Source organism: Bradyrhizobium sp. 23AC (genome assembly GCF_054863025.1).
Genome location: NZ_JAVAYN010000010.1, coordinates 173015 through 229593, shown reverse-complemented (window position 1 = coordinate 229593; position 56579 = coordinate 173015). Strand labels below are relative to the sequence as shown.

General features: G+C 65.6%; 51 protein-coding genes (2 of these 51 running past the window's edge). 26 read left to right on the top strand and 25 right to left on the bottom strand.

Going from position 1 to position 56579, the window contains the following annotated elements; genetic code table 11:
• Both RAD10_RS23915 and RAD10_RS23910 read left to right on the top strand, forming a co-directional pair.
• A protein-coding gene (locus RAD10_RS23915; protein WP_461619478.1) for an FAD binding domain-containing protein crosses the window boundary here: on the top strand, window positions 1-748 show its 3' portion. 308 nt of this gene lie to the left of the window's left edge; only the last 748 of its 1056 coding nucleotides appear in the window; its start codon lies off the left edge, out of view; the stop codon is at window positions 746-748.
• A complete protein-coding gene (locus RAD10_RS23910) occupies window positions 741-3002 on the top strand; it encodes a xanthine dehydrogenase family protein molybdopterin-binding subunit (RefSeq protein WP_461619477.1) in 2262 nt (753 codons plus the stop codon). Before RAD10_RS23915 ends, RAD10_RS23910 begins: the two co-directional genes overlap by 8 nt.
• A gap of 42 nt (window positions 3003-3044) precedes the next feature.
• Here the strand turns inward: RAD10_RS23910 and RAD10_RS23905 are convergent, their stop codons facing one another.
• Window positions 3045-3197, bottom strand: coding sequence for a hypothetical protein (locus RAD10_RS23905; protein ID WP_461619476.1), 153 nt, complete (start codon window positions 3195-3197; stop codon window positions 3045-3047).
• A gap of 190 nt (window positions 3198-3387) precedes the next feature.
• A complete protein-coding gene (locus RAD10_RS23900) occupies window positions 3388-3936 on the bottom strand; it encodes a cupin domain-containing protein (RefSeq protein ID WP_008561958.1) in 549 nt (182 codons plus the stop codon).
• A 148-nt stretch (window positions 3937-4084) separates the two neighbouring features.
• Here RAD10_RS23900 and aptA point away from each other — a divergent pair, with 148 nt between their 5' ends.
• Together aptA and RAD10_RS23890 are read left to right on the top strand one after the other, a co-directional pair.
• Window positions 4085-5413, top strand: coding sequence for an omega-aminotransferase AptA (aptA, locus tag RAD10_RS23895; RefSeq protein ID WP_049801758.1), 1329 nt, complete (start codon window positions 4085-4087; stop codon window positions 5411-5413).
• Window positions 5414-5483: 70 nt separating this feature from the next.
• On the top strand, window positions 5484-6749 hold the full coding sequence (locus RAD10_RS23890) for a D-amino acid dehydrogenase (protein WP_461619475.1): 1266 nt from the start codon (window positions 5484-5486) through the stop codon (window positions 6747-6749).
• 142 nt (window positions 6750-6891) lie between these two features.
• Here RAD10_RS23890 and RAD10_RS23885 read toward each other — a convergent pair whose 3' ends face one another.
• Both RAD10_RS23885 and RAD10_RS23880 read right to left on the bottom strand, forming a co-directional pair.
• Complete coding sequence (locus RAD10_RS23885) at window positions 6892-7449, bottom strand: SMI1/KNR4 family protein (protein WP_461619474.1); 558 nt, start codon at window positions 7447-7449, stop codon at window positions 6892-6894.
• A gap of 63 nt (window positions 7450-7512) precedes the next feature.
• Window positions 7513-8157: a helix-turn-helix domain-containing protein gene (locus RAD10_RS23880; RefSeq protein WP_461619473.1), complete on the bottom strand. Its 645-nt coding sequence runs from the start codon at window positions 8155-8157 to the stop codon at window positions 7513-7515.
• A 166-nt stretch (window positions 8158-8323) separates the two neighbouring features.
• Here RAD10_RS23880 and RAD10_RS23875 point away from each other — a divergent pair, with 166 nt between their 5' ends.
• The 4 genes from RAD10_RS23875 to RAD10_RS23860 are packed head-to-tail and all read left to right on the top strand — an operon-like array spanning window position 8324 to window position 11785.
• Window positions 8324-9082, top strand: coding sequence for an ABC transporter substrate-binding protein (locus tag RAD10_RS23875; RefSeq protein WP_461619472.1), 759 nt, complete (start codon window positions 8324-8326; stop codon window positions 9080-9082).
• Window positions 9083-9104: 22 nt separating this feature from the next.
• A complete protein-coding gene (locus RAD10_RS23870; RefSeq protein WP_028142217.1) occupies window positions 9105-9758 on the top strand; it encodes an amino acid ABC transporter permease in 654 nt (217 codons plus the stop codon).
• Window positions 9755-10486, top strand: coding sequence for an amino acid ABC transporter ATP-binding protein (locus RAD10_RS23865; RefSeq protein ID WP_018316950.1), 732 nt, complete (start codon window positions 9755-9757; stop codon window positions 10484-10486). Before RAD10_RS23870 ends, RAD10_RS23865 begins: the two co-directional genes overlap by 4 nt.
• Before the next feature lie 12 nt (window positions 10487-10498).
• Window positions 10499-11785, top strand: coding sequence for an NAD(P)/FAD-dependent oxidoreductase (locus RAD10_RS23860; protein ID WP_461619471.1), 1287 nt, complete (start codon window positions 10499-10501; stop codon window positions 11783-11785).
• A 54-nt stretch (window positions 11786-11839) separates the two neighbouring features.
• Here the strand turns inward: RAD10_RS23860 and RAD10_RS23855 are convergent, their stop codons facing one another.
• A complete protein-coding gene (locus RAD10_RS23855; protein WP_461619470.1) occupies window positions 11840-12070 on the bottom strand; it encodes a hypothetical protein in 231 nt (76 codons plus the stop codon).
• A 387-nt stretch (window positions 12071-12457) separates the two neighbouring features.
• Window positions 12458-14062, bottom strand: coding sequence for a gamma-glutamyltransferase family protein (locus RAD10_RS23850; protein WP_461619469.1), 1605 nt, complete (start codon window positions 14060-14062; stop codon window positions 12458-12460).
• 120 nt (window positions 14063-14182) lie between these two features.
• Here RAD10_RS23850 and RAD10_RS23845 point away from each other — a divergent pair, with 120 nt between their 5' ends.
• Entirely contained in the window at window positions 14183-14956 is a 774-nt protein-coding gene (locus RAD10_RS23845) for an enoyl-CoA hydratase-related protein (protein WP_461619468.1), read from the top strand.
• 146 nt (window positions 14957-15102) lie between these two features.
• On the opposite strand, the gene RAD10_RS23840 is transcribed toward RAD10_RS23845, so the two are convergent.
• A complete protein-coding gene (locus tag RAD10_RS23840) occupies window positions 15103-15279 on the bottom strand; it encodes a hypothetical protein (RefSeq protein ID WP_018316954.1) in 177 nt (58 codons plus the stop codon).
• 9 nt (window positions 15280-15288) lie between these two features.
• On the bottom strand, window positions 15289-15522 hold the full coding sequence (locus tag RAD10_RS23835) for a DUF6894 family protein (protein WP_018316955.1): 234 nt from the start codon (window positions 15520-15522) through the stop codon (window positions 15289-15291).
• A 262-nt stretch (window positions 15523-15784) separates the two neighbouring features.
• On the opposite strand from RAD10_RS23835, the gene RAD10_RS23830 reads away from it, so the two are divergent.
• The 3 genes from RAD10_RS23830 to RAD10_RS23820 all read left to right on the top strand — a co-directional run bounded on the left by RAD10_RS23830 (window position 15785) and on the right by RAD10_RS23820 (window position 19836).
• Entirely contained in the window at window positions 15785-17917 is a 2133-nt protein-coding gene (locus RAD10_RS23830; RefSeq protein ID WP_461619467.1) for a PQQ-dependent sugar dehydrogenase, read from the top strand.
• Complete coding sequence (locus RAD10_RS23825; RefSeq protein WP_461619466.1) at window positions 17868-18701, top strand: SMP-30/gluconolactonase/LRE family protein; 834 nt, start codon at window positions 17868-17870, stop codon at window positions 18699-18701. Before RAD10_RS23830 ends, RAD10_RS23825 begins: the two co-directional genes overlap by 50 nt.
• Before the next feature lie 109 nt (window positions 18702-18810).
• Window positions 18811-19836 carry a histone deacetylase family protein gene (locus RAD10_RS23820; protein WP_461619465.1) on the top strand — a complete coding sequence of 342 codons (1026 nt, stop codon included), beginning with the start codon at window positions 18811-18813 and terminating at the stop codon, window positions 19834-19836.
• A gap of 123 nt (window positions 19837-19959) precedes the next feature.
• Here the strand turns inward: RAD10_RS23820 and RAD10_RS23815 are convergent, their stop codons facing one another.
• The 4 genes from RAD10_RS23815 to RAD10_RS23800 all read right to left on the bottom strand — a co-directional run bounded on the left by RAD10_RS23815 (window position 19960) and on the right by RAD10_RS23800 (window position 28664).
• Window positions 19960-20940 carry an LLM class flavin-dependent oxidoreductase gene (locus RAD10_RS23815; protein WP_461619464.1) on the bottom strand — a complete coding sequence of 327 codons (981 nt, stop codon included), beginning with the start codon at window positions 20938-20940 and terminating at the stop codon, window positions 19960-19962.
• Window positions 20937-21668 (bottom strand): 4'-phosphopantetheinyl transferase family protein, encoded by a 732-nt coding sequence (locus RAD10_RS23810; protein ID WP_461619463.1) that lies wholly within the window; start codon window positions 21666-21668, stop codon window positions 20937-20939. Before RAD10_RS23810 ends, RAD10_RS23815 begins: the two co-directional genes overlap by 4 nt.
• Before the next feature lie 233 nt (window positions 21669-21901).
• Window positions 21902-22072, bottom strand: a complete 171-nt coding sequence (locus RAD10_RS23805; protein ID WP_162832248.1) for a hypothetical protein — start codon at window positions 22070-22072, stop codon at window positions 21902-21904.
• A gap of 139 nt (window positions 22073-22211) precedes the next feature.
• Window positions 22212-28664: an amino acid adenylation domain-containing protein gene (locus RAD10_RS23800; protein ID WP_461619462.1), complete on the bottom strand. Its 6453-nt coding sequence runs from the start codon at window positions 28662-28664 to the stop codon at window positions 22212-22214.
• A 142-nt stretch (window positions 28665-28806) separates the two neighbouring features.
• Between RAD10_RS23800 and RAD10_RS23795 the strand changes: the two genes are divergently transcribed.
• The 3 genes from RAD10_RS23795 to RAD10_RS23785 all read left to right on the top strand — a co-directional run bounded on the left by RAD10_RS23795 (window position 28807) and on the right by RAD10_RS23785 (window position 34110).
• The gene (locus RAD10_RS23795; RefSeq protein ID WP_461619461.1) at window positions 28807-32268 is read left to right on the top strand and encodes an AAA family ATPase; all 3462 of its coding nucleotides are present in this window, start codon (window positions 28807-28809) and stop codon (window positions 32266-32268) included.
• 1 nt (window position 32269) lies between these two features.
• A complete protein-coding gene (locus tag RAD10_RS23790) occupies window positions 32270-33064 on the top strand; it encodes a protein-L-isoaspartate O-methyltransferase family protein (RefSeq protein WP_461619460.1) in 795 nt (264 codons plus the stop codon).
• A gap of 95 nt (window positions 33065-33159) precedes the next feature.
• Complete coding sequence (locus tag RAD10_RS23785; protein WP_461619459.1) at window positions 33160-34110, top strand: DUF6492 family protein; 951 nt, start codon at window positions 33160-33162, stop codon at window positions 34108-34110.
• Between the two features lie 10 nt (window positions 34111-34120).
• Here RAD10_RS23785 and RAD10_RS23780 read toward each other — a convergent pair whose 3' ends face one another.
• Entirely contained in the window at window positions 34121-35188 is a 1068-nt protein-coding gene (locus RAD10_RS23780; RefSeq protein ID WP_461619458.1) for an endo-1,4-beta-xylanase, read from the bottom strand.
• A 332-nt stretch (window positions 35189-35520) separates the two neighbouring features.
• Between RAD10_RS23780 and RAD10_RS23775 the strand changes: the two genes are divergently transcribed.
• Together RAD10_RS23775 and RAD10_RS23770 are read left to right on the top strand one after the other, a co-directional pair.
• The gene (locus tag RAD10_RS23775) at window positions 35521-36957 is read left to right on the top strand and encodes a lipopolysaccharide biosynthesis protein (RefSeq protein WP_461619457.1); all 1437 of its coding nucleotides are present in this window, start codon (window positions 35521-35523) and stop codon (window positions 36955-36957) included.
• A gap of 241 nt (window positions 36958-37198) precedes the next feature.
• Window positions 37199-38755 carry a L,D-transpeptidase family protein gene (locus RAD10_RS23770; RefSeq protein ID WP_461619456.1) on the top strand — a complete coding sequence of 519 codons (1557 nt, stop codon included), beginning with the start codon at window positions 37199-37201 and terminating at the stop codon, window positions 38753-38755.
• 31 nt (window positions 38756-38786) lie between these two features.
• Here the strand turns inward: RAD10_RS23770 and RAD10_RS23765 are convergent, their stop codons facing one another.
• The 5 genes from RAD10_RS23765 to RAD10_RS23745 all read right to left on the bottom strand — a co-directional run bounded on the left by RAD10_RS23765 (window position 38787) and on the right by RAD10_RS23745 (window position 43326).
• Window positions 38787-39599: a class I SAM-dependent methyltransferase gene (locus tag RAD10_RS23765; protein WP_461619455.1), complete on the bottom strand. Its 813-nt coding sequence runs from the start codon at window positions 39597-39599 to the stop codon at window positions 38787-38789.
• 82 nt (window positions 39600-39681) lie between these two features.
• Window positions 39682-40221: a VOC family protein gene (locus RAD10_RS23760; RefSeq protein WP_461619454.1), complete on the bottom strand. Its 540-nt coding sequence runs from the start codon at window positions 40219-40221 to the stop codon at window positions 39682-39684.
• 25 nt (window positions 40222-40246) lie between these two features.
• A complete protein-coding gene (locus RAD10_RS23755) occupies window positions 40247-41215 on the bottom strand; it encodes a Bug family tripartite tricarboxylate transporter substrate binding protein (protein ID WP_461619453.1) in 969 nt (322 codons plus the stop codon).
• 11 nt (window positions 41216-41226) lie between these two features.
• The gene (locus RAD10_RS23750) at window positions 41227-42120 is read right to left on the bottom strand and encodes an MBL fold metallo-hydrolase (protein WP_461619452.1); all 894 of its coding nucleotides are present in this window, start codon (window positions 42118-42120) and stop codon (window positions 41227-41229) included.
• Between the two features lie 3 nt (window positions 42121-42123).
• Window positions 42124-43326 (bottom strand): ABC transporter substrate-binding protein, encoded by a 1203-nt coding sequence (locus tag RAD10_RS23745; protein ID WP_461619451.1) that lies wholly within the window; start codon window positions 43324-43326, stop codon window positions 42124-42126.
• 167 nt (window positions 43327-43493) lie between these two features.
• On the opposite strand from RAD10_RS23745, the gene RAD10_RS23740 reads away from it, so the two are divergent.
• The 3 genes from RAD10_RS23740 to RAD10_RS23730 are packed head-to-tail and all read left to right on the top strand — an operon-like array spanning window position 43494 to window position 45576.
• Complete coding sequence (locus tag RAD10_RS23740) at window positions 43494-44192, top strand: TetR/AcrR family transcriptional regulator (RefSeq protein ID WP_461619450.1); 699 nt, start codon at window positions 43494-43496, stop codon at window positions 44190-44192.
• Window positions 44170-44721 carry a carboxymuconolactone decarboxylase family protein gene (locus RAD10_RS23735; protein ID WP_461619449.1) on the top strand — a complete coding sequence of 184 codons (552 nt, stop codon included), beginning with the start codon at window positions 44170-44172 and terminating at the stop codon, window positions 44719-44721. The genes RAD10_RS23740 and RAD10_RS23735 overlap by 23 nt, the downstream gene beginning before the upstream one ends.
• 9 nt (window positions 44722-44730) lie before the next feature.
• On the top strand, window positions 44731-45576 hold the full coding sequence (locus RAD10_RS23730; protein ID WP_461619448.1) for an SDR family NAD(P)-dependent oxidoreductase: 846 nt from the start codon (window positions 44731-44733) through the stop codon (window positions 45574-45576).
• A gap of 8 nt (window positions 45577-45584) precedes the next feature.
• Here the strand turns inward: RAD10_RS23730 and RAD10_RS23725 are convergent, their stop codons facing one another.
• The 4 genes from RAD10_RS23725 to RAD10_RS23710 are packed head-to-tail and all read right to left on the bottom strand — an operon-like array spanning window position 45585 to window position 48129.
• Window positions 45585-46094: a DoxX family protein gene (locus tag RAD10_RS23725; protein ID WP_461619447.1), complete on the bottom strand. Its 510-nt coding sequence runs from the start codon at window positions 46092-46094 to the stop codon at window positions 45585-45587.
• Window positions 46091-46873, bottom strand: a complete 783-nt coding sequence (locus tag RAD10_RS23720; protein WP_461619446.1) for an HvfC/BufC N-terminal domain-containing protein — start codon at window positions 46871-46873, stop codon at window positions 46091-46093. The genes RAD10_RS23725 and RAD10_RS23720 overlap by 4 nt, the downstream gene beginning before the upstream one ends.
• On the bottom strand, window positions 46863-47780 hold the full coding sequence (gene bufB, locus RAD10_RS23715) for an MNIO family bufferin maturase (protein WP_461619445.1): 918 nt from the start codon (window positions 47778-47780) through the stop codon (window positions 46863-46865). The genes RAD10_RS23720 and bufB overlap by 11 nt, the downstream gene beginning before the upstream one ends.
• 43 nt (window positions 47781-47823) lie before the next feature.
• A complete protein-coding gene (locus RAD10_RS23710) occupies window positions 47824-48129 on the bottom strand; it encodes a BufA1 family periplasmic bufferin-type metallophore (RefSeq protein WP_092253843.1) in 306 nt (101 codons plus the stop codon).
• Between the two features lie 313 nt (window positions 48130-48442).
• Between RAD10_RS23710 and RAD10_RS23705 the strand changes: the two genes are divergently transcribed.
• From RAD10_RS23705 to RAD10_RS23690, 4 genes are all read left to right on the top strand, one after another.
• Complete coding sequence (locus tag RAD10_RS23705; RefSeq protein ID WP_461619444.1) at window positions 48443-50539, top strand: adenylate/guanylate cyclase domain-containing protein; 2097 nt, start codon at window positions 48443-48445, stop codon at window positions 50537-50539.
• Window positions 50540-50787: 248 nt separating this feature from the next.
• On the top strand, window positions 50788-51357 hold the full coding sequence (locus RAD10_RS23700) for a DUF2087 domain-containing protein (protein WP_461619443.1): 570 nt from the start codon (window positions 50788-50790) through the stop codon (window positions 51355-51357).
• A 73-nt stretch (window positions 51358-51430) separates the two neighbouring features.
• Window positions 51431-52015: a HutD/Ves family protein gene (locus RAD10_RS23695; RefSeq protein ID WP_461619442.1), complete on the top strand. Its 585-nt coding sequence runs from the start codon at window positions 51431-51433 to the stop codon at window positions 52013-52015.
• Window positions 52016-52127: 112 nt separating this feature from the next.
• A complete protein-coding gene (locus RAD10_RS23690) occupies window positions 52128-53321 on the top strand; it encodes an adenylate/guanylate cyclase domain-containing protein (RefSeq protein WP_461619441.1) in 1194 nt (397 codons plus the stop codon).
• Window positions 53322-53536: 215 nt separating this feature from the next.
• Here the strand turns inward: RAD10_RS23690 and RAD10_RS23685 are convergent, their stop codons facing one another.
• Entirely contained in the window at window positions 53537-53722 is a 186-nt protein-coding gene (locus tag RAD10_RS23685; protein ID WP_461619440.1) for a hypothetical protein, read from the bottom strand.
• Between the two features lie 237 nt (window positions 53723-53959).
• Between RAD10_RS23685 and RAD10_RS23680 the strand changes: the two genes are divergently transcribed.
• Window positions 53960-54754 (top strand): adenylate/guanylate cyclase domain-containing protein, encoded by a 795-nt coding sequence (locus tag RAD10_RS23680; protein ID WP_028142246.1) that lies wholly within the window; start codon window positions 53960-53962, stop codon window positions 54752-54754.
• 12 nt (window positions 54755-54766) lie between these two features.
• Here the strand turns inward: RAD10_RS23680 and RAD10_RS23675 are convergent, their stop codons facing one another.
• The gene (locus RAD10_RS23675) at window positions 54767-55042 is read right to left on the bottom strand and encodes a hypothetical protein (RefSeq protein WP_461619439.1); all 276 of its coding nucleotides are present in this window, start codon (window positions 55040-55042) and stop codon (window positions 54767-54769) included.
• A 426-nt stretch (window positions 55043-55468) separates the two neighbouring features.
• Here RAD10_RS23675 and RAD10_RS23670 point away from each other — a divergent pair, with 426 nt between their 5' ends.
• Window positions 55469-55681, top strand: a complete 213-nt coding sequence (locus tag RAD10_RS23670) for a hypothetical protein (RefSeq protein ID WP_461619438.1) — start codon at window positions 55469-55471, stop codon at window positions 55679-55681.
• A 44-nt stretch (window positions 55682-55725) separates the two neighbouring features.
• On the opposite strand, the gene RAD10_RS23665 is transcribed toward RAD10_RS23670, so the two are convergent.
• A protein-coding gene (locus RAD10_RS23665; RefSeq protein ID WP_461619437.1) for a sugar ABC transporter ATP-binding protein crosses the window boundary here: on the bottom strand, window positions 55726-56579 show its 3' portion. It continues 643 nt past the right edge of the window; only the last 854 of its 1497 coding nucleotides appear in the window; its start codon lies off the right edge, out of view; the stop codon is at window positions 55726-55728.

The window sequence follows — 56579 nt, the reverse complement described above, 5'->3', positions numbered from 1 at the left end:
GCGCAATGCCGCGACCGTCGGCGGCAATCTCTTGCAACGGACGCGCTGCGCGTATTTCTACGACACCGCCAGCCGCTGCAACAAGCGCGAAGCCGGCAGCGGTTGCGACGCCCGCGGCGGCGAGAATCGTACCCACGCCGTGCTCGGCTGGAGCGAGAGCTGCATTGCGACGCATCCCTCCGATTTCTGCGTGCCGCTGGTCGCGCTCGATGCCATCGTGGAGATCGAGGGCAGGAACGGCCGGCGCGAGATCGCGCTCGACGAACTGCATCGCCTGCCCGGCGATACGCCCGAGCGCGAGTCCGTGCTCGAGCCCGGCGATCTCATCGTTGCGGTGCGCCTGCCGCCGGCCGCACGTGATTTTGCACCGCATGCGCGCTACCTCAAGGTTCGCGAGCGCACCTCCTACGCCTTCGCGGTGGTCTCGGCCGCCGCTGCGTTGCGGATCGAGAACGGCAGGATCGCCGAAGCGCGGCTCGCACTTGGCGGTGTCGCCGCAAAGCCCTGGCGTGCCCGCGCGGCGGAGGACGTTCTCAAGGGCGTCGCACCCACGGCCGATGCCTTCCAGGAAGCCGCCTGGCGCGCGCTCACCGACGCAAAGCCCTCCGGTGACAACGCCTTCAAGATCGAGCTCGCGCGCCGCATCGTCGTGCGCGCGCTGACCCTCGCTGCCGCCGGTACGCCCGCGCGCCTGCCCGCACTGCCGGCCTCTCCCTTTGCCTCGACATCAGGAGCCATCCATGCCTGAGCTCAATCTCACCAGCGCGCCTGCCCATCTGCGCCACGGCTCGAACATCGGCCAGCCGCTGACCCGCCGTGACGGCGTCCTCAAGGTCACGGGGCAGGCGACCTATGCCGCCGACAATCATCCGCCCGGCATGCTGTTTGCGGTGATCGCGGCTTCCAGCATCGCGCATGGCCGCGTAACCTCGCTCGATGTCGCCGCCGCAAAACGCCATCCCGGCGTCGTCGATGTCATGACACCCGACCACAAGCCGCCGCTCGCCATCGACCCCGAGATCAAAACCAATCCGTTCGTGTTTCGGATGGAGGCTTTGCAGAGCAACGAGGTCCGCTACGCCAACCAGCCGATCGCCGTCGTGATCGCCGAGACGCTTGAAGCCGCGACGGAAGGTGCCGCGCTGCTGGCGCCGCGCTATGAGACGCTGCCCGCGCTCATCGGCCTCGATGCCGGCGAGAGTTTTGTGCCGCCCGTCGTCGGCGTCGGCAACCCCACCGAAAATCACCGCGGCGATGTCGAGGCGGGCCTTGCCTCGGCCGAGACCCAGATCGACGCGACCTACGAGACGCCGCCGCAATATCACAACGCCATGGAGCCGCATGCGGTCGTGGCTCACTGGGATGGCGACAAGCTGTCCGTGGACATGCCGACCCAGGGCCTGAAGCTGTCGCTCGCGCGCATCGCCGAGCTGTTCGGCATCGCGCACGACAAGATCCACATCCGCAGCCCGTTCCTCGGGGGCGGCTTCGGATCGAAGGGGCTCATGGGCGGTCCGCCGGTCCTCGGCATCATGGCTGCCAAGCTGGTCGGCAAGCCGGTCAAGCTGGTGCTGCGCCGTGAGCAAATGTACGGCCCGGTCGGCCATCGCGCGCCGACGCGTCAGCGCTTGCGCATCGGCGCCGACGATGAGGGGCGCCTCACCGCGCTCGATCACCATGCGAGGACCGTGTCGAGCACGTTCGACGATTTTTACGAGCCCGCGGCCGATGCCTCGCATACGCTCTATGCGGCACCTGCCATCCGCACCTCGCATGACGCCGTGCGCGTCAACACCGGTACGCCGCTGTTCATGCGCGCACCGGGCGAGGCGACCGGCTCGATTGCGCTGGAGAGCGCGATCGACGAGATGGCCTGGGCCTGCGGCATCGATCCGCTCGCCTTCCGCCTGAAGAACTACGCCGAGGTCGAGCCGATCACGGGAAAACCGTTCTCCTCGAAAGCGCTGCGGGCCTGCTACGATCAGGGCGCGGCGCGCTTCGGCTGGGCGAAGCGTCCGCTGCAGCCGCGGCAGATGCGCGACGATGCCGGCCTGCTGGTCGGCTGGGGCATGGGCACGGCGACCTTCCCGGCGCTGATGTTCCAGGCCGAAGCGCGCGCGGCGATCCGCCGCGACGGCTCGGGCGTGATGGAGATCGGCGCACACGACATGGGGCAGGGTGCCTGGACGGCGCTGGCGCAGATCGCCGCCGACGCCGTCGGCCTTGATGTCGACCGCGTCACGTTCAAGGCGGGGACATCGGACCTGCCCGATGCCGGCATCGCCGGCGGCTCCGCACACACCGCGACTGCGGGTGCTGCGATCCACAGCGCCGGCGCGGCCGTGATCGCAAAGCTCGCCGATCTCGCCACCAATGACGAGCGCTCGCCGCTGTTCGGCGCCGGCAATGCCGGCGTGATCGCGCGCGATGGCGGGTTGATCCGGCGCGACGACGAGAGCCGCGGCGAGAGCTATGCCGAGATCCTCGCGCGGGCCGGCGTCCCCGAAGTTGAGGCGCGCGGCACCGGCGCGCCGAACCCTGCGGCGATGGAGGAATATGCCATGCATGCCCATGGCGCGGTATTCGCTGAGGTGAAGGTCGATCCCGAACTCGGTCAGGTCCGCGTCACCCGCATGGTCGGCGCCTTCGCGGCCGGGCGGATCGTCAACCCGCGTATGGTGCAAAGCCAGCTGTTCGGCGGCATGATCTGGGGCATGTCGTTTGCGCTGCACGAGGAGGCCGTCACCGACCGGCGCAGCGGCCGGATCATGAATGCCAATCTCGGCGAGTACCATGTCCCTGTGAATGCCGACGTGCCGCCGCTCGACGTGATCACGGTCGAGGAGCACGACCCGCACGTCAACGCGCTCGGCATCAAGGGCGTCGGCGAGATCGGCATCACCGGCAGCGCCGGCGCGGTCGCGAACGCTGTCTGGCATGCGACCGGCGTGCGCGTCCGCAAATTCCCGATCCGGATTGACGAGTTGCTGACGCAGCGTTGAGGCGGCGGCCGGGGCGAGGCCTCTTCGCTCCGCGGCGGCCGATCAGTTCATCATCCTGCGGAGAGCCTTGATCTGCTCTTTCTGCACTTCGATGTATTTCGCGATGGCTTTGCGCAGCTCGCGCGAACGGAGCTTGTCGGTGTCGCGCAGGACTTCGTCGAGCGCGGCTTCCGCATTGGCAAGAGTGATCTTCATGCGCGAGCCCATGTTACGAACCGGCCCCGGAATACCCTGGAGTCCGGGGCCATAACCTCAGCACCTCTAAGCCAGGCTGCTCGGCTACGGTTCGTAATATATAGCGGTCCGGCGCACAGAAATTGAGATGGCTCAGCCACCGTAAGATACCGGTGGCCGCCCGTAACCTTCCGGATGCACTGTTCCCGATTCAGAACGTCGGCGGCGTGCAGGCCGAGATCACCTCGCATGGCTTACCGCCGACGCAGCGGAAGCGATGCGGGCGGCGGCTCTCGAAATAATAGGCATCGCCCGGATTGAGGATGCGGCGCTCGTCCTCGACAGTGACTTCGAGCTTGCCCGAGATCACTATGCCGCCTTCCTCGCCGTCATGGACGAGGTGAACGCGTCCGGTGTCGCTGCCGGGCTCGTAGCGTTCCTTCAGGATCTGCAGGCTGCGGCCGAACAGATTGTCGCCGATCTGCCGATAGGAGATCGGCTTCTTGCCGACTTCGGTCAGCTCCTCGGCGCGGTAGAAGATCTTGCGCCGTGACTCCGGCTCCAGCGCGAAGAATTCGGCGAGCCCCATCGGGATGCCGTCGAGGATGCGCTTGAGCGCGCCGACCGAGGGGTTCATCTGGTTGGATTCGATCAGCGAAATCGTCGAATTGGTGACCCCGGCGCGCTTGGCCAGCTCGCGCTGCGACAGCTTGTGGCGCGCCCGGATGAATCGCAGCCGTCCACCGATGTCGACGCTCATAGCCAAGTCCTGTGTTGCAGGTGTTGCGGATCGCGCAAATATGGACCGGCAGCCCCAGCTAAATCAATGGCTTGCAGATCACCAGAAAAGGACTTGTTGCGCTTTTGAAGCCGTGGCTCTGCTAGAGGGTCAGCAAAGGAGCGCGGCCGTGACCCTTCATCAGATTCCGAACACTATCAAGACCGACTCGTTCTGGATGCCGTTCACAGCCAATCGGCAGTTCAAGAAGGCGCCGCGCCTGTTCTCCTCGGCCGAGGGCATGCATTACACCACCGTCGACGGCCGCAAGGTGATCGACGGCTCCGCCGGCCTGTGGTGCGTCAATGCCGGCCACGGCCGCAAGCAGATCGCCGCCGCGGTCGAGCGCCAGCTGATGACGCTGGACTTCGCGCCGTCGTTCCAGATGGGCCATCCGCTGGCATTCGACTTCGCCGAGCGCCTCGCCGAGATCGCGCCGAAGGGCCTCGACCGCATCTTCTTCACCAATTCCGGCTCCGAATCGGTCGACACCGCGCTGAAGATCGCGCTCGCCTATCACCGCGCCAACGGCCAGGCGAGCCGCACCCGCCTGATCGGCCGTGAGCGCGGCTATCACGGCGTCGGCTTCGGCGGCACCTCGGTCGGCGGCATGGTCGCCAACCGCCGCGCCTTCGCCACCCTGCTGCCGGGCGTCGACCACATCCGCCACACCCATGATCTCACCCGCAACGCCTTCGCCAAGGACCAGCCGGAGCATGGCGCCGAGCTCGCCGACGATCTCGAGCGTCTGGTGGCCCTGCACGGTGCCGAGACGATCGCCGCCGTCATCGTCGAGCCGGTCCCCGGTTCGACCGCGGTGCTGCCGCCGCCGAAGGGCTATCTGCAGCGCCTGCGCGAGATCTGCGACAAGCACGGCATCCTCCTGATCTTCGACGAGGTCATCACCGGCTTCGGTCGCCTCGGCACGCCGTTCGCCGCAAACTTCTTCGGCGTCACGCCTGATATGATGACCACCGCCAAGGGCATCACCAACGGCACCATTCCTTGCGGCGCGGTGTTCGCGCATCGGAAGGTGCACGACGCCATGATGATCGGCCCGGAAAACGTCATGGAGCTGTTCCACGGCTACACCTATTCGGCGCATCCGACGGCCTGCGCCGCGGGCATCGCGACGCTCGACATCTACAAGGACGAAGGTCTGCTGACGCGTGGTGCCTCGATCGCCGAATATTGGCGCGATGCGCTGCATTCGCTGAAAGGCCTGCCCAACGTCATCGACATCCGCAATTGCGGGCTGATGGGTGCGGTCGAGCTGTCGCCGCGTGACGGTGCGGTCGGTGCGCGTGGCTACGACGTCATGGTCGACTGCTTCAATCGCGGGCTGTACTTCCGCATGAGCGGCGACTCTTTTGCGCTGTCGCCCCCGCTCATCGTCGAGAAGAGCCACATCGACGATATCGTGTCGATCCTGGGTGATGCCATCAAGCGGGTGGCCTGATAATTGCTCTCGCCGTTGCGAGTTGTTTCCTTGCAGCGGCGAGCGTGATGCCGCGGGAGTTTGACCAAGCGTGAAAGTTCTGATCCTCGGCAGCGGTGTCATCGGTGTCACCTCTGCCTACTACCTTGCGCGTGCCGGCCACGAGGTCACGGTCGTCGACCGTCAGCCTGAGCCGGCGCTGGAGACCTCTTTCGCCAATGCCGGCGAAGTGTCCCCCGGCTATTCCTCGCCCTGGGCCGGGCCCGGCGTGCCGGTGAAGGCAGTCAAGTGGCTTCTGATGAAGCACGGCCCGCTCGTGATCCGGCCGAAGCTCGATCCCGTCATGTGGGTCTGGCTGCTCAAGATGCTGCGCAACTGCACCAGCGCGCGTTACGCCGTCAACAAGAGCCGGATGATTCCGATCGCGGAATACAGCCGCGATTCCTTGCGCGATCTGCGCCGCGACATCGGCATCCAGTATGATGAGCGCTCGCAAGGCACGCTGCAGCTGTTCCGTTACCAGGCGCAGCTCGACGGCACGGCTGAGGACATCGCCGTGCTCAAGCAATACGGCGTGCCGTTCGAGGTGCTGAGCCGCGAGGGTTGCATCGCGGTCGAGCCGGCGCTCGCAGGCGTGAAGGAAAAATTCGTCGGCGGGCTTCGCTTGCCGCAGGACGAGACCGGCGACTGCCACATGTTCACGCAGGCGCTGGCCAAGCATGCCGAGGCGCTCGGCGTGCGCTTCATGTTCAACACCGGCATCGACCGCATCGTCACCGACGGCGCGCGCGTCAGCGGTGTCGTGACCAGTGCCGGCACGCTGCAGGCCGACGCTTACGTCCTCGCGCTCGGCAGCTGGTCGTCGCGGCTCGCAGCCCCGCTCGGCATCTCGCTGCCGGTCTATCCGGTGAAGGGCTATTCGATCACGGTGCCGATCAAGGAGGCCGCGGGCGCGCCGGAATCGACCGTGATGGACGAGAGCTACAAGGTCGCGATCACGCGATTGGGCGATCGCATCCGCGTCGGCGGCACCGCCGAAATCTCCGGCTATTCGGACAAGCTCTACGATGCGCGCCGTGCCACGCTCGATCATTCCTTGACCGACCTGTTCCCGCGCGGCGGCGATCTCGCCAAGGCGACGTTCTGGAGCGGCCTGCGTCCGATGACGCCGGACGGCCCGCCCGTGATCGGCCCGACGCAATACGCCAATCTCCACCTCAACACCGGTCACGGCACGCTCGGCTGGACCATGTCCTGTGGCTCCGGTCGCGTGCTCGCCGACATGCTGTCGGGCAAGAAGCCGGACATCGACGTGAGTGCGCTGACGGTGGACCGGTACAATCACCGGTTCGGGTAGGACTCTATCCCCGCGTCATTGCGAGCGCAGCGAAGCAATCCAGTATCCCTCCGCGGAGACAGTCTGGATTGCTCCCGGCGCGAATGCTTTCGCATCGCGCCACTCGCACCTCAAGGATGACGGGAAGTTGGCGGCGCCCGGCTCAAGGCCGCTTGCGGCGCGCAGATATGGTCCGGGCGATATGGCCTTCGTCGCCATACATTGCGTCCCACAGATTGACGCCAGAGGCCCACGATCCAATCCAGTCTTCGATACTGGGAGCGTCCTCGAAGAATGCGTCGGTCCAGTCATCGCCATCATGAACGTTGGGATCGAAAATCCGCATCCGGAAATCCGGATCGCAACAATCGACGCAGGAGTAGATGGCGCATCCCCAATGGCAGATCGGCAGAAGGCCGTCCGGCCAAGCCAACTCTGGCGCACTCCGAAACAAATCGTAGATCGCAACAGCGGTCTTGCCGGTATCGTCGGGAACGCCGTTCGTCAGTCCGATGAGCCCGTATCCGGGGCCAAAACCTCCATTGCCGATATCTGCATACATTCGCTTCAAGAGGGGTGGCAGCCGGAAACGAAGATGTTCTTCGTCGGAGGCAATATCGCCTGCCCTGGCGGGGATGAGTCCCGTGCGCAGAGGTCGGCCCAGATCGGTTGGCCTTGTCTTCAGCCGTCGCCGGATCGCAGCGATGATGAGGTCAACCATCGACGGGGCCCTTCGTCCTGCAGAATGCCTTCACATCATGCCAGCAGACGGCGTGCCGGCAAATTACCCCGCCCCCGTCACGCAATTCACCCAGAGCACCACGGCCTTCGCATCCTCGGCCGGATTTGAAAACCGGTGCGGCCGGCGGCTGGCGAAACGAAAGCTGTCGCCCGTCTTCAGCGACCATGTCTCGCTATCCACCGTCAGCATCATCTCGCCTTCGAGCACGAGGCCGGCTTCTTCGCCGTCATGGGTGTAGAGCTCGTCGCCGGTGGAGCCGCCGGGCTCCAGATGCACCAGGAATAGATTGAGCTTGTTGTCGGCGCTGGCCGGGCTCAGCAATTGCTTCGACACGCCGGTGCGCCAGAGCTTCAGCTCGGGCCGCTGCAGCCCACGCGTCACCACCTGATCGGAGGTGCCGTCGGCGCTCGGACTTGCGCCGAACAGGGCGGCGATGCCGACGCCGAGCACGTCGGCGAGCGTCGCCAGCACGCGCAACGACGGTGACGAAAGGCCGCGCTCGATCTGGCTGAGAAAGCCGATCGACAGGTCCGTGCGCGCCGCGACCGTTTCCAGCGAGAATTGCCTGACGCGCCGGAGATCCCTGATGCGGCGGCCGACCGCGACGTCCATCGCAGGCTCGGCAGGTTTGGCGACGGCTTTGGCCTTCACCTTCTTCACCGGCTTTGTCGCGGCCGGCCTGCGCATTCTTTTGCCACCGCTCACGTCAAACCGCTTCCTTCATGTGCATGAAAACCGCTTGCATCGTTCGCGAAAGTGTGGCCAAATTTTCATATTGGTGAAAATAGGCCGAAACGGCTCGGCTCGCAACACCCGCGAGCGCCGCCATCGGCCAGACCCAAAGGGGGATGCGATGAAGCGTTTTGTTCAGGCCGCGGTCGCGGCGCTCGCACTGGCAACCGTGGCGCCCGCTTCGGCGCAGCAGGTGCTGAAGGTCGGCTCGACCCCGACGGGCATTCCCTTTACCTTCCTCGACACCAAGACCAACACCATCCAGGGCATCATGGTCGATCTCGTCACCGAGGTGGGCAAGGATGCCGGCTTCAACGTGCAGATCGAGCCGATGCAGTTTTCGGCACTGATCCCGTCGCTGACGTCGAGCAAGATCGACATCATCGCCGCAGCGATGTTCATCACCGCGCCGCGCAAGGAGGTCGTCGACTTCTCCGACCCGATCTACACCTATGGCGAAGGCCTCGTCGTGCCGAAGAGCGACACCAAGGCTTATGCCACGCAGGAGGATCTGAAGGGCGAGACGGTCGGCGCCCAGGTCGGCACCGCCTTCGTCGATGCGCTGAAGAAGTCCGGCCTGTTCGCCGACGTGAAAGCCTATGACACCATTCCGGACATCCTGCGCGACGTGAACACCGGTCGCCTCAAGGCCGGCTACGCCGATTATCCGATCCTCGCCTATAACCTGAAGCAGGGCGGTTTCCCCGAGGTGCGTCTCGTTGATGGCTACAAGCCCGTCACCGTCGGCTCGGTCGGCATCGGCGTGCGCAAGGGCGAGACCGCGCTGCTCGGCAAGATCAACGCCTCGCTCGCCAAGCTGAAGGCCAACGGCACCATCGACAAGATCCTCGATAAATGGGGCCTGAAGGCTCAGGGCTGATCGGTAGAGACTAGGCTGCCCGATGAAAGGCTTCTGGCACGACGCCGCCGAGTTCTTCCCGATCCTGATGAACGGCGTCGTGCTGACGATCGTCGTCACTATCGGCTCGCTGCTGCTCTCGACGGTGCTCGGCCTGATCTGGGCGATGATGCGGGTCTCCGGCATCAAGGCGCTGTCGATGATCAGCGCCAGCCTGATCAATGTGATCCGCGGCATCCCGATCATTGTGCTCTTGTTCTACCTCTACTTCGTGATGCCCGATCTAGGCGTCACGCTGTCGGCCTTGCAGGCCGCGATCCTCGGGCTCGGCATCGCCTATTCGGCCTACCAGGCCGAGAATTTTCGCGCCGGCATCGAGGCGATCGACAAGGGCCAGATCGAGGCGGCGCAGTCGATCGGCATGGGCTGGTGGCTGACCATGCGCCGCGTGGTGCTGCCGCAGGCGGTGCGCATCGTGCTGCCGCCCTACGGCAACGTCATGATCATGATGCTGAAGGATTCCTCGCAAGCCTCGACCATCACGGTCGCCGAGCTTGCGTTGCAGGGCAAGCTGATTGCGTCCTCGACCTTCAAGAATACCAGCGTGTTCACGCTTGTTGCCCTGATGTACCTCACCATGAGCATTCCGCTGATCCTGCTGGTTCGTCACTTCGAGAAGCGGGCCGGCAAGCGATGATCGAGCTGAACGACGTCCACAAGAGCTTTGGCGAGAACGAGGTGCTCAAGGGCATCACGGCCTCCGTGCAGAAGGGCGAGGTGGTCTGCATCGTCGGTCCCTCCGGCTCCGGCAAGTCTACCATCCTGCGCTGCATCAACGGGCTGGAGAGCTACGACCGCGGCGAGATCAGCGTCGAAGGTCTGAAGGTCGATCGCGACGCGCCGTCGATCGTCAACATCCGCACCCAGGTCTCGATGGTGTTTCAGCGCTTCAATTTGTTTCCGCATCGAACTGCGCTGGAGAACGTGATCGAGGGGCCGCTGTTCGTGAAAAAGGAGCCGCGTGCCCGGGCGCTGGAGCGCGGCCGCGCATTGCTTGCTCAAGTCGGACTTGCCGAGAAGGCCGATGCGCATCCGCCGCAACTCTCCGGGGGCCAGCAGCAGCGCGTCGCGATCGCGCGGGCGCTTGCCATGCAACCCAAGGCGATCCTGTTCGACGAGCCGACCTCGGCGCTCGACCCCGAACTGGTCGGCGACGTGCTCGGCGTCATGCGCAAGCTCGCCGACGACGGCATGACCATGGTCGTCGTCACCCACGAGATGGGCTTTGCCCGCGACGTTGCCGACCGCGTGCTGTTCATCGACGGCGGCGTCATCGTCGAGCAGGGACCGGCCAAGGCGCTGCTCAACCAACCCCAGCATCCGCGCACGCAGGACTTTTTGCGGCGTGTGCTGCATCCGCTCTGACCGGTCTTTGCCATGCCTGCGCGCCTGCCTCTGCCGCCCTCGCTCTATGCCGACACCGCCGTCGCGCCGGTCACCACGCCGCCGCTCGATACGGACAAGAATGTTTCGGTCGCGATCATCGGCGGTGGTTACACCGGCCTGTCCACCGCGTTGCATCTGGCGGAGCAGGGTGTCGAGGCGCTGGTGCTGGAGGCGCAGGAGCCGGGCTGGGGCGCGTCCGGCAACAATGGCGGCCACACCAATCCCGGCCTGAAGCACGATCCTGATCAGATCGAGGCTGATTTCGGCGCTGACCTCGGCCGCCGCATGATCGAGTTCTCCTACGGCACCACGAATTTCACGCACGATCTGATCCGCCGCTACCAGATCCCGTGCGAGGCACGTCAGAACGGTACGCTGCGCGCGGCCTATCACGAGGCCAGTGCCGCGGCGATCGAGACAACGGCGCAGCAATGCATCCGCCGCGGCATGCCGGTGACATATCTGAACCGCGAGCAGCTCCGTGAGATGACCGGCACAGACCGCTACATCGGCGCCATGCTGGATGCGCGCGGCGGCGATCTGCATCCGCTCAGCTACGCCCGCGGTCTCGCGCGTGCGGCGATCTCGGCCGGCGCGAAGGTGCATGGCGAGACGCCGGCGCTGTCACTGCGCCGCGATGGCAGAAGCTGGCGCATCGAGACGCCGCGGGCGGTGGTTCATGCCGACAAGGTCCTGCTCGCCACCAACGGTTTTACCGACGATCTCTGGCCCGCGCTCCGCCGCACCATCGTGCCCGTGTTCTCCTCGATCGCGGCCACGGCGCCGCTCTCCGACGCGGTGGCCCGCGCGATCATGCCGACGCGGTCCGTGCTGTACGAGAGCGGCCACATCACCGTCTATTACCGCATCGACCAGCACAATCGCCTCTTGATGGGCGGCCGCGGCCCGATGCGCTGGATCAAGTCGCCGTACGACGTCGCCTATCTCATGCGCTATGCCGAGCGGCTATGGCCGCAATTGAAAGGCATTGCCTGGACTCACGGCTGGAATAGCCGTCTCGCCATCACCGGGGATCACTATCCCCATGTGCATGAGCCGGCCGAAGGCATCCTGATCTCGCTCGGCTGCAACGGTCGCGGCGTCGCGCTCGCGACCGCGATGGGGGCGCAGCTCGCGCGCCGGCTGATCGGCGGCGCCAAGGCGGAGATCGACATGCCCATCACGGGCATCAAGCCGATCCCGATGCACGCGTTCTGGCCGGTCGGGGTGACGACCGCGGTGATTACGGGCCGCATACGGGACCGGCTCGGCATGTGAAGAAGGCGTCGCCCGGTAGGAGCGACGCCTTGCATCATTGGCAGATATCCGACTTCAGCAGCGGCCCTGTTTCCACAGACCGGGCGGGCACCCGTGACCGCGCCAGCCGACCTTGCGTCCGCGCGACCAGCCGGGCGGTGAGCCGTGGTAATGATGACCCATCGAATGGCCATGACCATGGCCGTGCCCATGTCCGCCGCCATGTCCGCCCTTGGCCAGGGCAGGACTGGTGAATGTGAGGCCGGCTGCAAGGATCAGCGACGCGGCGAGCGCAAGTTTCTTCATATGTCCTCCACTGGGGCGAGCGCACTTGTCCGTTCAATCAATGAACGGCCGGTAGGTAAGTTCCCTGCGAATGTGGAGGAGTCGTGACGCTCGCGGAGATACACGGTCGCGCATCGGCTCAACGCAAGCTGGCGCAGTGTGGCATTGATGTGCGCGTCGTGTCCCTTACGTTGCTCGCGAGCGTGCCCCGGACGCTGCGCAGCACGAAGTGATGCGCTGCAGAGCCGGGGTCCATGCAGCAGCGAGTGCTGTGGCCTCCTGGGTCCCGGCTCTGCGCAGCAGCGTAAGAACGCTGCAGCGCGTCCGGGACACGAGAGAGGCTCGCGTCGCGGCCGTATGGGCGCAATGACCCGTTGAAGCAGTTGCGCGTCTCTGCTAGCGCGCCTCCTATTCGAGGAACGCTCCGTCTTCGGCCACCGCGTCGGCCCAGGGTTGAAAGATCTCGACCGCGCCGGAATTCGTGTCGCCCTCGCGCATCACAACGCTCGGGCAGGCGAATTTCTGCGGCAAGGCCTGCACGCGGGTCTCTTCATAGTCGAAGCGCGAGCCCAGCGTCTTGCGCACGTCCTCCGGCAAGCGAGCATCGCCGATCACCACTGCGCCCTCGCTGGCGTCGATGCGGGGCTGGTGGATGGCGGCATCGAGGTCCATGCCGAAGTCCATCGCAAAGGAGACAAGCTGCATCACCGACGGCAGGATGCGGCGGCCGCCGGAGGCACCAACCGCGAGACGCTTGCCGTCCCTGGTTTCGGCGATGACGGGCGTGTAGTTGCAGAGGCAGCGCTTGCCGGGCGCGAGCGAATTGGTGGTGCCCGGCGTCGGATCGAACCACATGATGCCGTTGTTCATGGCGATGCCGGTGTGCGGCGTCACATATCTCGAGCCGAACGACGAGAGCAGCGTCTGCGTCACCGCGGCGATGTTGCCGTGGCGGTCGACCACGGAGAAATGCGTGGTGCAGGCGGGCGCCAGATATTCGGCACCGAGCGAGCGCTTGCCGTCGGCATCGCCCATGTCCTTGAGCCGCTCGCGGAAGGCCGCTTGCAGAGCGAGTGCATATTCGACATAGGCGGCCGCGTCCGGCGCGCTTGCCGGCTTCAGGCTCTGCTGCAACAGGCGCAGCGCGTGCGCCATGGTGGGCCCGGCCGTGAGCTCGGGCGTCGCATACACCTTGCCGCCGCGATAGGGGATCGCCAGCGGCTCGCGCAAGTGCGCGCGGAAGGCGGCGAGGTCCTCGACCGACAGCGAACCGCCATCGGCCTTGATGTCGGAGGCGATGCTCCTGGCGAGATCGCCCTGGTAGAAATCGCGCGGCCCTGCCTCGGCGAGATGCGACAGCGTCGCTTTCAGCGTGTCCTGTGGCAGTCGCGTCTCGGCCTTGATGCCCCATGGCGCGCTCGGCGGCAGCCCATCCTTCAGGAACGCCGCCGCGCTCGCGGGATAGCGCCTGAGATCGGCAGCCGAGCCCGAGATCGTCACCGTGGTCCACCAATCGACCAGCAGGCCTTCGCCGGCGAGCCTGGCTGCCGGCGCGACCAGATCCTTCCACGGCATTCTGGCGTAGCGGCGATGCGCCTCTTCCATGCCGGCGACGACGCCCGGCACGGCGATCGACCCGGGGCCGTGGATGTTGCGATCGTCCTTCACCCGCGGCCACGGGAAGAGATCGGAGGCCGCGCCTTCGCCGCTGAGCGGATAGTCGGCAACGCGCAGGCTCTGCGGCGCGCACATGCCGTAGTCGATCACCTCAAAGCGATTTTCCTTGGCGCGGTAGAGCACCATCGCACCGCCGCCGCCGATGCCGCTATTCCAGGGCTCGAGCACATTCAGCGCCATGGTGGTCGCCACGATCGCGTCCACGCAGTCGCCGCCCGCCGCCAGCACCTGCGCCCCGACTTCGGCCGCTCGCCGCGACTGCGAGGCGACGATGCCGCCCTTGGAGGTGACGGCGGGTTTGCGGACGGTTTGGTTGAGGCTGAACTGATGAGGCATGATGTCGTCTTGATCTCTGTTGTTCTGGCGTTGCTGTGCTGGCGCGGAAGCTCAGCATTGGCGGGGCGTGCGAAGGATGGCACATTGCCACCAACGAGAAAATCCAAAGGGAGACGCGACATGGCTGGTGTGAAACAGGCGCGGGATGGCGCGGTCGGGATCCTGACGCTGGACGAGCCGGCGAGCCTGAACGCGATGACGCCGGACCTGCTCGGCGCGCTCGCCGCCGCCATCGGCGAGATGGCGCAGGACGAGGGTATTCGAGCCCTGATCCTCACCGGCGCGGGGCGCGGTTTTTGCTCAGGACAGAATTTGAAGGCGTCGGAAGCGCTGGGTGAGGACATCGCTGCCGGCGTGATGCGGTTCTACTGGCCGGCCTTCAAGGCGCTGCGCGAATGCCGCGTGCCTGTCGTCGTCGCCGTCAATGGCGTCGCGGCCGGCGGCGGCTTCAGCCTGGCCATGGCCGGCGACATGATCGTGGCGGCGCGGTCGGCGAGCTTCATCCAGGTGTTCAGCCGAATCGCGCTGGTGCCGGATCTCGGCTCGACCTGGCTGTTGCCGCGGCTGATCGGCCGCCAGCGCGCGCTCGAGCTGATGCTGCTGAACGAGCCGCTGACGGCCGAACGCGCCCAGGAGATCGGCCTGGTACGGCAGGTCGTGGACGACGCGAAGCTGATGGACGAGGCGCTGATTCTCGCGCGCCGTCTGGCGGAGGGCCCGACACGCGCTTTGGTGGCAACGCGCCTGCTCGTTGAGGAGAGCGAGCATGCGACCTACGAGGTGCAGTTCCGCCGCGAGATTGAGCTTCAGGCGGTGGTTCGCAAGAGCGCGGATGCCGTCGAGGGGCGCAATGCCTTCGTTGAGAAGCGCAAGGCGAGGTTTACCGGGAAGTGAGGTGGGGTCCTATCACCACGCCGTCATGGTCGGGCTTGTTCCAGCCATCCACGTCTCGCGTAGGTGATCCAAGAACGAAAATGGCCGGGACAAGCCCGGCCATGACGAAGGAGAGACGGAGATTGGAAGCGGCGAGGCCGTAGCGCTCAGAGCGAGCGGTTCAGCCGGCTGGCCTGATACTTGGCGCGCCATTTGGGGCCAGGCCCGCGCATGTAGTGCAGCTCGGGGCGGTAGGGGTCGCCAGCGACCCTGATCAGCGTCTGCCATTTGGCGGCGACGAAGTTCACGGGCTGGCGGAACAGGCTCAGTGAAGCGAGCAACATGACATCACCTCAATGCGGCTTGCCGAGCATGGCGGTGAAGGGAAGATCGAACAGATCCTCGCCGTCGGAGCCGCTGACATGGATCACCCAATCGCGCCAGTCTTCAGCGCCGGGCGTCTGGATCATCGAATTCATGATCTGGGAGGCACGGTCGCGCGCCTCCGTGAGATTGGAGACGGCGGCGCCGTAGCGGTCGATCAGCGTGCCCTCGGTGTTGGAGCAGTGAAAATAGACCTGGACCATATGCGCCTCCTGGCGGGAGTACTTGGATGGCAAATCGATACCACCCGAGGCCTTCGCGAAACATTCGGGTCGAGCCCGGTAAGGGAATCTACGGATATTGGTCGGCTCAGAGGTCGTTACAGGTTTAATCACAGGCGAGTGATGTTCGGCTGGACGGCGTTCGGACGGCATGAAACAGCTTTTTCACGGGAAGTCGGGGGGAGACGCCGTGAGCTACTTCACATCCAGGCGTGGACGCCGAAGCCTGCGCGCATGTGCGGGGATGTTGGCGGTCCTGCTGGGGCTCATCTCGGCGGCGTCATCGGAGCCGCTCCGCCGCAGCGGCTATGCGATGGGCGCGGAAGCCTGCGGCAATGGCGATCTCGCTTTTCCCAGGCTCCAGATCGACATGAAGGCCGGATTTTGCGCCGGCCTCGTCGCCAGCGAAGAGGATGGCCTGAAATTCCCGCGCGCGATTGTCCAGGTGCCGGGCCGGGAGCTGTTCGTGGTGGCCGACATGGGCGGCTGGGGCCACACCGACGGACGGCTGTTGCTGCTCGATCCGCGCGCGGCCCAGGGCCAGCGGTTCAGGGAGCTTCTGGCGGGAATCGAATATCCGTTCGGCCTCGCGATCGGCCCGGACAGGAAGCTCTACGCCTCGACCGCCGAGACCATCTTCCGGTTCGACCCCCTCGCCGACAATCCGGGCGGCACGGTCGAGACCATCATCCGTCATATGCCGGGCCGCCGGATCTCGCTGACCGACGGCACTGGGATCCAGGAGAGTGCGCATCCGCTCAAGCAGTTCGTCTTCGACAGGAACGGCCGACTATTCGTCAATGTCGGCTCGCACAGCGACGATTGCATCACGTCGGCGCCGATCACAAAGCCTTGCGCGGCGGCCGAGGGCGCCTCGGCGATGGCAGCGATCTGGCTGTTCACGCCACCCACGGGTGGCGTCTTCCCGGCGCTGAAGCCCGGCGATTCCGATCCGCCGCACACCGTCTATGCGCGAGGCTTGCGCAATTCGATGGCGCTGGCGCTGCATCCGAAGTTTCCCGAGGCCGGCTACGCCTTCCTGCAGGGCGAGAACAGTCGCGACTTGCCCGACATCTTCAAGCCGAACGAGGAGATCAACGCGATCGAGCAGGGCAAGCATTATGGCTGGCCCTATTGCTACGATCTGTCGACTCCGAGCCCGGAATTCAGAAGCCTGCTGCAAGGTGGGCTCTACAAATCACTCTGCACGGCCAACGCGCTCTACAAGCCGCCGCTCTCGCTGATGCCGCCACACGGCGCGCCGCTCGCGATGCTCTATTATCACGGCAGCAAATTTCCGGAGCTGGAAGGCAAGCTGCTGGTCGGCCTCCACGGCTATCGTCCGACCGGCAGCCGTGTCCTCGTCTATGATGTCGACGATCGCGGCTTCCCCAAGCCTTCTCCCGCGCCGGTGCGCTACCACGTCAGTTGCGCCGCCGATCCGGTGCGCAGTTTTCAGACCGACGCCGGCGAGGTCGCCGCCGCGCCGTTCGACGAGCTGATTGCAGGCTGGCACCGCGTCAACGGCGCGCGGCCGCAAGGGGCGCCGGTCGGCATGACCGTCGCGGAAGATGGTGCGATCTGGCTGGTCGAGGACAAGAACCAGACGGTGATCCGCATCGATCGAGCCGCCGGTGATCCGCCGCCACCGCTGCCGTGCGACATGCGCAGCCAGGCGCTGATCGACCAGCTCGCGGCCTTCGTCGCCAGGGATGCGCAGAACAGCGCCCGGCTGACCACCCTGCGCAAGGGCCTCGTGGAGAAGCATTGCGCCGGCTGCCATTCCGATTTCGGCTTGAAGGGCGGCCAATCGGAGGCAGAGAAGGACGCGGTAGTGCTGCGCTTCATGCTTTCGCAGGACGGCTGGATCTATCCCGGCGATCCCGACGCCGGCAAGCTGCGCACGCGGCTCCGCGGTCTCGGCGCGGAGAAGCTGATGCCGCCGGGCGGCGAGAGCTTGCCGAAGACCGAGCCGGGCTACAAACGCCTGCTGGACACGGCGGATCTGCTCGTCGCGACAATGGTCCCGGGCACGCGGATGCGGATCAAGCCGGGCCCGCCGCAGCGTAAATTCTTCGGCAAAACCAGCAAGGAATGCGGCGAAATACCGGCCGGAAAGGTCGTTGTCGTGACACAAAGGAGCGCTGTAGACAAACCCGGCTTCAGCCGATTCTTCCGGCCTGCCGATCCCTATTTGAATGGCGAGTGCACCGACGGCGATGGCTATTACATCCGGCAGGAATTTCTGGTGCCTGTGCAATACCGTCCTACTCGCCGTTGCGACGGCATCCGCCCATGCGGAGACGAAGCTGTTCGAGAGCGCGCAGGTGACGCCTCCCGGCGAATACACCTTCGGCATCGAGGGCCCCGCGGCTGACCTCGACGGCAATTTGTTCGTGGTCAATCTCGGCAAGCCCGGCACCATCGGCCGGCTGCCCGCCGGCGGCACCGCGTCGGAGCCGTTCACGGCGCTGCCCGATGGCAGTGTCGGCAACGCCATCCGCTTCGACCGGAGCGGCACCATGTTCATCGCCGACTACAAGAAGCACAACATCTTCGCGATTGCGAAGGGGACGACCGAGCCGTCGCTCTGGTTTCACTCCGCCGAGATGAACCAGCCCAACGACATCACGATCGCGCGCGAGGGCACGATCTATGCGAGCGATCCGAACTGGAAGGGCCGCGAAGGCCATATCTGGCGGATTACGAAAGCCGCCGACGGCACGGTGCAGGGACAGATCATGTCGGCGCCGCGCGCGATGGGCACCACCAACGGCATCGATCTCAGCCCCGACGGCAAGACGCTTTATGTCGGCGAATCCAGCAGCGGCCAGATCTGGTCCTATGCGATCAACGGCAACGACCTCACCGGCGCAAAGCTCGTCAAGGCATTTCAGCCCGACACCGTCGACGGACTGCGCACGGACGTCATCGGCCGGCTCTATGTCGCGCGCATTCTCAAGGGCACGATTGCGCTGATGAAGCCGAACGGCGCGGTCGAACGGGAGATCGCGCTGAAGGCCAAGGAGCCGACCAACCTCGCCTTCGGTGGCAGCGACGGCAAGACCGTCTTCGTCACCCAGCGTCAGGGCGGCTTCATCGAGTCGTTTCGTACCGATCAGCCGGGTCGCGAGCACTGCCTGCAGCGCGGACGCTGCTGAGGCCAGGGCGATCTGCTTCCGCTGCAGGGCGAGACGGCATTCTTCTTGCTTGCATCTGGCTGCCGCAGCGATCAAGACGTCTGTGAGCATGCGATCACGGAGTGTTTGAGTGAAAGCCGTCCATACCGAACTGCACCGCAGCCATGATCCGCAATTCTTTCTGGTTCGCGGTGTCGTCAAGCGCACGACCGAACAGCCGGAGCGCGCCGATCGCCTTCTCAAGGGCTTGAAGGACGGCAAGCACCAGCTGGTCGAGCCGACCACATTCGGACAGGGCCCTCGCGCGCGCATTCACAGTCCGGAATATCTGTCGTTCCTGAGCGAAGCCTGGGACGCCTGGACTGCGCTTGGCGATTCCGGTCCAGAGATGATCGGCAACATCCATCCGGTACGCCACGCTGCGACCTACCCGACCCACATCGTCGGCAAGCTCGGCTGGCACACCGCCGACACCGCGGCGCCGATCGGTCCGGGCACCTGGGCTGCGGCCTGCGCCGCGACGGATGTTGCGGTCACCGCCGCGCAGATGGTGATGGATGGCGAAGATGCGACCTATGCGCTCTGCCGTCCGCCCGGTCATCACGCCTATCGCGACATGGCCGGCGGCTTCTGTTTTCTCAACAACAGCGCGATCGCCGCGGCGCATCTGCGGCAGAAGCACGAGCGCGTCGTGATCCTCGACGTCGACGTCCATCACGGCAACGGCACCCAAGGCATCTTCTACGCCCGGCCCGACGTCTACACGGTGTCGATCCACGCCGATCCCGTCGCCTACTATCCCTATGTGTGGGGCTATGCCCACGAGCGCGGCGAGGGACCCGGCCTCGGCACCAATCTCAACATCCCGCTCGCCATCGGCACCGGCGATGACGGCTACATCCAGGCGATGGACGTCGCTCGCAAGGCGATCGAGTCCTTTTCCCCCGGTGCCCTCGTGATCGCGCTCGGCCTGGACGCCTCCGAGCACGATCCGCTGCGCGGCCTCGCCGTTACGACGCCGGGCTTCCGCCGCATCGGCCAGGCCATCGCCAGGATGGGCCTGCCGACCGTGTTCGTGCAGGAGGGCGGTTATCTCTCGGATATTCTGGGCGCGAACCTGACCTCGGTGCTGGCCGGATTTGAAGAGGCGCGGTGAGGGATCTTCACCTCTCCCCGCGTTGGTCGTCATGCCCGGGCTTGTCCCGGGCATCCACGTTCCTCGCGCGTGGAGCAAAGGGTAGATGGCCGGGACAAGCCCGGGCATGACGGCGAGAGTGATCTAAAACATCCCGCTCGCCGCGAGCGCCTTGCAGACGTGCTGCATCTCGGCCTCGTCCGCGACCATGTCGAGCATAACAGTGGTCAGACCCTTGGCCGCAAAGTCCTTCAGCTTCGCGCCGATCTCCTGGTAGCTGCCGACGAGATAGGGGCAGTCGGCCTGGAACGTCAGGAACGGCAGCAGCCAATAGCCATTGTCCTGAAGTTCGCCGGTCTGTCCCTCATACAGCCGCCGCTTCCACACCGAGTCGCTATTCTCGACGGTGAGCGCGAGCAGCTCGCGATCGTCAGGGTTGTCGCGGAAACGCAGCTTCGCAGCCTGCCGCGCCTCCTCGCGTCCCTCGCGGGCGAAGATGCCGAAATTCATCCCGGGCGCGTTGAGGCCGCGATCGAGATCCGGCGGCAGCATCTGCATCTTGATGCAGCCGGTCTCCTTCGCCACGCGCTGGGCCGCCTCGGATTGCCCCGCAATCAGGAGTTCGGGCATCAGCTCCGCCGGCAGGCGCGGGCGAAGCTGCAGATGGTGGGCACGGTAGAAGCGGCCCTCGAAATTCACCGGCCGCGGGCTCGCCAGCAACTGCCGCATCAGCTCCACGAATTCGCCGAGCCTGATATAGCGGTCGGCATGCGATTGGTCGTCGCCGAGGCCCTGCAAGTCGCTGACCGCGGTCCCCGTGATCATGTTGAGATAGACCTTGCGGCCGTGGAGCTGCGCAAGGGACGAGACGAATTTCGCCGCCGTGAACGGGTGCATGTAGACCGGATTGACGGCGATGAGCGGCGAAGATCGCGTCGTCTCCGCCAGGATGTGCTGGGCCATGGCCCAGGGCTCGACGAACACGTCGTTGCCTTCGAACAGCAAAATGCCTTCGAAGCCGTTGCGGTCGGCGAACTGCGCCACCCGCATCAGCTCGCCGATATATTTCTGGGGGTCGCGGTTGCGCGAAATCGCGGGAAAGACGCGCAGCCGCGGCGGCGTCATTCAGCCGCTTCCTGGAGCGGCCAGGCATTGCGGCTGATGGGAAGGCCACCGTCCGCACGGGAGCCGTCGGCGATCGCGAGGCGATGCGAGGGCGAGGGCGAGCACAGCGAGAAGCGCCAGCCGTCGGGATCGTCGGCGATATCGGGCTTGAAGCTGATCTCGATGGCCTCGCGCGAGACCTGCATCGCGAAGGCGTCGAGCGGCAGATTGAGCCCAAAGCCCCTGGCCTTCAGATAGGCTTCCTTGAGCGTCCAATAGTCGAAGAAGCGCTCGGTCGCCGCAGGCTCCGGCAGTGCGCGCAGCGTTTCGACCTCCTCCGGCGCAAAGAAGCGAAGCGCGGTGGACAGCGGCGCCACCCGCCGCGACACGGTTTCGACGTCGACGCCGACGGACTCGTGCCTCGACACGACGCAGGCAACGCAGCCGTCGGCGTGAGACAGGCTGAAATGCAGCGCGCTCGAGGTCGCGGGCGCTGCGACAAACGGCCGCCCATAGCGGCCGGCTGCAAAGGACCAGTCGGACGGCGCGACGTTGGAGGCGATCTGCGACAGCGCCAGGCGCAGCATCGCATGCGCGAAAATATACTGCCGTCGATGCCGCTCGAACATGAAGCGATCGGCCCGGACCCGTTCGTCGACCGAGAGCAGCCGTCGGCACGCCTCGACCGCGCCCGGCGCGTCGATGGACTCGATCAGTCCGACAAAGAGTTCAATTCTGTCGTCCGCCATCAATTGGGCCTTTTGCGTCAGGCCGAGGGCAGATCCCCGGTCCCGACGGAAGAAACAACTGAGCAAGAATCAATCAAGCGGACCGCTTCTAGCGGTCCACCCGGGCGAATTCTTGTCGATTTGCAGGCCGGTTTACAGGCGCAAGCTTGTGCGAGACCCCAACTCGACACGCGAGCGGCCCATCCCCGAAAAGCGAAGCTTGAAGATTCGTTCGGCGTCCCGGCCGACGAATCTTACCTCTTCTTCTTCTTGGCTTTCTTCGAGCCGCCAAGCACCGAAAGGCTGGCGTCGACGTCCTTCAGCGCGGACTGGAGCTTCTTCTTCTCGGCACCGAGCAACTTCTGGAGGGCCTTGCGGTCCTTGTCGCTCAACGAGGTGCCCTTGGTAAATTTGATGAAACCCATAACACTCCCCAGGTTGAAAATAATCGTCCAAATCAAAACGCCGGAATAATCTTGCGCGGCGGCGCCAAATAATCAAGATGCAACTTGGTCATGCACAGCTTTGACGAGTGAACCCGTATTCGTCCGTGATGCCATCCGCTCAAGCCGCGTTGCGCGCGAGCAATCCGTCGAGCGGCGTGTTGGGCTGGGCGACGGCGGCCCCCAGCAGCGCAACGAGATCCTCCATCCACGCGCCGACCCTGCGGCCGTCGAGTAGCTCGTGCTTGTAGTTGCATGAGCCGGTGATGCCGGTCGGGCGCTCCTTGAGCATCAGCGACAGCCAGGTCTGGTCGATCGGCAGCACCGGCTGGCCTTCGCGTGCGATGTTGCCGATCGATCCTGTCGCGAGATCCGGGAGATCGAGCGGCTGGCGCAGCGGATTCTGCAGGGTGAAATAGACCTGGAGCAGCGAGGCCGGATCGATCCCCTCCCGCTCCAGATGGTCGGCCAGGATGTTGAAGGGCAGCTCCTGCCGCGCATGCGCGTCGAGCACGCTCTGGCGTACCCGCGCCAGCGCCTGCGTGAACGACAGCTCCGGCGTGATCTTGGTGCGGACGATCACCGTATTCTCGAATGGGCCGACGATTCGGTCGGTGTCCGGCTGGGCGCGATTGGCCATGGCGGTGGCGATAGAGATGTCGGTGCGACCCGTCCGGGCCAGCAGCAGGGCCTTCAGACCGGTGAGCAGGCACATGAACAGCGTGCCATTGTGCCGGCCGGCGAACGCCGTGAGCCGGCTGATCAGCTCACGATCCAGATTGACCGGATGATGCCCGGTGGACGCGCCCGGGCTTGATTCGCCGTCGAAGACAGGCACCGCGCCGCGCAAATTCTCCGTCCAGTCCGCCGCCTGCCGGCGGGCGGCGTCCGTGCCGCACCACCAGCGCTGCCAGCGTGCGACGTCCGAAAAGGCCGGAGGCGGGCTCGGCAGCGGCGCCGACGGATATCCGGCCAGCGCCGCATAGCGGCTCGACAACTCCTCGAACAGCACGCCGATCGACCAGCCATCGACAATGGCGTGATGCAGCGTCAGCAGCAGCACATGCTCGTCGTCATGGAGCCGCAACAGCCGGGCGCGGAACAGCGGCGCGCGCGTCGTGTCGATCGGCGTAGAGGTCTCCTGTTGGATCAGAAGATCGATCTTCCGGAACTCCAGCGCCTTGCGCCGCTTGTTGGCGTGGGGATGACCGTCGCCGATCGTCTCGATGGTCAGGACACGGCCGAGGGTGACGGGTGCGGCGATATGGCTGACGGGCTCCTCACCGTTCCAGCCGAACGCGGTCCGCAGCGATTCGTGCCGGCGCACGACGTCCTCGATCGCCCTTGCCAGGGCGGCCGCATCGAGCGGACCCTGTAGGCGGAAGGCGAAGGGCAGGTTGAACAGCGGCAACCCCGGGAGGTTCTGCTCGATCCGCAGCATCTGGTCCTGCGCGATCGAGAGCGTTGGTCCGCCGCTGTCGGTCAGGCTCGCTTCAGCCAGGCTTGTCACGCTTGCGACAGGCTTGCGCGGCGTCGCCGCCATGGCCTGGTCGACCCGCCGGGCAAGCGCCTCGATCGTCGGTGCCTCGAAGATGGTCTTGATTGGCAGCGACACGCCGAGCGCACGGGCGACGCGCGCCATCGTCTGGCCAGCCAGCAGCGAGTGCCCGCCGAGGTCGAAGAAATTGTCAGTGACGCCGATGCTGTCCACCTTGAGCAGGTCGATCCAGATGTCGGACAGCACCTTTTCAGTAAAGCGCCGCGCCGGCACGGGCGCGTCCGGTCCGGGCGCCTCGTGCTGCGTCGGCGCCAGCAGTGCGGACCGGTCGATCTTGCCATGGGCGTTGAGCGGTACGTGATCCAGGAACAGGAATGCGGACGGAATGGCGTGGCCCGGCAACCGGCTCTTCAGGAATTCGCGCAGCTCGCTGGCGCTGATCCGGCTGTCGGGCTTTGCGACGATATGGGCGATCAGCCTGACGTCGCCGCTCGCCTCGTGGCGCGGCTCAACGATGCCGGCCCGCACGCCCGGATGGTCGGCAAGCGCGTTCTCGATCTCCTTGAGCTCGATACGGTAGCCGCGGACCTTGACCTGATGGTCGGCGCGGCCGAGGTATTCGATCGTCCCGTCGGCACGGCGGCGGGCAAGATCGCCGGTGCGGTAAAGCCGACTGCCTGGCTGGCGCGAGAACGGATCGGGCAGGAAGCGCTGCCGGCTCTGCGCGGGATCGTTGACATAGCCGCGGCCGATGCCTGCGCCGCCGATGCAGAGCTCGCCGGTCACGCCGACCGGCTGCGGCTGGAGGTTGGCGTCGAGCACGTAGAGCTGAGTGTTCGGCAGCGGCGCGCCGACCGGAACGTTGCTGGTCGCGGTCGCCGGCGCCTTGGTCAGGCGATGCAGGGAGACGTCGTCGGAACATTCCGACGCGCCATAGGCGTTGATCAGCGGCACCTTTGGGCAGCGCGCGAACCAGGCCCGGCAGAGCTCGACGGGCAGCGGCTCGCCGGTCGAGATCAGGAGGCGCAATCTCGCAAAGGCGCGCTGGATCGGCGCCTCGTTCATCCGTTCGACGATGACGCGCAAAAGCGATGGGACGATCTCGAGCACCGTGATGCCTTCGCGCTCGATCTCCCGCGCCAGCAGGATCGGGTCCTGCACGATCGCGTCGTCGCAGACATGCACGCGCGCGCCGACCATCGGCCCCGCCAGGAACTGCCAGACCGAGATGACAAAGCTCTGCGGCGCGGACTGCGCGATCACGTCTCTGGCGGAGAGGCCGAGCTCGGCAATCAGCGAGGCCAGATGGTTCGACAGCCCGCGCTGCTCGATCATGACGCCTTTCGGCGCGCCGGAGGAGCCGGACGTATAGATGAGATAGGCGAGGCCGGAGGCTGCGCGCCGTACCGCGCGGGCCGGCTTGGTCGATCCCGAGGCGATCGCATCTTCGAGTTCGGCCACCGGGATGCGCTCGACCAGCGGTTCAAGTAACGCCCCGACCATGGGTGACCGCGCACGCGTCGTCAGCAGCATGCGGGCGCAGCTCGATCCGAGAATGGTCGTGAGCCGCGCCGGTGGAAGCTCGGGATCGAGATTGAGAAAGGCCGCGCCCGCGCGCTGCACGCCGATCATCGCGGCGAGCAGGTCGGGGCCGCGATCCGCAAGCAAGGCCACCACGCTCTCGGCACCGATCCCTTCGCGCACCAGCCAACGCGCAACCGACTGGCTGCGGCGCGCCAGCTCGCGATAGCTCAGGGAGGTGTGTCCATCCGTTACCGCGATTGCGTTCGGCGTCGTCCTGGCCTGGCGGTCGAAGCGCTCGCTCACATTGCCGCGAATGGTGAAATTGGCCGGCACGCCCCGGCCTGTTGCCAGGAATTGCCGGCGTTCGGCCTCGTTGAGGAGCGGCAGTCGCGAGATGCGCTGTTCCGGATTGGTGATGGCAGCCTTGAGCATTGTCTTGAACTGCGCGGCCATGCCGCCGATCGTCGCGGCGTCGAACAGGTCGGTGGCGTATTCGAAGAAGCCGGTGAAGCGGCCGTCGGCCTCGACCAGCTCGAGCGTGATGTCGAAGCGCGCCACTTTCGGATCGATCTCCAGCCGCCGCGTCGAGAGGCCGGGAAAGCGGGCCGCCTCGATCGAGGCGTTCTGGAGGATGAACATGATCCGGAACAGCGGATTGCCGTCACTGCGGCGTGCGATCTGCAATGCGCGCAACACCTCCTCGATCGCAAGGTCCTGGTTGCGGTAGGCATCGAGCGTGACCTGCCGGACCCGCCGCAGCATCTCGCTGAAGCTCGGGTCGCCGCCAAAATCGTTTCGCAGGATCAGGGTGTTGGCAAACAGCCCGATCAGGCGCTCGCTCTCGATCTGGTTGCGATTGGCGATCAGCGATCCCGTCGCGACGTCCTCATGCCCGGTGTGGCGGAACAGCAGGCACTGGAAGACTGCGAGCAGCGTCATAAAAGGCGTGACGCCCTGATCCTGGCTCAATGCTCGGACATCGCCCGAGAGAGCCTTGGAGAACTCGAAATAGTGGCGAGCGCCGTGACCGCTCCAGACCTCCGGCCTTGGCCGGTCGGTCCGAAGCGGCAGCGTGGTGACGCCGTCGAGATGGCCTCGCCAATAGTCGAGCTGGTCTTTGGCTGCCGGCGTCAGTGCCCAGCTCTGCTGCCAGAGCGCGAAGTCGCGATATTGAAAAGCTGGCGCGGGCAGGGCAGCCACGCTCTTCTTGTGTGCCGCGGAGTAATGGGCAGCAAGCTCCTCCCAGAACAGGCGTTGCGACCAGCCGTCGGTGACGAGGTGATGGACATTGACCACCAGCGCATGGCTCGTCTTATCGAACGACAGCAGGGTGACCTTCAGCGGCGGCTCGCGCGCAAGGTCGAACGGATATTGCGCGAGCTTGAGCGCCTCGCGCCTGATCACTGCGGCCCTCTTGTCGGCAGGACAGGGCTTGAGCTTGATCCGCTCGAACCGCGGCGGCGATTGCAGCACGAGCTGCGCCGGCTCGCCCTGCCGCTCGATGAAGACCGAGCGCAGCGCCTCGTGGCGCGCGCAGATCGCGCCAAGGCTTGCCTGAAGTGCGGCGACGTCGATCTGGCCTTTGAGCACGGCAACTTCGACGACGTTGTAATTGTAGCGGGTCGGATCGAGCCGCGAGAGGACGTACATCCGCTGCTGCTGGAACGAGAGCGGCGCGTCTGCTTCCGTCGCCTGCCGCCAGGCCGGCAGTGCCGCCCCACGCCGGCTTGCGGCGGTGTCGATCCGGGCTGCAAGCGCGGCGACCGTGGCGCAATCGAAGATGTCCTCGAACGAGAAGTCGACGTTGAAGCGTTCGCGCAGACGCGAGCGCATCTGCGTCACTGCGAGCGAGTCCGCGCCGAGCGCGAAGACGTCCTGATCGATTCCGACCTGCGGCAGCTCCAAGAGAGCAGCCCAGATCGCGGCGAGCTGGGTCTCCAGCGCGGTGCGCGGCAGCCGCGCCTCATCGCCGTTCTCCGGCTTGGCGATCAGCTCGGCCAGCACGTTGCGCTTGACCTTGCCGCTGCCGCCTTTCGGCAGAGCTGCCACGCTGCGAATCAGGCTCGGCACCTTGTAGGCTGCGAGCCGCTTTCGCGCGAACTGGCGCAGCTGATCCGAGGTCGCCTCGGCCTCCGGTCGCAGCACCACGACGGCGGCGACGTTTTCGCCAAGCTTTTCGTGCGGGACGGCGAACACGCCGGCCTCCAGCACCGCCGGATGGCTGAGCAGGACCTCTTCCACCTCCAGCGGTGAGATCTTCTGTCCGCCGCGGTTGATGACATCCTTGATGCGGCCAACGATGAAGAGATAGCCGTCAGCGTCGAGATAGCCGAGATCGCCGGTCCGGAACCAGCCGTTGCGGAAGGCGGCCTGTGTCGCCGCCTCGTCGTTGTAGTAGCCGCGGCTCATGTTTGGTCCGCGCAGCATGATCTCGCCACGCTCGCCGCTCGCAAGCTCGCGGCCCGTTTCGTTCATGATGGCGATCTCGGGGCCTGCTGCCCGCCCGACCGATCCCACCTTGCGCAGCTCGAACGGATTGGCCGCGATCTGCGAGGCCGCTTCGGTCATGCCGTAGGTCTCGAGCACGGGGACGCCGAACGTCGCCTCCAGCCCATGGAGGATCGTGGGCGCGAGCGAGGCCGAGGCCGAGCGGATCACGCGCAGCGACGACGATCGGGCGCGGTCCGGGTCGGATTCCGCCGCCGTCAGCAGCGCGCGATGGATGGTCGGCACGGCCGTGTACCAGGTCGGTTGCAGCTCCCGCATCCAGCCGAAGAAGGACAGTGCATCGAAGCCGTCGGTGCAGATCACGCTGGAGCCTGCGGCCAACGCCGTCAGCAGGCCGGAGATCAGGCCATGGGCATGAAACAGCGGCAGGACGCTGAGCAGGCGATCGTGGGATGTGAGCGACAGCACGCGGCCGGCATTGGCGGCGGACAGGCATACATTGCGATGCGTCAGCGGCACCATCTTCGGCCGCGCCGCCGTGCCCGACGTCAACAGGATGAACGCATCGTCGTCGCCGCGCGAGGCGCCGCCGGTCGCCGCCGGCCCGACCGTCGGACCGATGAATTTGCCGCCGCCCAGATCGTCTTGCGGTCCCGGCACGAAATCGATCACCGCGATATCGAGCGCCTTGGCGACGTCGCGGCTTGCGGAGTTCATGTCGGCCCGGGTGACGAGCGCGGTCAGCTTCAATTCGCTGAAATAGCGTTGCAGCTCGTCCGCCGTGAGATCGGGATTGACGGGGATGCAGGCGCCGCTTGAGGCGACCGCGATCAGCGCCAGCGCGCTGTCGGCGCCGCGCGGCAATGCAACCGCAATCCGGTCGGCAGGGGTGATGCCGAGCCGGCGCAGCGTGCGGATGAGATCCTGCGTCACCTCGCCAAGCGCGCCGTAGTTGAGGACGGGTCGACCCGGGGCGAGGAGGGCGGCTGCCGCCGGCGTCTTGCGGGCGTAGAAATCGAGAACGCCGCCGATGTGGGCGAATGTCTTCGTTTCCGCCGCCGTGCCGCTTGATTCCTCCGGGGCTGGGAGTGTGACGTCCGACAATTCCGTTCCCTTTTGATCCGGTTGAGCTATTCTTCCAAGAAGTCAGGGAACGCGTCCAGTCTGAGGTGAAGTTTTGGCCCCAAAATCTGTGGTTGAGGGGTCCTAAGCCCTTCGACGGAATTATGGTCGGGCAGAAATCACCATGCTGGAGAATGGGCCGGACACGGGAAGGGAAGGCGGGCTGAAGCGCTGGCTCGAGGGCGTCGGCCTCGGACATTACACCGATCTCTTCGCACAGCACCGTCTCGATCTCGACGTCATGGGCGACCTGACCGAATCCGATCTGGTCGAGCTCGGATTGCCACTCGGCGATCGCAAGCGGCTGCGGCGGGCGATGGCGGCGCTGTTCCAAGCGGAAACGGCCGAGGCGCCCGCGACAACGGTGCCACCAACGCGCACTGAGGTCGGCGCTGAACGGCGTCAGCTCACCACTATGTTTTGTGACATGGTGGATTCCACCTCGCTGTCCGTGCAGTTCGATCCGGAAGACGTCCGCGACATGATCGCGAGTTTCCGCGAAACCTGCGTCCGCGTGGTCAAGCATTACGAGGGCTTTGCCGCCCGTTTCGTCGGCGATGGTATCCTCGTCTATTTCGGCTATCCAACCGCGCATGAGGACGATGCCGAGCGCGCGGTGCGCGTCGGGCTCGAGATCGTGCGACTGCTATCGACCGCACGCGCGACCGAGCTGCGCGGTGGGCTCAGCCACGCACCCGCCGTCCGCATCGGGATCGCGACCGGTCTCGTGGTAGTTGGCGACCTCGTCGGACAGGGCACCGAAGAGCGCGACTCCGCGGTCGGAGAAACCGTCAATCTCGCCGCACGCCTGCAGGGCCTCGCGCCGCCCAACGGCGTGGTGATTTCCTCATCGACCCAGTCGCTGCTGAAGGGGAAGTTCGACTACCGCAATCTCGGGGTCCACGCCTTGAAGGGGATATCCGAGAAGACGCAGGCTTGGCACGTGGTGCGTGCCTCGAGGGTGGAGACCCGATTCGCCGCCGCCATGGGCACGCGACTGACGCCGCTCGTCAACCGTGAGGAGGAGATCGCGCTGTTGATGGGCCGCTGGGAGCAGGCCAAGGATGGTGACGGCCAGGTCGTGGTCAAGTTCGGCGAGCCCGGCATCGGCAAGTCGCGCATCATCCAGGAGATCTTCGAGCGGATATCGGGCGACCGGCATGGACAGGTCTCGTTCCAGTGCTCGCCCTATTACACGTCCACCGCGTTCTATCCGTTCGCCGAGCAGCTCAAATTCTCCCTTGGCCTCGACCGCGAGGATGCGTCCGCGCTGTCGCTGGCGAGCCTGGAGAGCGCGATCGCCGCCGCTCATGGCGACATCGAGCAGGTCACGCCGCTGTTTGCCGCGCTGTTGTCGATACCGACCGGCGACCGCTATCCGCGGCTCGGGCTGTCGCCGCAGCAGCAGAAGGATGCGACCGTCCAGGCGCTGGTCAATCATTTCCTCGGCCTTGCGCGCGAGATGCCGCTGGTGATCGCGTTCGAGGATCTGCATTGGATCGACCCGACCTCCCGCGAGGTGATCGACCTCCTGGTCGACCGGGTGCAGAACCGGCCGATCCTGGCCATCATCACCGCGCGGTCCGAATTCCAGCCGAGCTGGAACGCGCATTCGCACATCACGACGCTGGTGCTGAACCGCCTGAGCCGGCAGTTGCGCACCACGCTGGTGGAGCGCGTCGCCGGCAGAGAGCTGCCCAAGGAGGTCGTCGAGGAGATTATCGTCAAGACCGACGGCGTGCCGCTGTTCCTGGAGGAGCTGACCAAGACGGTCCTCGAATCCAACCTGCTGACCGAGCGGCATGGGCGCTACGTGCTGTCGGGCCCGTGGCGGCAGCTCGCGATCCCGGCAACCCTGACCGACTCGCTGATGGCGCGGCTGGACCGGATGGGGCCGTTCAAGAGGATCGCGCAGATCGGCGCCACCATCGGCCGCGAGTTTTCCTACGAGACGCTGCACGCGGTCGCCAACACGCCGGCCGAGCAGATCGAGGCCGCGCTCAATCATCTGGAGCAGGCGGGGCTGATCATGCGCCGCGGCCTTCCGCCCGACGCGCTCTATTCCTTCAAGCACGTCATGATCCAGAACGCTGCGCATGCGAGCCTGTTGCACAGCGAGCGGCGCAAGCTGCATTCGCGGATCGCCCAGGTGCTTGCCGAGATGTATCCGGAGAAGACCGAGCGCGAACCGGAGCTACTCGCTCATCACATGACCGAATCCGGCCAGAGCGAGGGCGCCGCGAGCTTCTGGCTCAAGGCCGGCAAGCAGGCGGCCAAGAGCGGTGCCAATCTGGAGGCGATCGGCCATCTGCGCCGCGGCCTCAGCGTCGTGCAGGCCAATGCGCGGATGCAGGGCGCCGACGAGATGGAGCTCGAGCTACGCATCGCGCTCGGCAATGCGCTGATCGCCGCCAAGGGCTACGCGGTCCAGGAAGTCGAGGAGAACTACATCCGCGCGCTCGAGCTCGGCCAGCAGCTCGACGACGACGAAAAGATCTTTGCCGCCACCCGCGGCCTCTGGGTCTGCCACTTCATCCGCGCCGATCTCACCCGCGCGCACGATCTCAGCGTCGAGCTGTTGAAATTCGCCAAGCGCGAGCGGCTCAACGAGCGGACGCAGCCGGCGCAGCAGACCGGCTATCTGATCGAGGCGCACCGCTCGATCGCGATGACCATGCTCTATCGCGGCCGCTTTGCCGCTTCCCAACATCATCTGCATCGCTGCATCAATCTCTACAGCCCCGATCTCCACTCCGATCTGATGGAGCGGCACGGCACCGATCCCGGCGTCGTCTCGTTGTCCTATCTCGGCTACCTCCTGTGGTTCCTCGGCCGGCCCGACGCGGCGCGCCAGCACAGCGAGCAGGCGATCGCGAATGCCGAGAAGATCCGCCATCCCTTCACGCTCGCCTTCGCGCTCGTGTTCGGTGCGTATCTCTGCCAGCATTTGCGCGACGTCGAGGGCACGCGCGACCATGCCAACCGCGCCATGATCATCGCCACCGAACATAATTTCCTGCATTGGAAGCAGCAGGCGGCGATCCTGCGCGGCTGGGCGCTGGCGCAACTCGGCGAGGCCGATGAAGGCCTCAGCCAGATGCGCTTCGGCCTCGACGAGTACGAGGCGATGGATTCCTGGCTCGCCGGCTGCTGGTTCCGCTGCCTGCTTGCGGAAGCCTACGCCAAGGTCGGGATGCGCGAGGCCGCCTTGCGCGCGCTTGACGGTGCGCTCGCGACCGCGCGGCGGACCGGCGATCACTCCTATCTCGCCGAAGTCTATCGCCTGCAAGGCGAGATCACGCTGTCGGACGGCGACCCGGCCTCGGCCCAGGAGGCCGGCGATCTGTTCGCGCTCTCGCTGGAGACCGCGCGCAAGCAGGGCGCGCTGTCCTGGGAGCTTCGCTCCGCCGTCAGCCTCGCGCGCCTGTCGCATCAGGCCGGCAGGCGCGAGCACGCGCGTCTGCTGCTCGTGCCCGTTGTCGGCAAGTTCAGCGAGGGTTTTTACACGCCGGACCTGAAGCAGGCGGTGCAGCTCGTCAACGAGCTCGGTGCGGACGCACCGGTCCGCGAACGCGCCGATCCCTGATATGCGTGACTTTGCCGCCGCGCGTGCGCGTTACGTTGAGAAGATCGCAAAGCGCGAGCGGATTGTCTCAAAGCGCCTGCTCGAAGCGCTCGCCGCCATCCCGCGCGAAGACTTTCTGTCGAGAGGGCCCTGGCGGATCAAGAGTGAAGCGGCGCGCAGCTACCGGCTGACGCCAGATGGCGATCCCGTCCATCTCTATGACAACGTGCTGGTCGCGATCGACGCGCGCCGCAAGCTGGACACCGGGCTGCCGAGCCTGTGGGCGCATTTCATCGATTTGCTCGACATCAAGGAGAAGGACCGCGTGGTCCAGATCGGCTGCGGGCTCGGCTATTTCTCTGCGGTGTTGTCGAAGCTCGTGGGGCCGAAGGGCAGGGTGATCGCCATCGAATGCGACGAGCGCCTGGCGCGCCGCGCTGCAAGTTTCCTTCAGACTTATCACAACGTCGAGGTGGTCCATGGCGACGGCTGTGAGGAGATCCGCGAACCCGCTGACGTGATCATCGTCCATGCCGGATTCCCGCATCCGCACCCGCTCTGGCTCCAAGCGCTTCGGCCGCGCGGCCGCCTGCTGGTGCCGCTGACCCAGAGGGACCGTGAAGGCGCCGCGCTCAAGATCACGCGCAAGGGCAGGGGCTTCGAAGCCGAGGCGGTGCAGCAGATCCGGATCTTCCCCGGCCACGGCCGCGGCACGACCGCGCTCGACGACCGCGTCGCCGACTGGTGGCAGCGCGCCTCGGCTCTGGCGCCGCTGCGCTTTCGCGGGATCGAGCAGGGACTGCCGTCGGATGGCTAACGCTTCGTTTCATTTTACCTTGATTGCGAATGGAAGTATCCAACGCATCCCGACGCCGCTATGAGTACGGCCTGATGGCCATTTGAGCGCGCTCCATGCATTCCGTTGCCCTGCTGACCGCCAGCTATGCCAAGGATATCGAACGCTTTTCGCTGCTCAGCGAGAGCATCGACACTTGGCTCTCGGGATACACGCGGCATTATGTTCTCGTTAACGATGAGGATGTGCCGCTGTTCGCGCGCTTCGCCTCCGACAAGCGCGTCATCGTTCCGGCTTCGCGCTACTTGCCGAAATGGCTGTTTGCGCTGCCGCCGGCGCTTCAGTTCATCAGCAAGCGGCGTGTCTGGCTGTCGCTGCTGTCCTCGCCGGTGCACGGCTGGCACATCCAGCAGATCCTGAAGATCGCCGGCGTCCTCAATGCGCCCGAGCAGCGCGTCTGCATCCTGGATTCGGACAATCTGTTCTTCCGCGAATTCGACGTCGGCCAATATGCCGGCGCGGAGAAGACGCCGCTGTTCGTCACGCCGAAGGACATCCGCGCTGACCACCCGCTGCATGGGCTGTGGCTGCGCACCGTCGATCAGCTTCTCGGTATCAAGGACCGCTCCTTCCCGGCTGACGATTATGTCGGCAACGCGCTGGTCTGGGACAAGGACACCGCGCGCGCGATGACCGCCGCCATCAAGTCGGCGACCGGCTTGAACTGGGTTCTGGCGCTGTGCCGGAAGAAGAAGTTCTCGGAATATCTGATGTACGGCCACTTCGTCGCGAACTCGCCCCCGCATCTTGCCGCCCATCGGGTCACCGAAGACAGTATCGCGGTCTCGCATTGGGATGACACGCCGCTCGACCGCCCGGCCATCGAAGCGCTTATGCGTGCCGCCTCGCCCGAGCAGGTCGCGCTCTGCATCCAGTCCTATTCCTCGACCTCGGTCGAGGATATCCGCGACGTATTCCGCCTCAGCTCGCGCGATCGCCGGGCTCCGAGCCTGTCGCCCGAAGATATGGGAGACGCGGCCGAGTTCGAGGTGAAGACGCGCAGCTAGGCTCGCGCGTTCAAACGTCCTTCGTGAACTTGCTGATCACGTCCATGAACGGCTTCGGCTTGAACTCGCCGTCGAGCGGCAGCGGCCGGTTCGGCTGCTTGTCCGCGCGGGCGAAGGTGCCGTTGATCCAGCTGTAGCGATCCGAGAGGCCCCAGGTCAGGATCGAACGCACCGGGCCGCTGGTCGAGATGGCGGTGAGGAGATCGTCGACGCGTTTGGCGACGATGGCGTCGCGCTCCGCCGGATTGCCCGTCAGCTTCTGGTCGTCGACGTCGAGCTCGGTGACATACACCTCAAGCCCCCACGAGCGCAGCTCGGTGACGAACTCGGCGAGCCCATGGGTGTCGATCTCGAGCTCGGCATGCAGATGCGATTGCAGTCCGACGGCGTGGAGCGGAACGCCCTGGTCGAGCAGGTCCATGATCAGATTGCGATAAGCCGCGCGCTTCGCAATGAAGGAGTCCTTGGCCGACTCGATGTCATATTCGTTGATCGCGAGCTTGACGAAGGGATCGGCCGCAGCCGCCGTGCGGAACGCCAGCGGAATCCAGCTTTGACCCAGATGCTGCGTCCAGAACGTATCGCGCCGATCCTTTGGGCTGCGGGGATTGTCCGGGATCGGCTCGTTGACGACGTCCCACGACGTCAGCTTGTCCTTATAATAGGAGACGACGGTGCCGATGTGGTCGACATAGGCGCGCTCGACGCCGCGGGTGTCCTTGATCTGCTTGGCCCAGTCCGGAATGTCGTGATACCAGGCCAGCGCGTGGCCGCGCATCGTCAGATCGTTGTCCCGCGCAAAATCCAGGATCGCGTCGGCGCGCTCGAAGTTGAACGTGTGCGCATTCGGCCGCAGCATCGGCCATTTCAGCTCGAGCACCGGGACGACCTGGGTGCAATAGGTGCTGATGGCTTCGCCGAGCCTGGGATCGGCTTGCAGGTCCCAGAGCGTGGCCGCTGCGCCGAACCCCTGATGGCGCTGCGCCAGCTTCGACGCCGGTGCGGCCGACGCGGATGCGCCTGCCGCGAGTGCTGCAGCGCTGCCGAGGAGCAATTCGCGTCTGTCGAGCCTGGTCACGGCCGTCCTTTTCGAACCAACGCACCATCGTACCAAGCGGCGCCTCGCGACGCCGGGGTTTCGCCTTGTTGGGTTAACCTCTGCCGCGTGGAAGTCATGGTTCCTTTTCGTGATCGCGCCTTGCCGTTCAGGGAAGGGCAAATTTAACGCTAACGCGCGAAAGCGGCTCCAAGGCTTCATTCGCCGCCCGATCTGCAGACTTATGTGACACTCTTGAGCGATGCTGCGGCGCATTCGTTTGCCCCGCCAAAAGCCCCATTTAAGGCCCCATTCGAGGCCCCATTGATGAACGGCCGCCACACTCGCAAGACCGCTGCCGGTCCCGTGCTCGCATGCTGAACCGCCATTTCTCGATTTATCTCGTCGCCTACATCCTGCCTGCGGCGGTGGGCTTCTTCGCGGTCACGGCCTATACGCGGCTGCTGACACCGGCGGAGTACGGCGTCTATGTCGTGGGCATCAGCCTCGCCGGCATTCTGGGCGCGATCTTCTTTGCCTGGATCAAGCTGTCGGTGTCGCGCTATCAGGCGATGTCGGCGGAGGTGGATTTTCGCGGCACGGCGATGGTGGCCTTCGGGCTCACCGTCGCGGTGCTCTGCGCCACGACGCCGCTGGTCTTCCTGTTCCGCAGCGACCTCAGTGTCGAGCTGCTGCTTGCCAGCATGTTCGTCGCGATCATGGCCAATGCGGTCGATGTCGGCCAGGAGTTCGAACGCGCCAAGTTGCGACCCTACCGGTTTGCCGCGATTTCGATCGTGCGCAGCGTGTCGAGCGTCGGCTTCGGCCTCCTCGGCATCTGGCTCGGCTGGGGTGGGTTGGGGCTGCTTGCCGCGTTCGGTCTGGGGTCGCTCACCGGCATCATCCTGAACCTGGTCGGCGACCGCACGAAGATTGCCCGCTTTCAGCGCAGCCAGTTCATGCAGCTCGCCCGCTACGGCCTGCCGCTGACGCTCGCCGGGCTTTCCGTCGCAGTTTATTCGGCCTGCGACCGGCTGATCGTCGCCTATCTGCTCGGCAAGGACGCCGCCGGCATCTTCGGCGTTGCCGCCGACTTGCCGCGCCAGTTCATGGTCATGATCGCATCCAGCGTCGCCGCGGCCACCGTGCCGCTGGTGTTCCGGTCGTTGTCCGAGAATAAAAGGGAGACGACGCGGGAGCGGCTGACCGAGAGCCTCGAGCTGCTGCTCGTCGTCGTCACCCCCGTTGCGATCTGGCTCGCGCTTGCGGCGGATCAGGTCGCCGGCACACTCGTCGGCGTCGACTTCCGCGCCGGCGTGTCGGCGCTGCTGCCGACCCTGGTGCTTGCCCGCTTCTTCGGTATCGCCAACCAGTTCTACGTGCAGATCAGCTTCCAGCTCGCCGAGCGGCCCTTCATGCTGGCGGCGCAGTCCTTCCTTACGCTGATGGTCAGCGTGGTCCTGATGTTCGCGCTGGTCGCCGGCTACGGCATCTACGGCGCCGCGCTTGCGACGCTTGCGACCGAGGCGCTCGGTTTCCTGGTTGCCGTCGTCCTGATGCATCGCGCCCACCCGGTCCCGTTCGACCTCGGCCGCCTCGCCAGTATTGCGGCCTCCGCTGCGGCGATGGCGGCTGCGATCCTGGCTGCGCGGTCGCAGGCGGGCGGCACCGGCTTCATCTCGCTCCTCGTCGTCAGCCTCGCCGGTGGCCTTGCCTATGTCGGGACGGCCTGGCTGCTCAACGTCGCCAATGTCCGGACGCTGTCGCTGCGTTTCCTGCGAGGCTTCAACCGTAAGGCTCTGGGCGTCTGACGGGCGTGTCCTCGCCGGCACAGCCGGACATTCTGCCGCAGTGACTGCCACCAGGTTCGGACCAACCCCGGCTGCAACCGACCTTCCGCCGGCTCGGGCCGTCGTATATGAGGGATTTGTCGCCGGAGCGGGCCGAATATCGCCACAGACGGAACGTATGGCGGCTGCGATTTCTTAATTGAATGACCGCAATCTGATACATGATCGGCACGAGCGGGCCGGCATTTCGACCGAGGATGGCATGAAAAACCGACTGACGACGGCGCAACCCACCAAGGCGATGCGGCGTCGGGTGCCTCCCGGAATCGTGACATTGGCGGCAATGGCGGTCCTGGCAGCGGTCGCGCCGGCGAGCGCGGCCAAGCAGGCGCGCCAGCCGGCCGAGGCGGTGGCGCAGCGCCAGGCCGGCGATCCCATCATGGCGATCGTGTCGATCAAGAGCCAGCAGGTCACGTTCTACGATTCAGAGGGCTGGATCCTGCGCGCGCCGGTGTCGACCGGCACCACGGGACGCGAGACGCCGGCCGGCGTCTTTGCCGTCGTCGAGAAGGACAAGGACCACCGCTCGACCATGTATGACGATGCCTGGATGCCGAACATGCAGCGCATCACCTGGAACGGCATCGCGCTGCATGGCGGACCGCTGCCTGGCTATGCCGCCTCGCACGGTTGCGTACGCATGCCCTTCGGCTTCGCCGAGAGCCTGTTCGACAAGACTTATATCGGGATGCGGGTGATCATCTCGCCCCATGATACGGTCCCGACCGATATCTCTCACCCCTCGCTGTTCGTACCGAAGCCGGAAGCGATCGCGGCAGCGCCCAGGCAGGCCGACAAGCTCTCCGCCGAAGCCGACGAGGCCACAAGGGCTGCCGACGAGGCCAAGAAGGCTGCTTCCGCTGCCGCGAAGGAAGCTGCTTCGCTTCCTGCTGCGCTGCGCAAGCTGGAACAGCAGAAGGCCCGCGCTGACGCCGAGCTCGCCTTCGCCGACAAGACGCTCGCGAACGCCAAGAACGATCAGGCCCGCGCCAAGGCCGAGGAGTTGAAGCAGAAGGCGGCGACCAAGGCCGCCGACGCGGCGACGCAGCTCGACGCCGCCAAGGCCGCCGCGCAGCCGAAGCGCGATGCCGTGGCCGCGACGAAGGAGGCCGCGAAGGCCACCGCGGCGAGGAAGGCCGACGCCGTGAAGGCTGCGACCGACGCAAAGCTCGCGGGTGAGCCGGTCTCGGTCTACATCAGCCGCTCGACGCAGAAGCTCTACGTGCGGCGAAACACGCATAAGCCAGCACCCGATGGCGGCGGCGAAGTGTTCGACACCAGCATCGAGGTCCCCGTCACGATCCGCAATCCCGAGCAGCCGATCGGCACGCATATCTTCACGGCGATGGCGAAGTCCGCTACGGGCCTGCGCTGGAGCGTGGTCACGATCGAAAACGGCGACGAGGCGAGGAATGCGCTCGACCGCATCACCATCCCGCAGGACGTCTGGGATCGCATCGGGCCGACTGCATTGCCGCGCTCGTCCATCATCATCTCGGACGAGCCACTGAGCAGCGAAACCAATTACCGGACCGAATTCGTCGCGGTGTTAAGCGACCAGCCGCAAGGCGGCTTCATCACGCGCAAGCCGACCGCTCCTGCCATGATCGCCAGCGATGACGGCTGGGACAATGGCGGTAACGGCTTCGGCTTCTTCTACCAGCGTGACCCCTACGTACAGCCGGCCAATCCGCGCCGGCAGCGCGGCCAGTACCAATACTATCAATCGACGGAGCCGATGCAGCGGAGCTGGTGGTAGGACAGGACGGCAGCTCGGCCGCGGCCTGCAGCTACGGCCGGGCTTCGATCACCACAGCCTGAATCTTGCCCTCGACCGGGCCGGCGCCATGACGCGTCCGGATCGCCTCGGCGACGATGTCGGTTGCGGCCTGAAGCTTGCTGGCGTCCCTTGCTTCGATCTCGCTGCGCAGCGGCGTGCCCTGGCAAAGGGCGAGCGCGACATATTCGGGCGATGGCGCGCGGCTTGTTTCAGATCGCGTCTCGATCGAGATGTCGCGGAAGCCGGCACGTTCGAGGTCGGCTCTGATCACGTCCTTGTCGTGATAGCCGTGGGGCGTGCGGACCATGAAGCGCGGCGGGTCGTCGGGAAACAGTTTGCCGAGCGCGACTGTCGCTTCATGCGTCAGCACATTGTCCTCGATCCGATCCCAGACGTTGAAGACGAACGTGCCGTCCGGCTTCAGGACGCGCTTTACTTCTCCGTAAGCCTTGACGCGGTCCGGAAAGAATATCGCGCCGAACTGGCAGCAGACCACGTCGAACTCGGCATCACCGAAGGGCAGGGCCGATGCATCCGCGTGGCGCCAGCTGATGCGGTCATCGTCCGCCTGACGCTTCGCGGCGACTGCGAGCATCGGCTCGTTGAGATCGGTTGCTATGTAACGGATGCCGCGCGGCAGCGCCGCCGCCACGGCGCGCGTCACTGCGCCTGTGCCTGCGGCGATCTCGAGCAGCGCGAAGGGCGAGCGAGCGGCAATGCGTCTTGCGATGTCCTCCGCATAGACGGAGAACAACATCGGGACCAGATACTCGTCGTAGATTTTCGGAATCGAGCCGGCGAAAACCTTGTCAGTGTCGGACATGATTGCCTCGCTGAAGGTTCGGACACGGGGTTTATGTACCATGGTTTGCCCGCCAATGCGCCTGCCCAGCCGGCGACCGATCCTACGATTTCCCGCCACCAACCTCGCGGATCGGCCGCGTGCCGTCCCAGCTCATCGCGGCCTGCCGGACCTTCTCGAAGAACGGCCCCTTGGTGCCGCTGATGTCCGAGATCTCGATCACCGTGCCCGGATGGTCCTGCGTGTCGAAATAAGCAAAGCGCCCCTTGTCGCCGCCGATCTGGCCCTCATGGCCGATCCTGTAGCCGAGCCCGATCGCCTTGTCGTAGAGCGCCTGATAGTCGTGGCTCCAGTAGGACATGTGCTGGAGGCCTTCGTGCCCGGCGTCGACGAATTCCTTGTACAGCGAGGGCGCGTCGTTGCGCTGCTGGATCAGCTCGATCTGGAGGTCGCCGGAATTTGCCAGCGCGATGCTCATCTCCACGGCGGAGTCCTCGCCGCGGTGACGAAACCAGTCGGTCTTGACCCGGTCCATGTAGTACCAGGGGCCGACACCCATCACCTCGATCCAGTGCTTCATCGCGGCGTGGATGTCCCGCACCACATATCCGTTCTGGCGCACCGCGCCGAAGATGCGGCTCATGCCCGCGCTCCTGTTCTCTGCCTATTCACTTGACCTCAATGCCTGCGTCCTTGGCAACCTGCTTCCAGGCCGCGATGTCGCTCGCGTTGAGGTCGCGCTGCTCATCGCCGGGGACGAATTGCGGGGTGATGCCGAGTGCCAGGAGCTTCTGCTTCACCACCTCGTCACCGAGCGCGTCCTTCAGGGCCGCCGAAAGCTTCTGTGCGATCGGCGGAGCGACGCCCGCCGGCGCATACATCGCCCAGGACAGACTGCGGTCGAACTGCACGCCCTGCTCCCCGTAGCTGGCGACATCGGGCAGGCTCGGTGAGCGCTCGCCGCAGGCGGCCAGCGCCTTGATCGAACCGTCTTTCACCAACGGCGTTGCGGTGGCCACGTCGAGCGTTGCAAGGGAGATGTGGCCGCCGAGCAGATCGCCGGCGAGTTTTGCGATGCCGTTGAACGGCACGTGGTCCATCTTGATGCCGGCCTGTTGCATCAGGATCTCCGCGCAGAATTGGCCGGTCGAGCCGACGCCCCAACTGCCGTACTGGATCGGCTCGCCCTTCTTGGCCAGAGCGACCAGGCCCTTGATGTCGTTGGCGGCAAAATTCCTGGTGGCGACCAGCATGATCGAGGAGGTGCCGACGCGGCCGATGGTCGTGAAATCCTTGATCGGATCGTAGGGCAGTTTTGGATAGATTGCCGGCGCCAGAACGTGCGTGGTCATGCCGCCGACGGTGATGGTGTAGCCGTCATTCGCGGATGTCGCCACCATCTGCGTGCCGAGCGTGCCGGCTGCACCGGTGTGGTTCTCGATGTAGATACTCTGTCCGAGCGTCTTGCCCATCCTGTCGGCGAGCAGCCGGCCGACCACGTCACCGCCGCCGCCCGCTGCATAGGGCAGCAACATCCTGATCTTGTGGCTGGGGTAGGCGGCCGGATCCTCTGCCTGCGCCGGCAGGGCCGTGAACCACAATGCGAACAAGGAGAGCGTGACGGTGCGCAGCTTCATGATGTTTCCCCCTAATCCTCGAAACGAAATCTGTAGGCATCGCCGTGCCTGACCACGCGTCCCGCGGTCGGTGCCGGAAAATGGCCGGTGAGCAGATAGCTCGGCGTGTCCGCGAGCTCTTCCAGCAACGCCATGCGCGTTGCCAGCGCCGCAGCCGGATCTACATCGGCGGCGTTGGAGAGCCACGGCGCGGCGCACTGGATCGGATGATGGATGACGTCGCCCGACATCACCGCATGGTCGTGGCCGCCGTTGAGATGGATCTGCAAGTTGCCGGCCGTGTGCCCCGGAGCCGGCGCAAAGCGCAAGGCCGCGTCGCGAGCGCTAAACAGGCGATGGTCGGTCTCGACGAATTCGGCGAGGCCTGCGGCGACGACCGGCAGCACGGAATCCTCAAACGAGCCGTGGTTCACCGGGCTCCTCGGCGCCGCATTGTGCGCGGCTTCGAACTGGTGATATTCGGCGCGGCCCATCAGATAGCGCGCATTGGGGAAGGTCGGCACCCAGCGGCCGTCGATCAGCCGCGTGTTCCAGCCGACATGATCGACATGCAGATGCGTGCACATCACGAAGTCGACCTGTTCGGGCGCAATGCCCAGCGCCTGCAAGTTCTCCAGATAGGGTTGGTCGAGCTTGTTCCACGCCGGCACCCGCGGTCGATGCTTGTGATTGCCGCAGCAGGTGTCGACGATCGCAGTCCAGCGCGGTGTTCGCACCAGATAGGAGTGGTGGCTGAGGATGAAGCGGCCGGTCTCCGGTTCGATGTAGCGGTGATCGAGCCAGCTCCGGTTTTCCGCGATCACCTCGTCGGTGACGTTGGCGAACAGCCAGCTCTTGTCGAAGGCAAGCGAAGGAATCTCGCTGACGAGATCGACCTGCATGCTGCCGATCGTCACCTGTCGCATCGATCAGTTCTTCAGCAGATCGCCGAACGGCACCCAGCGGGTACCGTCGAAACGGATCAGCTGCAGGCTCGTCATCGGCGTGGTGCGCTCGGGCGAGTTGCTCACCGAGGTGCCGTTGATCAGCATCGGCAGCTTCACGTCCTTCATGGTGGTCGCCTGCTTCATCACGTTGGCGCGGGTGAGGTCGTTGCCGGAGGCCTTCAGCACCGTCACCAGCGTCTGCGCGATGGTGTAGCCGTACACGTTGAGCCAATCGCTCTTGTTGGCGTCCGGCATGTACTTGTCGATGAACGCCAGCCATTCCCGGTAGCCGGGGTCATCCTTGTTGGCGGGATCGGTTGCGTCCTTCAGATACTGGCTGGAGATGACGCCGGTGGAATTGTCCTTGCCGGCCGGCTCCAGAACGCCGCTGATCGAGGCCGAGACGTTGGAGATGATGGTCGTCGGCTTCCAACCGATCTCGCCGATCTTGCGGATCGCCTGCGCGGCGAACTTCGGCGTTGCCGCGACCAGCACGACGTCGGCGCCGGCGGTCTTCAGTTGCAGGATTTGCGTATCGACGGTCGGCGCCGAGGTCTCATAGGCCGCGCGTGCGACGATCGCCTCGCCGGTGCCGAGGCCTTCCTCCAGCGCCTTCAGGTAATCCTTGCCGAGATCGTCGTTCTGGTAGAGCACGCCGATCTTCGCATTGGCGTGGCCCGTCTTGATGTACTTGGCGTAGGCGATCGCCTCGTCGCGGTAGGTCGGCTGCCAGCCGACGGTCCACGGGAAATTCTTGGGATCATCCCACTTCGCCGCGCCTGATCCTAAGAAGAGCTGCGGCACCTTGCGGTCGTTGAGATATTTGTGCACGGCGCTGTTGGTCGGCGTGCCGACGCCGCCGAAGATCAGCAGCACCTCCTCGCTCTCGACCAGGCGCCGGGTCTGCTCCACCGTCTTGGGCGGGCTATAGGCATCGTCGGCGATGATCATCTGGATACGCCGGCCGTTGACGCCGCCGTCGTCGTTCACCTTGCGGAAATAGGCCTCCGCCGATTTCGCGATCTGCGCAAACGCCGATACCGGGCCGCTCAGCGGCGCAGTGGTGCCGATCTTGATGGTCCTGTCGTCGGCGCCGGGATCGTATTTGCTTTGGGCAGAGGCGGCGCTGCTTGCGAGCAGCGGCAACAGGATGCAGGCCGCACGAAGGCGGGCAAAGCGCGCCATGACGTCGTCTCCCCAAAATTGCTCTCCGCCTCTCGAGGAGCGGAGTTGAAACGCGAGAACAGCGCCTGCAAGCGGGCTTGCGGGCCGGGACCGTTCTCGCCAGACTGGCAAACGAACGATCGTTCGTACGGTTGACTAGCGAACGATCGTTCGTTAGTCAAGCGGACATGGCTGTCCACACCTCCAGCGCGGCGGAAGCGGCTGCGCCTACGACGCGCGAGCGAATCCTCACCGAAGCGCTCGACCTGTTCGCGCAGAGCGGCTATGGCGGCGCCTCGATGCGCGAGCTCGCGCGCCGCGTCGGCATCCGCGAGAGCAGCCTCTACAATCATTTCCCCGGCAAGGCCGCGATCCTGGAGGCGATTGTCAGCGAGCATGGCCCGGCAAGCTCGGCGAGCCGGCTTGAGGAGCCGCGCTACAAGCAGCTCGCGCGACAGCCCGCAGCGTTCTGCCGGCAGTTTGCGCTCGACCTCGTCGAGCAATGGTCCGATCCGCGCGAGCACCAGTTCCAGAAGGTGATCACCGCCGAGCGTAACCGCGTGCCCGGCATCCGCGCCAAATTCGCCGATCATTTCTATGCGCGCGAGCAGAGCATGATGACGGATTATTTCCGTGGCTTTGCGCTCGCCGGCCTGGTCAAGACGCCGGACCCGCGCGAGACCGCGCGGCTGTTCGCGGCCGGCCTGATCTACGTTCGCCTCGAGCATTACGTGATGGGCGCTTCACCTTCGCCGCGGCCCAAGGTGATCGAAGCGATCGACCGCTATCTCGCCTTCTTCCTGTCGCTGATCGCGGCAGACGAGGACACCGACAACAAGAAACGAAAAACCAAGGGAGAGAACCGTGGCAAGGCTGCCCCTGATTGATCCGGAGACGACGAGCGGCGACATCCGCGCCTCGTTCGACCGTATGCCGGTCAAGCTCAATATCTTTCGCATGATGGCCCATGCCGAGGCCAACATGATCCCGGCGATGCGGCTCGGCAATTCGATCCTGCACAAACAGAAGCTCTCGGCCGTCAACCGCGAGCTCCTGATCCTCCAGGCCGCCCAGTTAGAGGGCGGCGCCTATGAATGGCGTCAGCATGTTCCGATCGCGCTCGGCGTCGGCTGCACGCAAGCGCAGGTCGACGCCGTCGAGCGCGCAGATTATGACGCCGCCGCGCTGAGCGAGGCCGAGCGTGCGCTGCTCAAGTTTGGGCGCGAGGTGGTCGAGAACGTCCGCGTGCCCGAGGCGACCTTTGCTGCTGCCCGCGAGCATTTCAGCGACCAGGAGATCGTGGAATCCATCGTTGCGCTCGGCTTCTACATGATGATGGCGCGCCTGACCGAGGCGACCGAAACCGATCTCGATCCCGCAGCCGGCATGACGGTCTATGACGGCGGCAAGAAATAGGCGGTCGCGATGACGGAAACCGACAACAAGCCGGAGCGCTATGTTCGACCGCCGAGCGCGGAATCGCTCGGTGAGGCGCCGCGCAGGGGGCGGCTGAAAGGCCGCCGTATCCTGATCGTCGGCGGCGGCCAGCGCGTGTTCGATGCCGCCACCGATCCGATCGGCAACGGCCGCGCCATGAGCATTTTGTGCGCACGCGAGGGCGCGAAGGTCGCGGTGGCTGACCTCAACCGCAGCTCCGCTCAGCAGACCGTCAGGCAGATCACCGATGAGGAGGGCGAAGGGTTTGCGATCGAGGCCGACGTGACATCCGAGGCCGACGTCCAGCGCATGATCGAGGAAGCCCATCGCGCCATGGGCGGCCTCGACGGCATGGTGCTGAACATCGGCACCTTCGGCAAGACCGGGCTCGATAACGTCAGCCCCGAGGAGTGGAACAGGATCTACGACGTCAATGTCCGCGGCCCCATGCTGTGCTGCCGCGCCGCGCTGCCGAGATTCGACGATGGCGGCGCCATCGTCTTCATCTCCTCGATCGCCGCGCTGAAGGCGGGATCGCAGATGGCGGTGTATGATTCCTCGAAAGCCGCACTCGGCGGCCTGATGCGCAACATCGCTCATCTCGGCTCGCGCCGCGGCATTCGCGCCAACCTCGTCTATCCCGGCCTCGTCGACACCCCGAACGGCCGCGAAGCCGGCGCCGGCCGTCCCAACCGCGGCAAGCGCCACGTCCCGTTCGGCCGCCAGGCCACGGCGTGGGAGATCGCCTATGCGGTGCTGTTCTTCCTGTCGGACGAGAGTGTCTACATCACCGCGCAGACGCTGGCGGTCGATAGTGGCCTGAGCGGGATGTGAGCGGCCGTCTATCGCGCGCCCGATCGCGCGCGACAGACGAGATGATCGAGCGAGATGTTGCCGGGCCCGTGAGCCATGATGCCGAGCGCCATCGCCGCCCAGGTGAGGTGGATCGGCCAGCCGTCGGGCACCGTGAGCTCGACGATGACAGTCATGAACAGCAGCCCGAGCGCGGCCAACCGGGTGCCGAGCCCGAGCACCAGCAGGATCGGGAACATGATCTCGCCGGAGCCTGACAGGAACGCCATCACGGTCGGTGCCGGAAAGTGATAGGGCCCGCCGGGCAGATGCAGCATGAACTCGTCGCTGAACAGCGTCACCGCGGTGTCATTCAGCTTGAAAAGGCCGCCCCATTTGAGCATGCCCGAGCGCCAGAACGGCACCGCCAGCGCGACGCGCAGCACGAGCTGGACGAGCGACGGCGTCGCAAGCGTCTGGATCAGACGATTGGCCCTGTCGACGAGCAGCCAGGGCGACGGCAGTCCGCTTTCGGTGGTCATGTGCTGGTCCGTGATCATGATGGGTCTCCGCAAGCGAGCGAGATGAAGGCGCCGGCTTCGATCAGTCCGACGATGTTCGCGGCGATGTCGAATTCGGGCGCAGCGTCCAGCGCCGCCTCAGCAGCCTCGCCGAGCGGCCGCCCCGAGATCAGGCCGTCCGCGAACACCGCCCCACCGGGCGGAAGACGGCGCACGGTGACGTCGAATGCGGGCCGCGTGATCAGGGCGTCCTCCGGCGTCGAGGCCTCGATGCGCAGAAGCGGCGTACCGTCGCGATTGGCGGCAAAGATCGTCACGGCCGCATATCGCGAGCGCAGGCATCGCGCGGCCGGATGCGGAACGAACACCAGATTGGCCAAACGGTCGGACGTGACCGCCGACAGCCGCTCCGCCGACAGCGGGGCGGCATCGCGCGCATGGTAGCAATCGAGCCAGGCCCGCTCGATGCGCGCGACGTCGGCGAGCCAGGGCATATCTTGCGCATGCTCATAGGCTTCGATGAACTCCGGAAAGCCGCGGCCATACTCGAACAGCAGCGGCGAGGTCGGCGGATTGCTGCGAACATGGAAGCGCGCCATGGCGCGGAAGAACTCGGCGCCGGTGATGCGTTGCACCGCCGGGTAGACCGCCGCCAGCGCGTCGATCAGGCTGACGGTGACGTTGTTGCGGTAGACGTCGTAGCGTCGGCCGGCCGCCTTGCCGTTCGGGCCGGTCACGATCGCCGGCGTGTTGCGCGTGGGATCCAACAGCGCCGGTGCGAACGCGGCGGCGTAGGACAGACCAGGTTCAGGCAGCATGACGGTCTCCCGCCACTGCTGTGCACTGATGACGGTCGAGGATCGCCTGCGCGGCAAGGGCTTTCGCCTGCAGCACCGGCCAGTCCGGAATTTTGCTGTCCCATTCGATCAGTGTCGGCACCGCGCCGCAGCGCCGGATCACGATTTCATAGAGCTTCCAGACGGCGTCCGCGACCGGGCCGTCGTGGCTGTCGATCAGCAGCAGCTCGCCTTCGTCGTCGGCCTGCTCGGCATGGCCCGCAAGATGAGTCTCCTGGACGTGCGACAGCGGGAAATCCGCGAGGTAGTCGAGCGCCGAATAGCCCTGATTGGTGGCGGAGATGAACACGTTGTTGACGTCGAGCAGCAGCCCGCAGCCGGTGCGCTCGGCAATGGCGCGGATAAACTCGGTCTCGTGCATCGAGGATTCGCGGAAGGCGACATAGGTCGAGGGGTTCTCCAGCAGCAGCGGACGGCGGATCGCCTCCTGCACCTGATCGATATGGTCGCAGACGCAAGCCAGCGTCGCTTCGGTATAGGGCAGTGGCAACAGATCGTTGAAGAAATTGGTCTCATGGGTCGACCACGCCAGATGCTCGGAGACCAGCGTCGGCTGATAGCGCGCGACCAGGCCGCGGAAGCGCGCCAGATGCGCCTTGTCGAGCGGCCGCGGTCCGCCGATCGACATGCAGACGCCATGCAGCGACAGGGGATGGTCGCGCCGGATCGCCTCCAGCGCACGATGCGGCGGACCGCCATCGCCCATGTAGTTCTCGGCGTGGACTTCGAAGAAGCCACGCCGAGGTGCTGCCTCGAGAATTGCCCGCAGATGCTCGGGCTTGAAGCTCGTCCCGGCAACGCCGCCGATGGGCGTTGCGAAGCGGAGCGGCATGGCTGCTGGTCGGGTCGGCTGGATCACCGTGCTCATCGTGCTGCTCCGTTCGTGCTTGCTGGCGACGTCGCGTCGGCCGTCAGACCGGCTTGAGCGAACCCTTCTTGCCGCCCGGCAGCTCGATGCTGGTGCAAGTGCCGCCCTGCACGAACTTCCAGGCGTTGCCCTGGAAATCGATGGTCGAGGTGCCCTGGCAGGTGGTGCCCGGTCCTGCCGCACAATCGTTCTGGCCCTTCAGCGCAACGCCGAAGCACTTTTCCTTCTTGGCCGCGACGGCAGCTTCGCCCTCGGCCTTGGTCAGCGGCCCGGCGGCGGCGAGGGTCGCGAGCGCGGTCGAGACCGCGCCGGCGAGGACGAGCGAGGTGACAGCATGTTTGGCAGACATCGAGATTCTCCTGTTCGAGATGGCATCGCCTGGCAGGCGACGCGCGCATGGTCTCCTTCGTTGCGCGCGCAGCCCGCGTTACGGCGAGACTGCTCACGAACCCGTGAGACCGTTTGGATCCGGCGCACCGCCGGTGCGCTTGGGCCGGCATTAGCGGGCAAGCGTCCGCCCAAGGCCAATGCCTTGGGTCTATCGAGACGGTAGCCACCGGGCATTGGCGGCGCGCGTCCATTTTCTGCCAGACGTAACGGGCGAGCGCCGGCAGCGTAGAGCATTGTCAGTGGCTCGCGTGGACCGGCAGGCGAAGACAGCGATGAAGGTTGATCCCGAACGACGGCTTCATGCGATCGCAAGGCTGACGGTCAGCATCCGCCTCGCGGTGTCCGCGCTGGTCCTGGCTGCGATCCTGCTGACGGCCGCGCTCTCCAGCCTGTTGTGGTGGCGCACGGCGGAGGCGACCAGCCGGCAACTCGCCGCGACCATCAACGAGCAGATCGTGGCGGCGGTGCGCAAGGAGGTCTCGGCCATCGTCGACGAGGCGCGCGCCGCGCATACCGCGATCCGCACGCTGTTCCTGCAGAACGTGCTCGACACCCGCGAGGCCGACAAACGGGAATTCGTGTTCCTGTCGCAATTGCAGTCGCAGGCGACGATTTCCTGGGTCGCCTTCGGCTGGCCCGACGGCTCCTTCTTCGCCGCGCACAAGCTCGGCGATCGCCGCCTGGAGATGATGGAGATCTCGCTGACCGATCATCCGGGCCAGCGCCGCGTCGATGAATATGACGTGGTGCCCGGCGACATCGAATTCGCCAATCGCCGGTTCGAGCCGAATGGATTCCACGTCGCCGACCAGGCCTGGTTCAAGGCCGGGCTGACCGCGGACGAGCCGCAATGGTTCAGGGTGATGGACCACGCGACCGGCGAGCGGCCGTCGATCGCGTTCGCGGGGCCGATCGACGTCTATCAGGAGCGGCAAGGCGTTCTGGCGGTCATCATCGAATATACGAGGCTTGCGCGTTTCCTGTCGCAGCTCGAGGTCGGGCGCACGGGCACCGCCTTCATCGTCGACGGAGGCGGCGAGCTCGTCGCGGCGCCGGACAAGATGGCCGACGAACTGCGCCCTGCGCGCGGCGACACGACGCTGCTGCCACTGGCGCGCGCTGCGCTCGACAAGGCGGGCGAGGCCGGCCGCAAGGAGGCCTGGCGAAGCCGGCTCACCTCCGGCGGCGCGGCCTTCGAGGTTGCGCTGACGCCGCTGCCGTTTCCGGGCTGGTCGCTCGCCACCGTGATTCCGGAGGCCGAATTTCTCGGGCCGGTCGAGACGACGTTGCACCGCCTGATCCTCGGCCTCGCCATCGGCGCCGTGCTCGCCGCGCTGGCCTCGGCGATGCTGGCGCGTTCCGTCATCGCCGCGCCGTTGTCGCGCGTCGTCGGCGAGCTGCGCCACGTCGAGGCTTTCGCGCTGGAGCAGGTCCGCCGCCACCCCTCGCGGCTCAAGGAGATCGCGAGCCTGTCGGGTGCGATCGCCGAGATGGCGGCCGGATTGTCCGCCTTCCGCAAATTCATCCCGGCCGATCTGGTCCGCGGCCTGCTGCGCCAGGGCGTCGAGGCGAGGCCCGGCGGCAGCGTCCAGGAGCTCAGTGTGATGTTCATCGACATTGCCGGCTTCACCGGGCTGTCCGAGCGGCTGGGCGATCGCGTGGTGCCGCTGCTGTCGCGCTATCTGGACGTCACCTCGGAGATCATCGTCGCCAATGGCGGCACCATCGACAAGTTCATCGGCGATGCCGTGATGGCGTTCTGGGGTGCGCCGCAGCCGCAAGGCGATCACGCCGCACGATGCTGTCGTGCCGCGCTCGCCTGCCGCAGGGCGATCGAAGCATCGGGCCTCGCCGACGATCTCGGTCAGCCGCTCCAGATCCGGATCGGCATCAATTCGGGCCGCATGCTGGTCGGCAATATCGGCTCGGAGCTGCGGCTGAACTACACCGTGATCGGCGATGCCGTGAACGTCGCCAGCCGGCTCGAAGGCGCCAACAAAGTCTATGGCACGCAGATCCTGATCGGCGAGGCGGCCGAACGCCTGGCGCGCAGCGCCGTCATCACGCGCGAGGTCGATAGTATCGCGGTCTACGGCCGGGAGGAGGGACTTTCCGTCCACGAACTGATCGGGATCGTCAGCGAGGGCGCCACCGACGGTGAGGCGACCAGCTGGATTGCGGACTACGCGCGCGGCCTCGCCTCCTATCGCGCGCGGCGGTTTGCCGATGCGCTCGCCGATTTCGAGGTTGTGCTGAAACGGCGCGGCCACGATCGTCCCGCCGAGCTGATGCGCGAGCGCTGCCGGCAGCTCGCTGCAGCTGCGCCCGATGTCGCCTGGCATGCCGTGGCGGCACTGACCTCGAAATAGCGGCGTCGGAGTCCGGGATATCTGGCGCTCCAATCACGGCGTCCGCGCATCCGGCGGGCCAGGCCCTTGAGCTCGCCGGGCGTCTATAGTAAGGGTCTGGCCGGGTCTGCAGTTCACCCAGGCGTCACCGTCCCGCGAGGGAAGCTAAACCTGCAAGGCTCAATCGTACCGACACCAAACCTCGTGCCGCGTCGTAAGCCGGTGACCTCCGACAATCCATCTGTGGATCGGCACATCGAGGATTGGTCATGACCAGAACCCCCGTTGAATTCGTTGCGGGCGACATCTCCGCGCTCGCGAAATCTCTGCGCGCCCAGCTTCTGGAGCGCACGTCGCCGCCCGGTCACGTCGAGCTGCTCAACATTCTTGCACGTGCGACAGGGCACAGGAACTATCAGCATTTCCGCGCGCGTGCGGTCGGCACTGCCGTGGATGACCGCGGCACGCCGGCACCACAAGTCGATGCGGTCGATTTGAAGCGCGTGCAGCGCGCCGCGCGCCATTTCGACGACCATGGCAGGCTGTTGCGTTGGCCGGCCCGCCACAGCCTGCAGCAGTTGAGCCTCTGGGTGTTGTGGGCCGGCTTCCCGCCGCGGTGCAGTCTGGCCGAGGCGCAAGTGAAGACGTTGTTGAGCCGTCAGCACGCTTTCGCCGATGATGCCTTGCTCCGCCGCGCGCTGTGCGATCACGGCCTGGTCTCCCGCACGGCCGACGGGCGCGCGTATCGCCGGATCGAGCGTCGGCCTCCGATGGAGGCCGCAGCGCTTCTGCGCCACCTCAAGGCCATCGCATCCGGACGACCGGAAGCTGCGACATGACCGCAAATCCGGACGCATTGCCGCTCGCCGGGCGAACGCGTTTCCCTGCACCGCCATCGCATCGAGGACCGCCATGAAGGCAACACTGCTCAGATCTGAAGACTATACTCGCTCGCCCTGGAAGAATGGCGGCGGCATCTTCACCGATATCGCGGATGCACATCGCGCTGACGCAGCGGTGAAGGACTGGAGCAGTCTGCTCTGGCGCTTTGCGAGTACGCCGATCGTGGCGCCCGGTCCCTTCTCCCATATGCCGGGCATCGACCGCTTGCAGATGGTCGTCAGTGGGCGCGGGCTGGTGCTCAAGGCCCCGGGCCAGGAATTCGACGAGCGTGAACCTTTTACGACCGTGCGCTTCACCGGCGAGCTCGAGATCGTGACGGAGCTTCAGGCCGGGCCGGTCGAGGTCGTCAACCTGATGGCGCGGCGCGGTGCGGTGGAGATCGAGCTCGAAGCGCTCAGGGAAGCCGGCGATCGACCGTTGCGTGCCGGCACGCATCTGGTTTACGCACCGCACGGTGATTGCCGCATCCGCCTCGATGGAGAGGATCTTGCCATCCCTGGCAAGGGCACGCTCAGGATCGAATTGACCGAGGCATCGAGGCTCGCGCTCGTTTCGGGTCCGGCGTTGCTGGGGTCGATCCGGATCGTCGGTTAAGGGCGACAGCCCTGGCAGCCCGATGCGCACAATCCATGCAACTGGCTAGGTTGACGCGGCGGAGCCGGGGCACGATATCTGCCCTGATGCAGACCGCCGTGAAGGGCAAGACATGACCGCGCAAGACAACCACGCCCCCGCCACGCAGGTCGACGGTGTCGTCGACTGGCTGACCAACGGCACGCGCGACGAGCGCTTCATCGACAATATCTTCGCCGACATGTGCATCCGTCTCCAGCAGGCGGGCATTCCGCTGAAGCGGTCGACGCTCCATGTCCTGATCCACCATCCGCAATGGCTTGGCGCCCGGTTCATGTGGTCCGACGGCATGCGCGAGGCGGAGATCGCGCGGGTGGATTATGACGTCCGCGAGCGGTCGGAATTCATCGGCAGTCCCGCCAACGAAATGCAGGACGGCGCCAGCGAGGTGCGCGAGAATCTCGAGCGCGATCCCTCGCTCGGCCGCAAGCACGCCCTGTATGACGAGATGCGCGAAAAGGGCCTGACCGACTATGTGGCCTGGCCGCTCTACCACACGCTCGGCAAGCGGCATCTCATCACCTTCGCGACCGACCGTCCCGGCGGCTTCGAGGATTCGCATATCGCCGCGCTCAAGAGGCTCCTGCCGGTGCTGGCGCTGGTCAGCGAGATCCGCATCAAGAACCGGCTGGCCCGAACCCTGCTGGAGACCTATGTCGGCTCCCATGCCGGCCAGCTGATCCTCGCCGGCGCCACCAGGCGCGGCAGCGGCACGACGGTGCGCGCCGCGATCATGATCTGTGACCTCAGGGACTTTACCAAGATCTCCGACAATTGGCCGCGCGACGACGTCATCGACCTGCTCAACGACTATTTCGACGCGATGTCCGAGCCGATCGCGCGGCACGGCGGCGAGATCCTGAAGTTCATCGGCGACGGCCTGCTCGCCATCTTCCCGCTTCAAGAGCCCGATGCCTGCGCGAACCTGCTTCACGCCGTGACCGAGGCCCGTCAGGCCATGACCGCGCTGAACGAGCGGAACCGTGCGACCAGCCGCGCGCCGCTGAACTACGGCATCGGCGTCCATGTCGGCGATGTCATGTACGGCAATATCGGCTCAACCAGCCGGCTCGACTTCACCGTAATCGGCCCCGCCGTCAACATGGCCTCCCGCCTCGAAGCCCTTACCAAGCAGCTCGGTCGAACGGTGCTGCTGTCACGCGACTTTGCGGAGCTGGTGGAGGAGAAGTTCGAGCTGGAGCACGTCGGCAAGCACGAGGTCCGCGGCTTCAGCGATCCGATCGAGCTGTTCGCGTATCACGGGTAGGGCGACTGCCCCACCCAGGACGAATTGCCAGCGGCGCATCTATTTGCGGTTCGCTCCGGTGGAGCCCGAGTTCGGCATCGCCTGCTGGCCGCCCTGGGTTTGCCTGGGATCATACAGCCCCGGCTCGCGGTCCAGGGGGCGGAGGTCGAGCCGAGGCCGCCATTCGCCGGAACTGTGAGACCCGGTGCAGGCCAAGGCCCTGGGGTGGCACGCCGTCACGCCCACGCGGACCAACGATCCTGCTCTTCCTGGTGCGCGTGCTCGTTCAGCCGTTCGGCGATCTGGTCCGCAATCTGCTCCGATTCCGCCGAGGCGACGGGCTCGCCCTTGCGTGTCATGAGCTTGTCCTTGTCTGCCTCGATCGGGAAGTCGTCAGGCTTCAGTTCGTCATCCTTGCTCATGGCGCGCCTCACCGTGTCTGATGTCGGAAGAACACGTCTGAAGGCTGATCGTTGCCTGGACGATTAAACTCCCGACCGACGAATGGACGGGCGGCTCGCGTTTGGGCACTGTCAGCACGATCCCGGTGTCAGGCGCCGCCGTCAGCCTTGGGAAGCCCCTATTGCCGATGCAGGATTGTACGAATAGGCTTCCGCCCCGAAGACACCCAAACGGTCCTTCAAATCGGCCGCACGTTCATGCCCAAATTCCTTCGCATCGGAGTCCTTCAGTCCAACGTATCCGGCTACACGTCGAAGGCGTGGTGCGTTCGGCGCGTCGGCTCGGCGGTGTTCCTGAAGTGGGGTGCCGTTGAGGTGCAGGGCGCCGGCGATGGACGAAGGGTCTACTGGACGCGTCTGCCGCAGGAGAAGACAGTTCGCTGCGGCACGACGCAGCGCGCCCAGGACTACGCCAAAGCCGCCATCGCCCGGCGCCGCAGCCACCGCTACGAGCCGCTGGCCGGACCGATCGCGCTCCGGCGCCGATCCGCCGAGCGGAGCGCGGAACTCAAGCAGGCACTCGCCACCATCCTGATCGTCGATATCGTCCGCTCCACCGAAAAGGCGGCAAAGCTCGGCGATGCGCGTTGGACCAAGGTCATGGGCCACTATTACGCGGCCGTGCGCAAGGAGCTGAAGAGTACGCGTGGCAAGGAAGTGGTGACGACCGGTGACGGCGTGCTGGCGACATTCAAGGCGCCGGCTTCCGGCGTCCGCTGCGCGACCGCGATTCAAAAGGCCGTGCGCACGCTGGGGCTCGACATCAGGGTCGGGCTGCATGCGGGCGAGTACAGTGTGAGCGGGGGCGAGATGGTCGGTCTCGCGTTTCACATCGGCACCCGCGTCGCCGCCAAAGCGCGCGCCGGCGAAGTCCTGGTCTCGAGCGCGGTCAAGGACCTGATGGCGCAGTCGGAGATCCGCTTCAGGGATCACGGCGTGCATCAGCTCAAGGGCGTGCCGGAGCGGTGGCGGCTGTTTCGGGTGGAGGATTGAAGGGATCGAGGCCTATCTGTTCAGATCGGTCCGGTCGCATTTGGGGCATCGTCCGTCCGCGGCGGCGGCGAGTTGGTGGCCGATCTCTTCCCTGAGAGCGTCTGCCTCGAAGGCCGTGCCGTCGCTCCTGAGGATTCGCTTGGCGCGTTCGTAGGCATGGCTCTCGGCGGCGTCGTCGCCGACGCGAACGACCACCTCATCGTGGAATGGGCAGACCGTGGTCGCCCGGGTGGTTTCGAGCGCGTAGCGCACCACTGCGGTCAGATCGTCGACGTTGGCGGACATCATGGCTGCTCTCCTGATCGAGGCGGTCCCGTTTCCCGCGGAGGGTCATACCCTCGGCCGTGTTGGGGTCAGGCGACAAGGGGGACGTCAATCAGCCCCGGCTTCCTTGGAAGCACCGAGGCCGGTTGCGTGTTCTGCTCAGGGCTGCGCCATCCAACCCGCGGTTCTTGCCCTGGTTCCATCGAAGCCGCTCGTGCCGAGCCGGCTCCCGGGGCGCGGTCGGTTTGGCACCGTCTTGCGAAGCGGTGCCCGGAGTGCCTAGGAGTCCGGGCTCCACTTCGTTCGGCACCGGAGCAGGAGCGCGCCCGATGTCACGCAGAGCATAGGCGTGAGCAGGCCCTTTGCATTGACCCATCTCAAACACGGGGAGGGCCCCTAGGGAATCATCCGCAATTTCGCCGGCCGCGGTTCGGGTGCATGAATAGAGACATGCAGCGCCAGATCCTCTTCAGGTGCCCGCGCACCGGCATAAACGTCCAGCATCGGATCGATGACGCGCGGCCCGAGAGCTTCGAGCCGGCGGACAGCTATGTGTCCGTGAGGTGCCCGGCCTGCATGTCGCTGCACTTCGCCAACAGCACCACCGGTAAGCTGCTGGGTGAGCGAAGCGCGCAGCCCGTCCCGATGCCGCGTTCCGCCTGATCCGTCCGCGTCGATTGTGCAGCGACGTGGCGGGCGGGCAACCGTCAATGGATCGCCGCGTACATGATGGATTCCTCGGTCGCCTCCAGCGCGGAAAACTCCTCGACGACCTTGCCTTGCCTGCAAACGAGGATTCGGTCCGACAGCGCCATGATCTCCGGCAGGTAGGAGGAGATCACGACCACCGCCTTGCCTTTGTCGGCCAGCGAATTGATCAGCTCGTGAATCTCGACGATGGCACCGACATCGACGCCCCGCGTCGGTTCGTCGAATATGATCAGCTCCGGATCCTGGATCAGCGATTTGGCGATCACGACCTTCTGCTGGTTGCCGCCGGACAATTCGACGACCTTGGCCTCGTCGCCGATGGCGCGCACCTTGAGTCGCTCGATCCAGGACTTTCCGGTCGCCGTGCTTTCGCGGCGTGACAGCCATGTGCGTCCTTTGGGAAACTTGGCGAGCAGGCCGAGATAGATGTTGCGCGCAATGGATGCGGTCTCGAAGAATCCTTCGACCTTGCGGTCCTCCGTCACGTAGGCGATGCCGGCCTGCACGGCGGGCGCAGGGACGCGGTAGCGGACCGGCTTATCGTCGAGGATCACCTCGCCGCCGTGGAAGAAGTCGCGCTTCATGACGCCTGCGACGATCTTGAACGTCTCGGTGCGTCCCGCGCCGACGAGACCGAAGACGCCGGTGATTTGACCGGCAAACACCGACAGCGAGTTGTTCTTCACCATCGGCGCCATCTTCAGGTTCTGCACCGTCAGCACCCGCTTGCCCGAAGGCCGCACCTTCGCCTTGCGCGCGCCGTAGAGCGTGTTGGAGAGGTCCCGCCCCACCATCGCCTGGACGATGCGCGCCCGATCGAAGCGGGAGGCGTCGTCGGTCACGACATGCT

What these genes read in the sequence shown, in the direction of transcription:
- RAD10_RS23910 (WP_461619477.1), top strand. Translation starts at nt 741, where the DNA reads ATGCCTGAGCTCAATCTCACCAGCGCGCCTGCCCATCTGCGCCACGGC.
- RAD10_RS23905 (WP_461619476.1), bottom strand. Translation starts at nt 3,197, where the DNA reads ATGAAGATCACTCTTGCCAATGCGGAAGCCGCGCTCGACGAAGTCCTG.
- RAD10_RS23900 (WP_008561958.1), bottom strand. Translation starts at nt 3,936, where the DNA reads ATGAGCGTCGACATCGGTGGACGGCTGCGATTCATCCGGGCGCGCCAC.
- RAD10_RS23885 (WP_461619474.1), bottom strand. Translation starts at nt 7,449, where the DNA reads ATGGTTGACCTCATCATCGCTGCGATCCGGCGACGGCTGAAGACAAGG.
- RAD10_RS23880 (WP_461619473.1), bottom strand. Translation starts at nt 8,157, where the DNA reads ATGCGCAGGCCGGCCGCGACAAAGCCGGTGAAGAAGGTGAAGGCCAAA.
- RAD10_RS23875 (WP_461619472.1), top strand. Translation starts at nt 8,324, where the DNA reads ATGAAGCGTTTTGTTCAGGCCGCGGTCGCGGCGCTCGCACTGGCAACC.
- RAD10_RS23870 (WP_028142217.1), top strand. Translation starts at nt 9,105, where the DNA reads ATGAAAGGCTTCTGGCACGACGCCGCCGAGTTCTTCCCGATCCTGATG.
- RAD10_RS23865 (WP_018316950.1), top strand. Translation starts at nt 9,755, where the DNA reads ATGATCGAGCTGAACGACGTCCACAAGAGCTTTGGCGAGAACGAGGTG.
- RAD10_RS23860 (WP_461619471.1), top strand. Translation starts at nt 10,499, where the DNA reads ATGCCTGCGCGCCTGCCTCTGCCGCCCTCGCTCTATGCCGACACCGCC.
- RAD10_RS23855 (WP_461619470.1), bottom strand. Translation starts at nt 12,070, where the DNA reads ATGAAGAAACTTGCGCTCGCCGCGTCGCTGATCCTTGCAGCCGGCCTC.
- RAD10_RS23850 (WP_461619469.1), bottom strand. Translation starts at nt 14,062, where the DNA reads ATGCCTCATCAGTTCAGCCTCAACCAAACCGTCCGCAAACCCGCCGTC.
- RAD10_RS23845 (WP_461619468.1), top strand. Translation starts at nt 14,183, where the DNA reads ATGGCTGGTGTGAAACAGGCGCGGGATGGCGCGGTCGGGATCCTGACG.
- RAD10_RS23840 (WP_018316954.1), bottom strand. Translation starts at nt 15,279, where the DNA reads ATGTTGCTCGCTTCACTGAGCCTGTTCCGCCAGCCCGTGAACTTCGTC.
- RAD10_RS23835 (WP_018316955.1), bottom strand. Translation starts at nt 15,522, where the DNA reads ATGGTCCAGGTCTATTTTCACTGCTCCAACACCGAGGGCACGCTGATC.
- RAD10_RS23830 (WP_461619467.1), top strand. Translation starts at nt 15,785, where the DNA reads ATGTTGGCGGTCCTGCTGGGGCTCATCTCGGCGGCGTCATCGGAGCCG.
- RAD10_RS23815 (WP_461619464.1), bottom strand. Translation starts at nt 20,940, where the DNA reads ATGACGCCGCCGCGGCTGCGCGTCTTTCCCGCGATTTCGCGCAACCGC.
- RAD10_RS23810 (WP_461619463.1), bottom strand. Translation starts at nt 21,668, where the DNA reads ATGGCGGACGACAGAATTGAACTCTTTGTCGGACTGATCGAGTCCATC.
- RAD10_RS23805 (WP_162832248.1), bottom strand. Translation starts at nt 22,072, where the DNA reads ATGGGTTTCATCAAATTTACCAAGGGCACCTCGTTGAGCGACAAGGAC.
- RAD10_RS23795 (WP_461619461.1), top strand. Translation starts at nt 28,807, where the DNA reads ATGCTGGAGAATGGGCCGGACACGGGAAGGGAAGGCGGGCTGAAGCGC.
- RAD10_RS23790 (WP_461619460.1), top strand. Translation starts at nt 32,270, where the DNA reads ATGCGTGACTTTGCCGCCGCGCGTGCGCGTTACGTTGAGAAGATCGCA.
- RAD10_RS23785 (WP_461619459.1), top strand. Translation starts at nt 33,160, where the DNA reads ATGCATTCCGTTGCCCTGCTGACCGCCAGCTATGCCAAGGATATCGAA.
- RAD10_RS23775 (WP_461619457.1), top strand. Translation starts at nt 35,521, where the DNA reads ATGCTGAACCGCCATTTCTCGATTTATCTCGTCGCCTACATCCTGCCT.
- RAD10_RS23770 (WP_461619456.1), top strand. Translation starts at nt 37,199, where the DNA reads ATGAAAAACCGACTGACGACGGCGCAACCCACCAAGGCGATGCGGCGT.
- RAD10_RS23765 (WP_461619455.1), bottom strand. Translation starts at nt 39,599, where the DNA reads ATGTCCGACACTGACAAGGTTTTCGCCGGCTCGATTCCGAAAATCTAC.
- RAD10_RS23760 (WP_461619454.1), bottom strand. Translation starts at nt 40,221, where the DNA reads ATGAGCCGCATCTTCGGCGCGGTGCGCCAGAACGGATATGTGGTGCGG.
- RAD10_RS23755 (WP_461619453.1), bottom strand. Translation starts at nt 41,215, where the DNA reads ATGAAGCTGCGCACCGTCACGCTCTCCTTGTTCGCATTGTGGTTCACG.
- RAD10_RS23750 (WP_461619452.1), bottom strand. Translation starts at nt 42,120, where the DNA reads ATGCGACAGGTGACGATCGGCAGCATGCAGGTCGATCTCGTCAGCGAG.
- RAD10_RS23745 (WP_461619451.1), bottom strand. Translation starts at nt 43,326, where the DNA reads ATGGCGCGCTTTGCCCGCCTTCGTGCGGCCTGCATCCTGTTGCCGCTG.
- RAD10_RS23740 (WP_461619450.1), top strand. Translation starts at nt 43,494, where the DNA reads ATGGCTGTCCACACCTCCAGCGCGGCGGAAGCGGCTGCGCCTACGACG.
- RAD10_RS23730 (WP_461619448.1), top strand. Translation starts at nt 44,731, where the DNA reads ATGACGGAAACCGACAACAAGCCGGAGCGCTATGTTCGACCGCCGAGC.
- RAD10_RS23725 (WP_461619447.1), bottom strand. Translation starts at nt 46,094, where the DNA reads ATGATCACGGACCAGCACATGACCACCGAAAGCGGACTGCCGTCGCCC.
- RAD10_RS23720 (WP_461619446.1), bottom strand. Translation starts at nt 46,873, where the DNA reads ATGCTGCCTGAACCTGGTCTGTCCTACGCCGCCGCGTTCGCACCGGCG.
- bufB (WP_461619445.1), bottom strand. Translation starts at nt 47,780, where the DNA reads ATGAGCACGGTGATCCAGCCGACCCGACCAGCAGCCATGCCGCTCCGC.
- RAD10_RS23710 (WP_092253843.1), bottom strand. Translation starts at nt 48,129, where the DNA reads ATGTCTGCCAAACATGCTGTCACCTCGCTCGTCCTCGCCGGCGCGGTC.
- RAD10_RS23705 (WP_461619444.1), top strand. Translation starts at nt 48,443, where the DNA reads ATGAAGGTTGATCCCGAACGACGGCTTCATGCGATCGCAAGGCTGACG.
- RAD10_RS23700 (WP_461619443.1), top strand. Translation starts at nt 50,788, where the DNA reads ATGACCAGAACCCCCGTTGAATTCGTTGCGGGCGACATCTCCGCGCTC.
- RAD10_RS23695 (WP_461619442.1), top strand. Translation starts at nt 51,431, where the DNA reads ATGAAGGCAACACTGCTCAGATCTGAAGACTATACTCGCTCGCCCTGG.
- RAD10_RS23690 (WP_461619441.1), top strand. Translation starts at nt 52,128, where the DNA reads ATGACCGCGCAAGACAACCACGCCCCCGCCACGCAGGTCGACGGTGTC.
- RAD10_RS23685 (WP_461619440.1), bottom strand. Translation starts at nt 53,722, where the DNA reads ATGAGCAAGGATGACGAACTGAAGCCTGACGACTTCCCGATCGAGGCA.
- RAD10_RS23680 (WP_028142246.1), top strand. Translation starts at nt 53,960, where the DNA reads ATGCCCAAATTCCTTCGCATCGGAGTCCTTCAGTCCAACGTATCCGGC.
- RAD10_RS23675 (WP_461619439.1), bottom strand. Translation starts at nt 55,042, where the DNA reads ATGATGTCCGCCAACGTCGACGATCTGACCGCAGTGGTGCGCTACGCG.
- RAD10_RS23670 (WP_461619438.1), top strand. Translation starts at nt 55,469, where the DNA reads ATGCAGCGCCAGATCCTCTTCAGGTGCCCGCGCACCGGCATAAACGTC.